This window comes from Pseudomonas sp. AK181, from assembly GCF_051122975.1.
Taxonomy (GTDB): Bacteria; Pseudomonadota; Gammaproteobacteria; order Pseudomonadales; family Pseudomonadaceae; genus Aquipseudomonas; species Aquipseudomonas lactis.
The window spans coordinates 1,538,228-1,593,976 of record NZ_CP146348.1; the positions used below are offsets into that span (position 1 = coordinate 1,538,228).

Sequence of the window (55,749 nt, forward strand, 5' to 3'; positions counted from 1 at the left end):
GCCGGACCAGGTTTTGTTGTCCAGGTCCCCGGCGCGAGCGTTGCCGTCGTCCTTGCCGTAGAAGAAGCCCAGGTTGGCGCCCAGGGTCCAGTCGCCCACAGGCTGGCTGTGGATCAGATTGACGAACTGCTGGCTGTAGATGTCCTTGAGCTGGGCATTCCACACGCCGACTTGGGTGCGTTTGTCGTTGAATGCGTACTCGGCGCCCTGGAAGTTGAAGCGGTCGGAAGTGAAGGCGGTTTTGCCGACCATCGACATGTCGCTCATGCTGCCGTCGTCCCGCGGGCTATTGGCGCGGAATTGGCCGCCATAGAGGGTCAGGCCGTCGATTTCCTTGGAGGTGATTTGCCCGCCACGCAGGGTCTGTGGCAAGGAGCGACCATCGTCGGAGCGCAGGATCGGCAGCACCGGCATCCATTCGCCCACCTTCAGCTCGGTCTTGGAAAAGCGCGCCTTGAATGCCACGCCCAGCCGGCCAAACTCATCGGCTGGCCGGCCGTCATGGTCCAGCGGCAGCAACTGCGTGCCGCCCGTGCCACGCCCGCCATCGAGCTTGAGCGAGTACAAGCCCAGCACGTCCACACCAAAACCGACTGTGCCCTGGGTGAAACCGGACTTGGCGTCGAGGATGAAACTTTGCGTCCACTCCTGCGCGCCACCCTGGGTTTTGGTCGGGTTGGTGAAGTTGCGGTTGAAGAAGAAGTTACGCAGGTTGAGGTTGGCGCTGGCGTCTTCGAGAAAGCCGTGCTCCTGGGCGAAAACGGGCAGGGCAGAACTGGCGACAGCAGCCGCCAGCAACAGCTGGCGCGGTTGGAAAGTGCTCATGGTGTGGACCTGTTGTTATTGGGTTTATGCAGGTGGCGGCCATGGTGCGCGGCGGTGCGGGGGTGATGAAAGTGGGGGAGGGCGGGTTGTGGGCGATGATCGAACGCAAGTTGCCGAGGCAAAAAGCCGGGCATAAAAAAACCGCCTCCGGTAAGGGAAGCGGTTTTTTCACACCTGCGCTATCAGAACAACTTCAACGGCGGTGCTTGTTCTTTCAACGGCTCGTTCTTCGCGGTCTGCTCGTTCCAGCCACCGCCGAGGGCCTTGTACAGGTTGACCTCGCTGGTGAGCTGCGCCAGGCGGTCGGTGATCAGCGATTGCTGGGCACTGAACAGTTGGCGCTGGGCGTCGAGGAAGGTCAGGTTGCTGTCGACACCAATGCGGTAGCGACGCTCGGCCAGGCGGTAGTAATCCTGGTTGGCCTCGACGAAGCCGCGCTGGGCATCCAGTTGCTGCTTGTAGGTCGCCCGTGCGGCGAGGCCGTCGGAGACTTCCTGGAAGCCGGTCTGGATGGCCTTCTCGTAGTTGGCCACGTTGATCTCTTTCTGGATCTTCGAGTAGTCCAGGCTTGCGCGCAGGCTACCGGCGTTGAAGATCGGGATGTTGATCTGCGGGGCAAACGCCCAGGTCCCCGAACCGCCTTTGAACAGGCCGCCCAGAGTAGGGCTGGCGGTGCCGGCGCTGGCGGTCAGGCTGATGCTCGGGAAGAACGCCGCACGGGCCGCGCCGATATTGGCGTTGGCCGCCTTGAGGTTGTACTCGGCCTGCACGATGTCGGGACGGCGTTGCAGCAGGTCTGATGGCAAGCCGGCCGGCACTTCGCTGAGCAGGTCATCGGACAGCGGCTTGCTGGCGATATTCGCCGGCAGGCCGGTGCCCAGCAGCAGGGTCAGGCTGTTTTCGTCCTGGGCCACCTGGCGGGTGTAACGCGCCAGTTGCACACGGGCGTTTTCCACCGAGGTGCGTGCCTGGCTGAGGTCGAGGGCCGAGGCCACGCCGACTTCATTGCTGCGCGAGGTGAGCTTGTAGCTTTGCTCGAACGCGGCCAGGGTGTCCTGGGTCAGCTTGAGCAGCTCCTTGTCGGCCTGCCAGGTCAGGTAGGCATTCGCCACGCTGGCCACCAGGCTGATTTGGGTGCTGCGGCGCGCTTCTTCAGTGGCGAAGTACTTTTGCAACGCTTCTTCACTGAGGCTGCGCACGCGGCCGAACAGGTCCAGCTCATACGAACTGATACCAAGGCCCGCCGAGTACTGGCTGGCAATAGTCGATTCGCCGGTCTGCGACAGCTTGGCCGGGGTGCGCGAGCGGCTGCCGTTACCGGTGGCCGATACCGCCGGGAACAGGTCGGCACGCTGGATCTGGTACTGCGCTGCATAGGCGTCGATGTTCAGCGCCGCGACACGCAGATCACGGTTGTTCACCAACGCGGTCTGGATCAGCTGTTGCAGGGCAGGGTCATGGAAAAACTGCTTCCAGCCTTGCTCGGCAGCGGCCTGGCTCGGCGCCTGGGCCGACGAATACGCCGGCCCCTGCGGGAACTGCGCGGCTACCGGCGCTTCGGGGCGCTGATAGTCAGGTATCAGCGAGCAGCCACTGAGCACGAATGCGGTGACGGCTAGGGAAAGTAGCGACTTGCTCATTGGCCAGCCTCTTTAGGAGTTTCAGTAGTGTCTTTCTTTTTGCGTTCGCCAGCGGCGGACACGGTTGCGTAGAACAGCGGCACCCAGAAGATCGCCAGCACAGTGGCCGTGATCATACCGCCGATAACGCCGGTACCGATTGCGTGCTGGCTGCCTGAGCCGGCACCGGTGGAGATTGCCAGCGGCAGTACGCCGAGCATGAACGCCAACGAGGTCATGATGATCGGACGCAGACGCATGCGGGATGCTTCGATAGCCGCCTCGACGATGCCTTTGCCTTGCTCATGCAGTTCCTTGGCGAATTCCACGATGAGGATGGCGTTTTTCGCCGCCAGGCCCACCGTCACCAACAGGCCCACCTGGAAGAACACGTCGTTGGACAAGCCGCGCATGCTGGTGGCGATCAGTGCACCGATCACACCCAGTGGCACAACCAGAATCACCGCGATCGGGATCGACCAGCTTTCGTACAGTGCCGCCAGGCACAGGAACACGACCAGCAGCGACAGTGCGTACAGGGCTGGCGCCTGGGAACCGGAAAGGCGTTCTTCGTACGACAGGCCTGTCCAGGCGTAACCAACACCGGCCGGCAGTTCTTTGGCAATGCGCTCGACTTCGGCCATCGCATCACCGGTACTGTAGCCCGGTGCCGGGGTACCGAGGATTTCCATCGCCGCTACACCGTTGTATCGCGAAAGCTTGGGCGAACCGTAGATCCACTGGCCCGACGAGATGGCCGACAGCGGCACCATCTTCCCGTCGTTGCTGCGCACGTACCATTTGTCCAGGTCTTCGGGCGACATGCGGCTGGCCGCGTCACCTTGTACATACACCTTCTTCACGCGACCACGGTCGATGAAGTCGTTGATGTAGCTGCCACCCAACGCAATGGCCAGGGTCTGCTGGATATCGGCGAGGCTGATGCCTTGGGCACTGGCCTTCTCGTCGTCAACGGTCAGCTCGTACTGCGGCTCATCGTTCACGCCGTTAGGACGTACGCCGGCCAGCACCTTGCTTTGTGCTGCCGCGCCCAGGAACTGGTTACGTGCAGCCATCAGCTTGTCGTGGCCGACGCCACCCTGGTCTTGCAGGAACACGTCGAAACCGGTGGCGTTACCCAGCTCCAGTACCGAAGGCGGCACGATGGCAAATACCATGGCGTCCTTGAAGGCCCCGAAGAAGTAACCCTGGGCACGCTTGGCCACTTCGAACACCGATTGGGTCGAGTCACGCTCATCCCACGGCTTGAGCATCACGAACGCGAGACCCGAGCTCTGGCCACGGCCAGCAAAGTTGAAGCCGTTCACGGTAAACACCGACTTCACCGCCTTGCCTTCGCCTGGCTCGCCTTCCTTGTCGTTCAGCAGGAAGGCGCGCATGTCGTCGACGACTTTTTGCGTGCGCTCAGCCGAAGCACCGACCGGTGTCTGCACCTGGGCGAAGATCACACCCTGGTCTTCCTCAGGCAGGAACGCGCTTGGAATACGGGTGAACATCCAGATCATGCCGACCAGGATCAGCGCATACACCAGGAACGCAGGGATCTTGTGCTTGATCATGCCGCCCACGCCGCGCTCGTACTTGAGTACGCCACGGTCGAAGGTGCGGTTGAACCAGCCGAAGAAGCCGCGCTTGGGTTGGCCGTGTTTTTCCGGATCAATCGGCTTGAGCATGGTGGCGCACAACGCCGGGGTGAAGATCAGGGCAACCAGTACCGACAACGCCATCGCCGAAACAATGGTGATGGAGAACTGCCGGTAGATCACGCCGGTGGAACCACCGAAGAACGCCATCGGCAGCAGTACCGCCGAGAGTACCAGGGCAATACCCACCAGGGCGCCCTGGATCTGGCCCATGGACTTGATCGTTGCTTCCTTGGGCGACAGGTGCTCCTCGGCCATTACCCGTTCGACGTTTTCCACCACAACGATGGCATCGTCCACCAGCAAGCCGATGGCCAGGATCATGCCGAACATGGTCAGGGTGTTGATGGTGAAGCCGCACGCCGCCAGGATCCCGAAGGTACCCAGCAATACCACCGGTACGGTCATGGTGGTGATGATGGTGGCGCGGAAGTTCTGCAAGAACAGGAACATCACCAGGAACACCAGCACGATCGCTTCGACCAGGGTGTGAACCACACCGGAGATCGATTCGGTCACCACCGGGGTGGTGTCATAGGGCACCACCGCCTTCATGCCAGGCGGGAAGAACGGCTCCAGGGACTTGACTGTTTCGCGGATGGCCTTGCCGGTGTCCAGTGCGTTGGCCCCGGCCGCCAGCTTGATCGCCATACCCGAAGCCGGCTTGCCGTTGAACTGTGCACTGATGCTGTAGTTCTGGCCGCCCAGTTCGATGCGCGCGACGTCACCCAGGCGAACCTGGGAGCCATCGGTGTTCACCTTCATCAGGATCTTGGCGAATTCTTCGGTGCTTTGCAGGCGCGTCTTGCCGATGATCGTGGCGTTCAGCTGGGTGCCTGGCAGGGCAGGCAGGCCGCCCAGTTGGCCGGTGGCCACCTGCACGTTCTGGGCCTTGATCGCATTGCTGACGTCCACTGGCGTGAGCTGGTAGTTATTCAGCTTGGCCGGGTCGAGCCAGATACGCATGGCGTACTGCGAACCGAACACCTGGAAGTCACCCACCCCCGCGGTACGGGAGATCGGGTCCTGGATGTTGGACACGATGTAGTTGGAGAGGTCGTCCTTGGTCATGCTGCCGTCTTCCGACACCAGACCGATTACCATCAGGAAGTTCTTCACCGACTTGGTCACACGGATACCCTGTTGCTGCACTTCTTGCGGCAGCAGTGGGGTGGCCAGGTTCAGCTTGTTCTGTACCTGAACCTGGGCGATATCCGGGTTGGTACCTTGGTTGAACGTCACGGTGATGGTCATGCTGCCGTCGGAGTTACTGTCCGAGGAGACATAACGCAGGTTGTCGATACCGTTGAGCTGTTGCTCGATGACCTGCACCACGGTGTCCTGCACGGTTTGTGCGGACGCGCCTGGGTAGGTCACCTGGATATCAATGGCCGTTGGCGCAATGGCCGGGTACTGGTTGATGGGCAACTTCAGGATCGAGAGTGCCCCGACCAGCATGATCACCAGGGCAATTACCCAGGCGAAAATGGGACGGTCGATAAAAAATTTCGACATGGATTACTCCCCTTGACCAGCAGCGGCAGCAGGCGCTGCAGCGGTACCGGCGGGTTTAGCGTTGGAGGCTTCCGTGACCTTCACCTCGGCGCCCGGCTTGACGTACTGCAAGCCTTCGGTGATGACGCGATCACCGGCATTGAGGCCTTTTTCCACCAGCCAGTAGGCACCGGCGGTACGGTTGGCAACCAGTTCGCGTTGCTCGACCTTGTTGTCCTTGTTCACGATCAGCGCCGTAGGAATGCCGCGCAGGTCGCGGGTCACGCCTTGCTGCGGAGCCAGGATGGCCTTGCTGTTCACACCGGCCAGCAGCTGGGCGTGCACGAACATGCCCGGCAGCAGCACATGGTCAGGGTTGGGGAACACGGCACGCAGGGTCACGGAACCGGTGGTCTGGTCGACCGACACTTCGGAGAACTCCAGCTTGCCGTCCTGGGCGTAGGCCGTGCCGTCTTCCAGGGTCAGTTTGACCTTGGCAGCGTTGTCGCCGGCTTTTTCCAGTTGGCCGCTGGCCAGGTCGCGACGCAGCTTGAGCATTTCAGCCGAAGATTGCGTGACGTCGACGTAGATCGGGTCCAGTTGCTGGATCACCGCCATGGCGTCGGCCTGGCCGTTGCTGACCAGTGCGCCTTCGGTGACCGCAGAACGGCCGATACGCCCGGAGATCGGCGCGTACACCTTGGTGTAGCGCACGTTGATCTGGGCGGTTTGAACGTTTGCTTCGGCAGTCATGCGGTTGGCGACGGCGGTGTCGTATTCCTGGCGGCTGACGGCTTGCTCATCGACCAATTGCTTGTAGCGATCGGTGATGGACTTGGTCTGGGTCAGGCTGGCTTGCGCGCTTTTGAGCGTGGCCTCATACACCGATGGGTCGATCTGGTAGAGCTGTTGCCCTTCCTTCACGTCGGCGCCTTCCTTGAACAGGCGCTTGAGAATGATGCCGTTGACCTGCGGCCGAACTTCCGCAATGCGAAAGGCCGTGGTGCGGCCTGGCAGCTCGGTGGTCAGGGTATAGGCTTGCGGTTGAATGGTGACCACGCCGACCTGAGGGGTTTGAGCGGGCGGTGCCGCTTCTTCCTTTTTACATCCGCTGAGCAGCGATGCCAGGGCGACGGCAGTGACCAGAGCGGTAACAGCTGGCTTAAGTTGCATGAAGATCCTCGGGTCAGGCGCGCAGAGTGCGCACAAGAAGTGTGGAAGGGTAAAAAACAAGCCATGAGTGGATAAGTAGCTTGCTACGCAATATACTTACGTTCATGGTTGTTTGTAAACTCTTGACAGGCTTCGCGCAATGCTGACAAAGCACCGCCGCAAGCCTCGATTCTAGTACGTTCGGCGCCCATGACGGCGTCGTCCCACAATTATTCAGATGGTGGTCAAGTACCATCCACAGTGTCCTGATTGAGGTTTTACTGCCATGGTTCGTCGCACCAAAGAGGAAGCTCAGGAAACGCGCAGCCAGATTCTCCAAGCCGCCGAGCAAGCCTTTTATGAGCGTGGCGTGGCGCGCACCACCCTGGCGGACATCGCCGCGCTGGCAGGGGTGACGCGTGGGGCTATCTATTGGCATTTCAGCAATAAGTCCGATTTGCTCCAGGCCTTGCTCGACACGTTGCACGAACCTCTGGACGAATTGGCCCGGGCGAGTGAAAGCGAGGATGAAGTCGACCCGCTGGGCTGTATGCGCAAGCTGCTGATTCATCTCTACCATGAAGTGGCCCTGGACCCGAAAACCCGGCGCATCAACGAGATTCTGTTTCATAAGTGCGAGTTCACCGATGAAATGTGCGACATGCGCCGCCAGCGCCAGACCCACAGCCTGGAATGCAACCTGCGTATCAGCCTGACGTTGCGTAACGCGGTCAATCGCGGGCAACTGCCTGAAAATCTCGACACCACCCGTGGGGCTGTCTGCATACATGCCTTCATCCACGGTTTGATCGGCCAGTGGCTGCTGGTCCCCGATAGCTTTGAACTGCACCAGGACGCCGAGCGCTGGGCTGACATAGGGCTGGACATGCTGCGCCTGAGCCCCAGCCTGCGCAATTGAAACAAAATGCGTAATTGCAACCCGTTGTGTCAACAGTAAAGCCTAAGGACAGTCAATCGTCCTTCTGCCTGATTTGTGGGGTGACTTTATATACGGCATGGCGGGCGGTTGATAGGTAGCCGGCTAAGTATTTTGTAGCGATATTGTTGCCGTTCTGTGAAGCGATGTTTCCAACGGGGCACAAATGTGGGGGCCCCTGACACTGTAGGAGCGAGCTTGCTCGCGAAAAACGTTAACGATAACGCGTGCTTCCTGAGTGAGCGCGGCGCCTGTTAGTTTTTCGCGAGCAAGCTCGCTCCTACAGTATTGGGTTTGCGGGTTAGGTTAGATCGGCAGCGTCGGGTAGTCGATGTAACCCACCGGGCCTTTGCCATAGAAGGTTTCCGGGTGCGGCTCGTTCAACGGTGCATCAGCCTTGAGCCGCGCCGGCAGGTCCGGGTTGGCGATGAAGGGAATACCGAAGGCCACTGCGTCCGCCTTGCCCGCCGCCAGCCAGGCATTGGCGCTGTCTTTGGTGAAGCGTTCGTTGGCGATGTACGCACCGCCGAAGGCTTTTTTCAGCTGTGGGCCAAGGCTGTCTGCGCCTTCCTTTTCGCGGGAGCAGATGAACGCGATTCCGCGCTTGCCCAGTTCGCTGGCGACGTAGGTGAAGTTCTCGGCGAGGTTGTCGTCGCCCATGTCATGGGCGTCAGCACGCGGTGCCAGGTGTACGCCCACGCGGCCAGCGCCCCAGACTTCGATGGCGGCGTCGGTGACTTCCAGCAACAGGCGCGCACGGTTTTCCAAAGAGCCACCGTACTGATCGGTGCGCTGGTTGGTGCTGCTTTGCAGGAACTGGTCGAGCAGGTAGCCGTTGGCGCCGTGGATTTCCACGCCGTCGAAACCGGCGGCCTTGGCGTTCTCGGCGCCGGTGCGGTAGGCGTCGACGATGTCGGCGACTTCAGCGGTTTCCAGGGCGCGCGGGGTTGGGTAGTCGGCCAATGGGCGAACCAGGCTGACGTGGCCTTTAGCCTGGACCGCACTCGGAGCCACCGGGGTTTCGCCGTTCAGGTAGGACTCGTGGGAAATACGGCCAACGTGCCACAACTGCAGGAAGATCTTGCCGCCCGCGCCATGCACGGCCTTGGTGATGTTGGCCCAGCCGCGCACCTGATCGTTGGACCAGATGCCGGGGGTGTCCGGGTAGCCCACGCCCATGGGCGTCACGGAAGTGGCTTCGCTGAGAATCAGCCCCGCGGAGGCGCGCTGCACGTAGTACTCGGCCATCAGCGCATTGGGCACGCGCCCGGCATCTGCGCGGCAGCGGGTCAGCGGCGCCATGATGATGCGGTTCGACAGCTGCACGTCGCCCAGTGTGATCGGATCGAAAATAGTCGTCATGGAAAAAACACCTTCTCTTTTAAGTTGATCAGTGGGTCGCGGGGGCCAGGTCGGCATTGCCGCCCTGACGGAAAGTGATGAGGGTCACCAGCAGCGCGAGAATCGCCAGTGCGGCGGCCGCCAGCGGCACGCTGGTCAGGCCGAAGCCGTGGGCAATTACGCTGCCGCCGACCCAGGCGCCGAGGGCGTTGCCAATGTTGAAGGCACCGATGTTCAAGGTGGATACCAGGTTCGGCGCGGCCTTGCCGAAGGTCACCACGTTGATTTGCAGCGCCGGCACGGCGGCGAACGAGGCGGTGGCCCACAGGAACAGGGTGATCTCGGTTGGGATCACCGCAACGCTGGTCCAGCTCAGCAGCGTGGACACCACCGCCATGCTGATGAACACGCCGATTAAGGTGGCCGCCAGGCGCTTGTCTGCCAGTTTGCCGCCGATGATGTTGCCCACGGTGAGGCCCAGGCCGATCAGCAGCAGGGTCCAGGTCACGCCTTTGGGCGACACGCCAGTGACATCGCCGAGCAGCGGTGCGACATAGGTAAAGAGGGTGAACATGGACGCAGCAAACAGCGCGGTCATGCTCAGCGACAACCAGATACCGGCACCCTTGAGGGCGGCTAGTTCGGCGCGCATATCGAGTTTTTCTTCGTCACGCTTGGCGGGCAAAAAGCGAATAAGGCCGACCAAGGCGATCACGCCAATCACGGTCACGGCCCAGAAGGTCGAGCGCCAGCCGGCTTCCTGGCCCAGCGCCGTACCCAGGGGCACGCCCAGCACGTTGGCCAGGGTCAATCCGGTGAACATCAGCGCCACCGCCGAAGCACGCTTGTTGGCCGGCACCAGGTTGGCCGCCACCACCGAACCAATCCCGAAGAAGGCACCGTGGCACAACGCCGTGACCACACGGGCAAACATCAGCACGTTGTAGTCGCTTGCCAGAGCGCAGAGCAGGTTGCCGATAATGAAAACACCCATCAACGCTACCAGCGCCGCCTTGCGTGGCAGCTTGGCGGTGGCCAGTGCCATGAACGGTGCGCCGATGGCCACGCCCAGGGCGTAGCCGGTGACCAGCCAGCCGGCGCCGGGAATCGACACACCCAGGTCCGCCGCCACATCGGGCAGCAGGCCCATGATGACGAACTCGGTGGTGCCGATGGCGAAGGCGCTCAGGGCCAGTATGAGTAGCGAGAGGGGCATGGGGCGTGTCCTTGGTGATTACGGTGCGCTGAGTTCGGTGATGAGCGCCGTGAGAAAGGCTTGGATCACTTCCTCGTTGCGCTTGAAAAAGTGCCACTGCCCGGCCTTCTGGCTGCTGATCAACCCCGCCCGTTGCAAGGTGGCCAGGTGGGCCGACACGGTCGACTGGGACAAGCCGCAGCGCTGGTCGATCTGCCCGGCGCAGATGCCGTACTCGTGGTTGTGCAATTGCTCGGGGAACTGCACTTTCGGGTCTTTGAGCCAGGTGAGGATGTCTCGTCGTACTGGGTGCGCCAGGGCTTTTATTATTTCGTCGAGGTCGATGGACATGGCAGGGTGCTCGGTGTGGTAAAGCGTTATATCGCGATGAGGCGAACTTTAAATCGTCATATCCCGATATACCAATATGATTTTGATCTGAGGTCAAAGCGAATCGGTATATCGGGTTATAACGATATGTAGGTGGCAGTGGTAGACTGCGCGGCATGAATTATCTCGCACATCTGCACCTGGGCGGCCAACTTCCGGCGCAATTGCTGGGCAGCCTCTATGGCGATTTCGTCAAAGGCCGCCTGCAGGGCCAGTTCAGCCCGCAAATCGAAGCGGCGATCCAGCTGCATCGCTCCATCGACCGGTTCACCGATAGCCACCCCTTGGTGGGGGCGGCGTTGTCACGCTTCAGCCAGACCCGCAGGCGCTATGCCGGCATCGTCCTCGATGTGTTTTTTGACCATTGCCTGGCGCGGGATTGGGCGTTGTATGCCGACCAGCCCCTGGAGCGTTTCACGTCGCAGGTGTACCGGGTGTTGGCGGCCGAACCCGCGTTGCCGGGGCGGCTGGCGCAGATAGCGCCGTATATGGCAGCGGATGACTGGTTGGGCTCATACCGCGATTTTGCGGTGATGGACCAGGTGCTGCGGGGGATTTCGCGGCGGCTGACACAGCCCGAGGAGCTAGGGTATGCGATGCAGGAGTTGCGGGTTTTGTATGAGCCGCTGAGTCGGGACTTCAGTGAGTTCTACCCCATCTTGCAGGCCTTCTGTAGGAGCGAGCTTGCTCGCGAAAATCGCTAACGATAACGCGGGCTTCCTGAATGAACGCGGCGCTTCTGAGTTTTTCGCGAGCAAGCTCGCTCCTACAGATAATCGTGTTCAGGCGGCAATCAAGGTGCCGCGTGGTTCGACCGGTCGCGCCGCTTCACCAAACAACGCCTTCTGCACCGCCTGCTGCGCCTGATACGCCAATGCCGCACGTTCCTGCCCGGCGCAGGCAATCGGCTTGAGCACATGAATCTCCACATCGCCGCGGTCATTGGAAAACAAGCGCATCAGGTGCGAGAGCAAATCATCATCGCCAATAAAGGGCGCCAGCGGGTCGACTTGGCCGTCGCGCAGATAACGAATCGCTACCGGCTGCAATGACACATCCGCATCGATCGCGCTGGCCAGCAAGCGCCCATGAAACGTGCGCAGGCCGCGCCCGTCGGTGGTGGTGCCTTCGGGGAACATCAGCAAGGGATGCTGTTGCTCCAGATGACGGGTCATCTGCTTGCGGATCAACTGGCTGTCACCTGAACCGCGACGAATAAACAGGCTGCCCGCCTTGGCCGCCAGCCAGCCCGCCACCGGCCAGGTACGCACCTCGGCCTTGGACAAAAACGACATCGGCGCCACCATGCCCAGCAATGGGATATCCGTCCAGGACACGTGATTGCTCACCCACAGCATCGGCGTTTGCGGCAACTCCCCATGCACCGTCACGCGAAAGGGCAGGGCGTTGGTCAGTCGCGCCATAAAAAAGCGCGACCAACGCTGGCGCCGCACCATCGAGTTAGCCACCCCCAGGCGCTCGAACAGGCCGAACACACTGGCCATGCTCAACCCCAGCCCCACCACCAACAGCACGCGGGCGATGCGCCCGTAAATGCGCAGGCGGTTCATCACATGGCCGCCTTGAAGTGGCGCGCGTAGCGCGGGCACAACTCGTCGCGCTTGAGCAGGATAAACACGTCGGCCACCTGGAAGTCTTCATCCCAGCACGGCTCGCCGCAGATCTTCGCGCCCAGGCGCATGTAGGCCTTGAGCAGCGGTGGCATTTCGGCGATGACGTTGGACGGCAGGTCCAAGGCCGGCAGCGGTTTTTTCGGTTCGGCGCGCAGGTGTTCGTTGCACAGGTAGCGCTCGCGCAAGCGCTGCATGATCGCGTGGGCCTGGATGCCGCCATCGTGCATCGGGATGCTCGCGCAGCCCATAAGGTAGCTGTAGCCGCCCTGGTTGAGCACCTCGGCCAACTCGCCCCAGAGCACCGCGATGGTGCCGCCGTTGCGGTAGGCCGGGTCGACGCAGGTACGGCCGATCTCCAGGATCGGGCCCTGCAAGTGCAGCAGGCCATGCAGGCTGAATTCTTCTTCACTGTAGAACCGGCCCAGGGTGCTGGCGGCCTGGTGGTCGAGCAGGCGGGTGGTGGCGACGAGTCGGCCGCTGTTCAAATCCCGCACGCCGATATGGCTGCAGTGAACATCATAGTCATCCATGTCCAGACCTAGTTCCGCGCCTTTCAGCTTGGCGTTGAATTCGCCGCTGAACACGTTGAACCGCAGGGCCTGGGCTTCCTGCAATGCCTGTGCGCCTACCAGGCGTTCGGCTTGCAGACGGCGTTCATTGCCTTTGTCGCTGATGCGGGCGATCTGAGTCATAGCGAGTCTCCGGGTGCCGGCCAGGTTGCGGCCAGTCGACTTTGTTGTCCAAAGTCAGGCTATGTAGCCTCGGTGTCAGCTCCATGAAGTTAAGGTGACGGTTGGATGACAGCCCCCTTGTCGCAAATCTGTCACTGGCGTGGGCTAGGCTCGCGGGCTTGAATGCCCCCCTTGAGTTTGCGTCCATGGTCCGAGGCCTGTTGTGCGTTGCCCTGCTGTTTGTCACCCTTAATGCCCGCGCTGAAATCTGGCCTGATAACGAGTGGGCCCTGGGCACAGCCCTCGCCGGTCCCGCTGTCGATGCCCTGGACGCCTACGCTTTCCCACCCCGCGACGATGCCACCCGCACCGGTATTCGCACCGATGCGTTGCTGGTCATTCGTGACGGCCAAATCATTTATGAACGCTACGCCGCGCCCACCACTGCCAGCACGCCGCACCTCACTTGGTCCGTCAGCAAAAGCCTGATGGCTACCGTGCTGGGCGTGGCCTATGGGCAAGGCCGCTTCAAACTCAGCGACCCCGCCGCACGTTTCTACCCACCGATGAAGCGGCATCCCAAGGTGAGCATGGCCGACCTGCTGCACTGGGCCTCGGGGTTGGATTGGCAGGAAGACTACGAATACGCCCCGTTGAAATCTTCGGTGGTGGCGATGCTCTACACCCGTGGCCACACCGACATGGCGCAATTCGCAGCGGATACCGATGCGGTCGCCGCCCCTGGCCAGGCTTTCCGTTATTCCAGTGGCGACAGCAATATCCTGTCCGCCGCGCTCAAGGGCATGCTCGGCCACAAGGCCTACATGACCTACCCGTGGGACGCGCTGTTCCAGCCCCTGGGCATTCGCGACGCAACCTGGGAAACCGATGCTGATGAGACGTTTGTCGCGTCGTCCTATGCCTACCTCACGGCCCGGGATCTGGCACGAGTAGGGCTACTGATGGCGCGGGATGGGCGCTGGGGCGAGCGGCAACTGCTGCCCAAAGACTGGGTCGCCTTCAACCGCAGGCCCTTCGACCACTACAAAGCCGGCCAGGATGAAGCCGTGCCGGGCGGCCATTGGTGGCTCAACACCGGCGCCCCCCGACCTTGGCCCGACGCACCGGCCACCGCCTTCGCCGCGCTGGGGCACTGGGGCCAGGCGCTGTTTGTGCTGCCTGATGAACATCTGGTGATCGTGCGCTACGGCGATGATCGCGATGGCAGTTACCGGCATAACGAACTGCTCAAACGCGTGCTGGCGGCGGTGCGCTCATGATCCGTCGTCATCCGTTCATCAGCGTTTTACTGGTGTTGCTTTTCGCATTGTTCGGCTGGGTTTGGCACGAGCGCGTCAACCTGCAAGCCTTCCCCGACATCATCGCGGCGTACACCGCCAAGGAGTACTGCTCGTGCCGGTATGTGGCCAACAACCCGGCGCAGTATTGCCTCGGGTATGTGAAGCAGTACGTGCCGACCAGTGCATTTATCGACACGCCTGAGCGCAGTGAAGTCACGGCGAGCGGCTTGGGGCGTACGCATACAGCGCGATGGATGGGCAACCGCCAAGGCTGCCGCCTGACTCCCTGACACCCCCATCACCCCTGTGTGGGCTTGCTCGCGAATGCGGTGGGTCAGTCAACACATGTATTGGCTGGTATTGCGCATTCGCGAGCAAGCCCGCTCCCACAGGGGATATGCGCTGGCGGACGCAACGGCGCTGTTTTTTTTCTGATGTCGGACCTCGGCTGAGGCCCGTTTGAGCTACCTGAACTTCACAAGCATGGCGGCAACTACCCCCCATGTGAATGACGTGAACATCAGCGTCATATTGACGATCAGACGCCGTTTCAGACGAGCTGGAAATGTTTCGATATCAGCAGGATTTACATCACCGGTAAGAACATAAGCCCTCGGCCACACGACCATCCCCGCGATTTTTGATATTTCCAAGAGTGACCAAATCAAGCCCCGTTTTCCCAGGCTATCTCCCCATAGGTAGATATACCGACTGTTTTTCAAAGCCTCCTTTAATGCGTCCAGATGACGGTGGCTCAGGTGCAAACTATGAGCAATCCCGGCAACTGCGAGCAGACCTGGGGCCCCCAAAACAAAGATTGCAGCCCAGGGAGGCCAAGTGTCGATACTGGTCATGGTTGAGTCATTTCGTAAATTTTTTCTCCGATAGCTTCGCCAGTCATACTACCAACAGTCGTCCCCATCCATGCGCCTGTCCCTACTATAGCTGCGATGCATACAACACCTCCGATACCTCCAGTGGCTACGCCAATCGCCAGGCAGATCGGACCACTGGCAGAACTAGCCATCGCGCCACCTGCAACGCCGAGGGCAGTAGAAAGCCCAAATTTTCCGCCTTCAGTAAACTTGACCTTTTCACAAGCTGGTCCAGATTCGCCGTTACACACCTGCTCAATAGCCGTCAGCGAAGATACTCCGCCAATCCCAATCGCGATGTAACCGCCCGCCTTCATGTATCTGGTAGCGCGGCTGGTCGCTTCCACGTGGGCGGAATAACCCGGAATCTGCCCTGGCGTACCGGCTTTGTCCCAATGATGCACCAAGCTGCGACTGGAAATGCCGAGGGCCGTTTTCAACTTTGGGTGGTCGCCCAGGGTGGTTTGGCCACGCAGTCGAGTGGAGTTCAACAGATGGGCATCCAACTGGTTCATAAGACGCTGTCGATCCGCGAAGAACTGGGGCGATTTAAGGTGACCGTGCTGGCGATAATTTTGTTGATGCAGGCGCTCGATGGCTTGGAGAGTGTCGCGTAGGTTGTTCATGTGCGTTTCCATCACCACAGCGCTGACGCCGAGCCAGGTTGAGGTGTGGCCTATGAAATTGGCGATTTCGGCACCGTGGCGATACAGAAAGTCCGCCTCCTCCGGCGTCAATGCATTCAGGGAGGCATCGACGTGTTGTGCAGCCTGCATCAGCTGCGCCTCCTGATGGGTGCAGGAGGTGTTGTTCGGATCGCTGAGAACGATCAACGAGCCGGCTTTGACGTGGCTCGTATCCGGATTCAGTGCTTGAAACTTGCGCATTACCGCCGGGTCGAGCGTTGGAAAAAGTGTGGCTTCCAGCGCTTCGCGGGTCATGCTTTGGGGAACGATATAGAAACCAGGCTCCTGGCCGTGCGCACCGTTGAATACTGTTGGCACTGTATGAGCGGACGGCACGAAACCAGATTGATGCGGTGCTGCAGGGCTGCCGTTTACAGCGTATACATTCGATGGAGCAACTCTCTGACCCATGGGTGATGGGGCGCTCTGGTTTACGTAGGTGGCCGAGTACACTGAGGGAATCAGGCGAGCTCGACAGGGGCAACTGCTGAAGCTGTCCAGCGTGCCAGCGACACGTTTCCCATGACTTTGAATATGGGAAATGCCGCCTAGGATCTGGTAAGTCCCTGCATGTTTCCCGCACGTCACTCGGTCGCCTTCACGCGCGTGGAGAACACCGTGAATATTTACCCTGGCGTCACCGTCGAGAATCTTACCGCCGCATGTAGTTTTGTCACCTAGACCAACAAAGTGCCCTTCACTCATTGTTTTTACCCTTTATCCATATGGTGTTTGGCCGTGCTTTCCTCCCCGCCTCGATACGCGTGACGCATTTCAATCGAGGTAAACGAGTAAGGGAAAGTCAGCAGCAAGCCAAACTCTGGAGAGGGATTTACTTAGGGTAAAGTCGGACGATTCCGGGAGTTTCGTCGTATAAGTCTGATAGGCCTGCGGCGCCAGTTGTGGCGAGGGAGCTTGCTCCCGTTAGCGGTGGGGTAGTTACAAATGTTTAGCTGACCCGCCGCCATCGCAGGCAAGCCAGCTCCCACATTGGGTCCTCTGCATGGTTCCCGGAAAAAGAGCCAGCCCTGAGGTTCCACAGAGTGGAACCACCTTTGATTGTCCTCACGCCCACATCGCGCTTAGCTGTCGATGTGTCGCCAACAAGAACGGGACCACCCGCCTGTGAGGAGAATCACCATGCGCCCGCACCAGCACATCCTGGATTGGCTCAGCGACGTTGCCAGCGACTTGCACGCTGTGCGTCACGATATCCACGCCCATCCCGAACTCGGCTTTGAAGAGAACCGCACCTCAGCGTTGGTCGCACAGTCACTTAAAGAGTGGGGTTACGAGGTGCACACCGGCATCGGCAAGACCGGTGTAGTCGGCGTGCTGCGCAATGGCAACAGCTCGCGCACGTTGGGGATTCGCGCCGATATGGACGCTTTGCCCATCATCGAAAACACCGGTGCGGCCTATACCAGCCAGCATGCCGGCTGCATGCATGCCTGCGGCCATGACGGCCACACCACCATGTTGCTCGGCGCCGCGCGTTACTTGGCGGCGACGCGGAAATTTCACGGCACTTTGAACCTGATTTTCCAACCCGCCGAAGAAGGCCAGGGCGGCGCCGAGGCGATGCTGGCGGACGGCTTACTGGAGCGTTTTCCCTGTGAGGGGTTGTTCGGCATGCACAATATGCCGGGCTTGCCGGCGGGGCATCTGGGCTTGAGAGTGGGGCCGATGATGGCCTCTCAGGATCTGCTTACCGTGACGCTTGAAGGCGTAGGTGGCCACGGCTCGATGCCGCATTTGACCGTGGACCCGCTGGTGGCGGCGGCCAGCATGGTCATGGCCCTGCAGACGGTGGTGGCGCGCAATATCGACACCCAGGAAGCCGCCGTGGTCACGGTCGGCGCCTTGCAAGCGGGGCAAGCCGCCAACGTGATTCCCCAGCAAGCCCTGCTGCGCCTGAGCCTGCGTGCGCTCAACCCCAAGGTGCGTGAACAGATGCTGGAACGGGTCAACGCGATCATCCAGACCCAGGCCGCGAGCTTCGGCTGCACGGTGCAGATCGAACACCGCCCGGCCTACCCGGTGCTGGTCAACCACGCCGAAGAAACCGAGTTCGCCCGCCAGGTCGGCGTGGCCTTGCTCGGTGCCGACGCCGTGGATGGCAATACCCGCATGCTGATGGGCAGTGAAGACTTCGCCTGGATGCTGCAACGCTGCCCCGGCAGTTACCTGTTTATCGGCAACGGCGTGTCGCGGCCGATGGTGCACAACCCCGCCTATGACTTCAACGACGACATCCTGCTGACCGGCGCGGCCTATTGGGGCGCGCTGGCCGAGAGCTGGCTCAAGCCAGCCGGCTAACTCGAACCCTTGTAGGAGCGAGCTTGCTCGCGAAAAACCCACAGGCGACACGGGCTCCCTGAAAGCGCTGCGTCAGCGTTAACGCCCTTCGCGAGCAAGCTCGCTCCTACAGCAACGTCTTTTTCTGCCGCTGGACCCTTTCCCTGATCGGTTGAATGGAGTGTTCCTCATGCAGACTGCAAAACCTGGTGTCTCGCGCACCCGCCAAGTGGTGGCCGCGGTGATCGGCAACGCGTTGGAGTGGTATGACTTTATCGTCTACGGCTTTCTGGCCAGCATCATCGCCCGGCAGTTCTTCCCCTCGGAGGACGAATACGCCTCGCTGCTGATGGCGCTGGCCACCTTCGGCGTGGGCTTTTTCATGCGCCCGGTGGGCGGCATCCTGTTGGGTATCTACTCCGACCGCAAAGGCCGCAAGGCGGCGATGCAGTTGATTATCCGGCTGATGACCGTGTCTATCGCGCTGATCGCCTTCGCGCCGAACTATGCCGCCATCGGCATGGGCGCGCCGTTGCTGATCGTGGTGGCGCGCATGCTCCAGGGTTTTGCTACCGGCGGTGAGTATGCGAGTGCCACGGCATTTTTGGTGGAGAGCGCGCCGGCCCATCGCAAGGGCTTGTATGGCTCCTGGCAATTGGTAGGGCAATGCCTGGCGGTGTTCGGCGGGGCGGCGATGGTGGCGTTGGTCACGCATTTCTTTTCGCCCGAGACCCTCGACCTGTGGGGCTGGCGCCTGCCGTTTGTGCTGGGCTTGTTGATCGGCCCGGTGGGGTTGTGGATTCGCCGGCACATGGAAGACCCGGAAGAATTCATCGAAGCGCGCAAGCAAGCCACCGGCCCAGCGCCGAGCCTGATGCAAGTGCTGCGTGAGCATCGGCGCAGTATCTTGGTGTCGATGGGCCTGGCGTGCGGCGCGACGGTGTCGTTTTATGTGGTGCTGGTGAACATGCCGACCTTCGCCCACAAGAACCTCGGCCTGCCGCTGGACCAGGTGCTGATGGTGCAGATGTTTGCGGTGGCGCTGATGACCGTGGTGATCCCCTTTTCCGGCCTGCTCTCGGATCGGTTGGGGCGGCGGCCGGTGTTGATGGCCTTCACCCTGGCGTTCTTCGTGATGGTTTACCCCTTGTATGTGTGGGTGGCCGACGCGCCGTCCATCGAGCGTTTGTTGGTGATGCAGGTGATGTTGTGCACCGCGATTGGCGGGTTCTTCGGGCCAGCGCCGACGGCATTGGCCGAGCAGTTCCCCATTGAGGTGCGCTCCACCGGCGTGTCGGTGGCCTATAACGTGGCGGTGATGGTATTCGGTGGTTTCGCGCCGTTGATCGTGACCTGGCTGAGCAGGGTGCTGGGCACGCCGGTGGCGCCGTCGTTTTATGTATTGTTTGCGTGCGTGCTGACGCTGCTGGGCACTTATTGCATGCGCGAGGCACCGCGTGCGAGTAAGCCGCTGCCGTTTTCCAGAGAGGTGAAGCCTTGAGTATTGTTGATTGGGATGCCAGTGAGCTGTCGCGAGCCATTCATGGGCGGCAGGTGTCGTGCGAAGAGGTGATGCAGGCATACCTGACGCAGATCCAGCGCTTTAACCCCGGCGTGAATGCGCTGGTGTCGTTGCGCGACAGCGAGACGGTGCTGGCTGAGGCGCGGGCCTGTGATCGTGAGTTGGATCAAGGCCACTCCCGTGGCTGGATGCATGGCATGCCCCAGGCCATCAAGGACCTGGCGGCCACCCAGGGTTTACGCACCACCCTGGGCTCGCCGTTGTTTGCCGAGCATGTGCCGACTGAAGATGCCATCAGCGTGGCGCGGGTGCGGGCCAGTGGCGCGATCATCATCGGCAAGACCAACGTGCCGGAGTTCGGCCTGGGCTCCCACACCTACAACACGCTGTTCGGCACCACCGGCAATGCCTATGACCCGCGCCTGGCAGCGGGCGGCAGCAGTGGCGGGGCGGCGGTGGCTTTGGCGCTGCGTATGCTGCCGGTGGCCGACGGCAGCGACATGATGGGCTCGCTGCGCAACCCGGCGGCGTTCAACAACGTGTTCGGCTTGCGCCCCTCCCAAGGGCGGGTGCCCCACGGGCCGATGCCAGAGCTGTTCGTGCAGCAACTGGGCACCGAAGGCCCGATGGGGCGCAGCGTGACGGATGTGGCGCGGTTGCTGAGCATCCAGGCCGGTTACGACCCCCGCACGCCGCTGTCCTCCCAGGCCGATCCGGTGGTGCTGGGCCAGCCGTTGCAGCGCGACTTCAAGGGCGCACGCCTCGGTTGGCTGGGGGACTACAACGGTTATCTGCCGCTGGAGGATGGCGTGATGAGCCTGTGCGAAGCGGCGCTGGATGATTTCGCCAGGTTGGGCTGTGAAGTGCACAGCTGCCAACCGGACTTTTCCATGGCGCGCCTGTGGCGCTGCTGGTTGGTTCATCGCCATTGGCTGGTGCACGGCAACCTCGGCGCGGCCTACGCCAACCCGCAAAAGCGTGCACTGCTCAAACCCGAAGCCCAATGGGAAGTGGAGGGTGGCCAGGGCTTGAGTGCCCAGCAGGTGTACCAGGCGTCGGTGGACCGCAGTGAGTGGTACCGCGCCCTGGCCAAGTTGTTTGAACGTTACGATTTTCTGCTGTTGCCCACGGCCCAGGTGTTCCCTTTCGATGCACAACAGCCTTGGCCACGCCTCGTCGGCGGGCGTGAAATGGACACTTATCACCGCTGGATGGAAGTGGTGATCGGCCCGACCCTCGCCGGTTTGCCGAGCATGAGCATTCCGGTGGGCTTCAACCCCCAGGGCTTGCCCATGGGCCTGCAAATCATTGGCCCGGCCCAGGCCGACAGGGCCGTGCTGCAATTGGCCTATGCTCATGAGCAACTGACCCAATGGGTACAACGCCGGCCGCCGGCGTGCCTTGCAACGACCCGCTGAGCGGTAACCGGGCCTGTATCTTGCTGTGAAAAAAAGATCATCCACCGGCAACAGGGAGATCGAACATGGAGACAGGCACCGTACGCTCGGTTGAGCGCGCACTGGCAATCGTCGAGTTGCTGGGCGAGCACCAGGCCCTGGGGCTGGAAGAGCTGCACTACCTCACGTGCTTGCCCAAGGCCACGGTGTCGCGCATGTTGCTGACCTTGCAGGAGCAGGGCTGGGTCTATCGGGGCCTGAGTGATCGGCGTTACCGCCTGCGTGCCCGGCGCTTGTTCGGCGACACCCAGCAGCGCTTCAAGCGCCAGGTGGTGGAGAGCGCCGCGCCCTGGTTGCTGGAACTCAGCGAGCGCACCGGGCTGGTGGTGGATTTGTCGTGCTTCGATGGCGAGCGCCTGGAGGTCATGGAAAGTGCGATCCCCAGCGTGTTGCGCAAGCTTTACCCGAACAACTGCCAGATCGTCGGCCAGTACGCCAGCCTGTTCCACTCGGCGATGGGCAAGGCCTGCCTGACGCAATTGCCGGCTGAAGAAGTACAGCGCCTGGCAGGCCGTAATCCTGTGGCGGCAGACGAGCACTATCGTGCGTGCGAGCAATCCCAGCACCAGGGCTTCGGCCAGCGTACCGAGGGCTATTGGGAATACCCGGTGCGCTTGCCCTTCCTGATCCGGGCGGTGGCGCTACCGGTGCGCGCCAATGGCCGCCTGGTGGGGAGCATGGCGTTGCATTGGCCGATGCATCAGGCGCCGGTGGAGCGGGTGTTGAATTTGCATATGGGCAGCCTTGAAGAAACGATCTGCGAAGTGCAGCGAACGTTGGTCTAAAAAACACTGCAAAACCCTGTGGGAGCTGGCTTGCCTGCGATAGCGGTCTGCCAGGCGAAAAATGGTTGCCTGATACACCGCCATCGCAGGCAAGCCAGCTCCCACATTGAATTTGCGCCGGTTGTGAGATTGCGCTTAAGGTTCGTCCAGGTTTTTTGCCCCACGAGTCCATATGTTCAACGTCAAACCTCTGGTCTTCACACTGCTGACCTGTGCAGCAGTGCCCGCCCACGCCGACTGGTACCTGGATAACGAATCCTCACGCCTGTCCCTCGTCACCACCAAAAACACCGAGATTGCCGAAGTGCAGCGCTTCCTGGTGCTGCACGGCAAGGTCGACGCCAAAGGCGCGGCTCAGTTGGAAGTGGAACTGGAGTCGATCAACAGCGGCATCCCTCTGCGCGACGAGCGCATGCGTAGAGAGCTGTTCGAGATCAAGACCTTCCCCGAAGCGCAGATCAGCGCGCAGATCAATCTGCAGCCCATCAACGACCTGGCGTCTGGCGCGCAGTTGGAATTGCGCTTGCCCTTGAGCGTCACGCTGCACGGCAAGACCCAGACCTACAGCGCCGAGCTGTTGGCCACGCGCCTGGATGATCGACGCTTCCAAGTGGTGACACTGGAGCCTGTGGTATTGCATGCCGAGGATTTTGACCTGGCACCGGGTGTAGCCGCCTTGCGCAAGGCTGCGGGGCTCAAGTCGATCAGTTTGTCAGTGCCGGTGGGTGCGGTGCTGATCTTCACGGCGCGCTGACATGAGCGGCGCAGTGTTCCCATGGCGCAGCGCCAATCAGTTCGAATTGCTGATCGACGGACCGAATTTCTTTCCGCAGATGCTGGTGGGCATCGCCCGGGCCGAGCAGCAGGTTGACCTTGAGTTGTATCTGGTCGAAGCCGGGGCCTGCGCCGAAGCGATGGTGCAGGCACTGGTGCTGGCCGCCGAACGCGGCGTGCACGTGCGTTGCCTGTTCGACGATTACGGCAGCCTGGCGTTTACCCTGGGGCTGCGCAAGCGCTTGACCGATGCCGGCGTGGAGTTGCGCTTTTACAACCGCCTGAACTGGCGGCGCTGGATGCGCAACCTGTATCGCGATCATCGCAAGTTGCTGCTGATCGACCAGCGCATTGCAGTGGTCGGCGGCACCGGTGTCACCGACGAGTTCTGGACGCCGGGGCAAGACACCGCCGACTGGCATGAAGTGATGGTGCAGATCAGCGGCCCATTGGTGCTGGACTGGCAGGCCCTGTTCGACCGGCAATGGCACGCTAACGCTGCGCGCCGTGAATGGAAACCGGCGACCCATTTCGGTTTGCCCCGCTTGCCCAAGGTGCCCGCCACCGGGCCGGGGCTGGGCCGCGTTGCGTATGCCGATGCGCGTCAGCACCGCGACATTCTGCAATCATTGATACGCGCCTTGAACAGCAGCAAATCGCGTATCTGGCTGGCGACCCCGTACTTCCTGCCCACCTGGAGTGTGCGCCGTGCCTTGCGCCGGGCGGCTGGGCGCGGCGTGGACGTGCGCCTGTTGCTCACCGGCCCGCGCACCGATCACCCGTCGGTGCGTTACGCCGGGCACCGTTATTACCCGCGCTTGTTGCGTTCAGGGGTGCAGATCTTTGAATACCAGCCGTGCTTTTTGCACCTGAAAATGGTGCTGGTGGACGATTGGGTGAGCATTGGCTCGTGCAATTTCGACCACTGGAATCTGCGCTTCAACCTGGAAGCCAACCTGGAAGCGCTGGACCCGCAATTGACGGCAGCGGTGGTGGGCAGTTTCGAAGCGGACTTTGCCCAGAGCCAGGCGGTGAGCCTGGAGGCATGGAAGGCGCGGCCGTTGTGGCGGCGGGTGAAGCAGCGGGTGTGGGGCTGGATTGATCGTCTGGTGGTGAACCTGCTGGATCGACGCGGCTAGGCGGGCCACCTCAAGTCCAATGTAGGAGCGAGCTTGCTCGCGAAAAACGTCAACGATAACGCGGGCTAGGATCGTTCCCACGCTCTGCGTGGGAACGCATACGGTGACGCTCTGCGTCACAACAGCGGACGCAGAGCGTCCAGAGCGGCATTCCCACGCAGAGCGTGGGAACGATCAGTCGATCAGTTACAGCAGTTCGAAGGTTTGTTGCTGCACGTCCTGGGAGTCCAACCCGATCTGCACATTGAACTCACCCGGTTCGGCCGCGTACTTGAGCTGGCTGTTGTAGAACTTCAGGTCGTCCTCGGTGATGGTGAAGTGCAGCGTGCGCGCTTCGCCGGCCTTGAGCATGACCTTCTGGAAGTTCTTCAGCTCCTTGATCGGGCGGATCATCGAGCCGGCCACGTCCTGGATATACAACTGCACAACCGTTTCGCCGTCTACCTTGCCGGTGTTCTTCACGGTGACGCTGGCGTCGAGCTTGCCGGTCTTGTTCAGGGTGGTGGACGACAGTGCCATGTCCGACAGGCTGAACGTGGTGTAGCTCAGGCCATAGCCAAACGGAAACAGGGGACCGGTGGTGTCATCGAAGTACTGCGAGGTGTAGTTGCCCGGCTTGCCTGGGGTGAATGGCCGGCCGATGGTCAGGTGGTTGTAGTAGGTTGGAATCTGCCCCACGGAACGAGGGAAGGTGATCGGCAGCTTGCCCGATGGGTTGTAGTCGCCGAACAGCACGTCGGCAATGGCGTTACCGCCTTCGGTGCCGGAGAACCAGGTTTCCAGGATCGCATCGGCCTGTTGGTTTTCTTCCAGAATCGACAGCGGACGGCCGTTCATCAGCACCAGCACCAGCGGCTTGCCGGTGGCTTTGAGGGCCTTGATCAAGTCGCGCTGGCTTTGCGGGATGTTCAGGTCGGTGCGGCTCGACGACTCGTGGGACATGCCACGGGACTCGCCCACCGCCGCGACGATAACGTCGGCGTTGTTTGCCGCCTTCACCGCTTCATCAATCAGCACCTGGGCAGGGAGCGGGTCGTCCACCACTTCCGGGGCATCGAAGTTGAGGAAGTTGAGGTAGTCGAGCACCGCCTTGTCGCCGGTGATGTTGGCGCCACGGGCATAGATCACTTTGCCTTTTTCGCCGATCACGGCGTTCATGCCGTCGAGCAGGGTCACTGATTGCGCGGGCCTGCCGGCAGCAGCCCAACTGCCCATCATGTCGATAGGCGCCTTGGCCAGCGGGCCGACCAGGGCAATGGTCGCGGATTTTTTCAGCGGCAGGGTGTCGTTGTGGTTTTTCAGCAACACCAGGCTGCGGCGCGCAATGTCGCGGGCCTCGGCCCGGTGCAGGCGGCTGTCGGCGTAGGTGTCGACCGGGTCATCCTCGGCCTTGCCGATGCGCAGGTACGGGTCCTTGAACAGGCCCATGTCGTACTTGGCGCCGAGCACTTCGCGCACGGCGTTGTCGATGTCGCTCTGCTGGATCTCGCCGGACTTGAGCAACCCAGGCAATTCCTTGCCGTACAGCGAGTCGTTCATGCTCATGTCGATGCCGGCCTTGATCGCGAGCTTGGCGGCTTCACGCCCATCCTTGGCCACGCCGTGCTTGATCAGCTCGAAGATCGCGCCGTGGTCGCTGACGGTCAAGCCCTTGAAGCCCCAGTCTTTGCGCAGCAGGTCGTTCATCAGCCAGGTGTTGGCCGTGGCAGGCACGCCGTTGATCGAGTTGAGCGCCACCATCACGCCGCCGGAGCCGGCCTTGATCGCCGCGTGGTAGGGCGGCAGGTAGTCCTGGTACATCTTGACCGGGCTCATGTCGACCACGTTGTAGTCGCGCCCGCCTTCCACCGCACCATAGAGGGCAAAGTGCTTGACGCTGGCCATAAGGCTGTCGGCATTCGCGGGGCTGGTGCCCTGGAACGCCTTGACCATGACTTCGGCAATGCGTGACACCAGATAGGTGTCTTCACCGAAACCTTCGGAGGTGCGGCCCCAGCGTGGGTCGCGGGAGATATCGACCATCGGCGCAAACGTGATGTCGAGGCTGTCGGCGGCGGCTTCCTGGGCGGCGATGCGCCCGGAGCGGCCGATGGCGTCCATGTCCCAGCTGGAAGCCAAGGCCAGGCTGATCGGGAAAATGGTGCGATGGCCGTGGATCACGTCGTAGGCGAAGAACATCGGGATCTTCAAGCGGCTGCGCATGGCCGCGTCCTGCATCGGCCGGTTTTCCGGGCGGGTGATGGAGTTGAACGTGCCACCGATGCGGCCGGCGGCGATTTCCTTGCGGATCAGCTCGCGGGGCATTTCCGGGCCGATGCTGATCAGGCGCAATTGGCCGATCTTCTCATCCAGGGTCATTTGCTTGAGCAGGTCGCTGACAAAGGCGTCCTTGTCGTTAAGCGCAGCAGGCTTTGTTTCTGCCCATACGGGGTGGGTGGCCAGCGTGGCAACAAGGCCGAGCAAACACAGCTTTTTCATGAATATCCTTGTTCGGCTACTGCGCAGCATTGAAAGCGATGCTGTCGGCCAAAATGTGGGGAACGTCTATTGTTGTTCGGGTGTTGTTCAGATAAATGCAGCACACTCTGAACTCTTTTTCGCGCTGGGCATCTTTGTAGCTGATTGGCTCGAAGCATTCCAGTGGTGGCGGATTATGCCCCAAGCGCGTGGTTTATAGGGTTAGTCGTCACATTCCATCCAGATTGGGCAGGAGAAACACCATGCAAGCAGCACACACTTATCGCTGGGGCTTCAAGGCTGCGGCGCTGTTACTGATCAGCAGCGTGCTGAGCGGTTGCGGCATCAACAACATCCCGACCCTGGACGAACAGGCCAAGGCCGCCTGGGGCCAGGTGCAGAACCAGTACCAGCGCCGTGCCGACCTGATCCCCAACCTGGTGGAAACGGTGAAGGCGTATGCCGCCCACGAACAGGAAACCCTCACCGCGGTGATTGAAGCGCGGGCCAAGGCCACCTCGATCCAGGTGGATGCCAGCACCCTGGACAACCCCGAGAAACTCAAGCAGTTCCAGCAAGCCCAGGATGGCCTGAGCGGCGCACTCAGCCGTTTGATGGTGGTGTCCGAGCGTTACCCGGACCTGAAGGCCAACCAGAACTTCCTGGCCTTGCAATCGCAACTTGAAGGCACCGAGAACCGTATCGCTGTGTCTCGCCGTGACTTTATCCAGGCCGTACAGGCTTACAACACCGAGATCCGCACCTTCCCGGGCCGCCTGTGGCACAGCGTGATGTACAGCGACTTGCCGATCCGCGCCACGTTTGAAGCCACCAGCGCCGATGCCGATAAAGCGCCGCAAGTGAAGTTCAAATAAGGCTGCACTGAGGTGTCGATGCGTTTATTACGGATAGGCCTGGCGCTGTGGCTGTTGGCCTGTGTGGGCGTGGCCCAGGCGGCGCTGACCTTCCCGGCGCTGACCGGGCGGGTGGTAGACAGCGCGCAGATGATCGACCCGGCGGTGCGCGAGCAGCTGACCCAGCAATTGCAGGCGCTGGAGCAAACCTCGGGCGACCAGTTGGTGGTGGTCACCGTGCCCGACCTGCAGGGCGTGCCCATTGAGGACTACGGTTATCAATTGGGCCGCCAGTGGGGCATTGGCCAGAAGGGCAAGGACAACGGCGCGCTGTTGATCGTCTCCCGTGATGACCGCCAGTTGCGCATCGAAGTCGGCTATGGCCTGGAAGGCGTGCTGACCGATGCGCAATCCTGGGTGATCATCAACCAGGTGATCCTGCCCAAGTTCAAGGCCGGCAATTTCAGCCAGGGCATCAGCGATGGCGTGGCCGCGATGATCCAGGTGGTGGGCGGTGAGCCCTTGGCGGTTCCGGCCCATGTGGCGGATGCGAACTTCGCCATGGATAATCCCGGTTTTTCCATCGGCCTGTTTATCCTGCTGATCGGCGTGTTGTGGTTGTGCAATCGCCTGGGCTTGCCGGTGGGCGCCATTCTGCTGGCGATTCTCAACAGCAGCGGACGCGGCGGCGGTGGGGGCGGCGGTGGCGGTGGTTTCCGTGGCGGCGGCGGTGGCTTTGGCGGCGGCGGGGCTTCGGGCGGCTGGTAATGACAATAACGAAAATAGAGCATCTACAACCATGGCATTACTGACTGAACACGAGCAGCGCCAAGTCGCCGAAGCGATCGCCCGGGTCGAGAAAACCACCGACGCGGAGTTGGTCACCGTGCTGGCGGCGCGCGCCGACGACTACGCTTACATTCCGTTGTTGTGGGCGAGCTTGATCGCGTTGGTGGTGCCGGGCGTGGTGCATTACCTGTCGGGTTACCTGACCATGTACACCTTGCTGGTGGCGCAGTGGGCGACGTTCATTGTGCTGTGCCTGGTGTTCCGTTTGCCCAAGGTCACCACCCGGCTGATCCCGCGTTCGGTACGCCACTGGCGTGCGTCCAACCTGGCGCGGCGGCAGTTTATGGAGCAGAACCTGCACCACACGGTGGGCAGCACCGGGGTGCTGATTTTTGTCAGCGAGGCCGAGCGTTATGTGGAGATCCTGGTGGATGAGGGGATTTCCAAGCGCCTGGATGACAGCAATTGGGATGCGATTGTCCAGGCGTTTACCCAGCAGGTGAAACAGGGGCAGACGCTGGCCGGGTTTATCGCCTGCGTTGAAGCCTGTGGCGAGTTGCTCAAGGTGCATGTGCCGGTGACCCAAACCCGCAACGAGCTGCCCAATCGCCTGGTCGTGCTCGAATAACCGCTTGCTGTGGGAGCCGGGCTTGCCCGCGATGGCATCGCCTCGGTTTGCCTGATTAACCGAGTTGCCTGCATCGCAGGCAAGCCAGCTCCCACACAAGGCAGTATCCCTATTCGGTTTGATTGACCGTTGATCAAATAACCCCGTGCCCTCAACCCCCATCCCGCCTAAAATGCCCGGCATTCTTTATCCGAGGCGTTTTTGTTCATGTCCGTCACCGCTCAACCTGCCCGCCCTGCGCCGGATCATCATGCCCAGTTCATCGAACTGTTGAGCACAAGCCTGGCGCAGAACGCGTTTATCAAGCTGGTGCTGGCCAAGTACGTCGGTGAAGAAGCCGAGCTGCAGCGGCTGATCATCAAGCCAGTGGTGGTCAAGGAGCAGCCATGCCTGTCGTTCGTCTATCGCTACAAGACCCGCGACATCACCAAGAACTTTCCCGTGGCCGACGGCGTGGCGGCGATTGCCGAGCTGTTGCCCAACTCGTTCAAGAACGCGCACTTGCTGGCGCTGACCGACGAAGCCCAGTTGGAATACAGCAAGAAGAACAAAAGCTCGTTGTTCAAAAGCAAACCGCAGCAACTGCGCGAGGCGCCGTCGGCTGAGCATAACCGTGAGAAAAATCGTTTCCTCGACCTGAGCCGGCCGTTCCTCGCCGACCTGGGCGTGACCGACGCCAAGCAGGCGCTGATCCCCTCGATGTCGCGCAAGTGGAAGCAGATCAACAAGTTCATCGAAGTGTTCAGCCATGCGCTGACGTCGTCGCCGTTGCAGCTCGACCGCCCGGTGCGTGTCGCCGATTTCGGCTCGGGCAAGGGCTACCTGACCTTCGCCATTCACGATTACCTGCGCAATACCCTCAAGGCCGAGGGCGAGGTCACCGGTGTCGAGTTGCGTGAAGACATGGTCACCCTGTGCAACAGCGCCGCCGCCCGCCTGGAGCACCCGGGCCTGGTGTTCAAATGCGGCGATGTACGCAGCGTGGCGCCCAGTGAGCTGGACGTGATGATTGCCTTGCACGCCTGTGACATCGCCACCGACTATGCGATCCACACCGGCATCCGTTCCGGTGCGTCGATCATCATGTGCTCGCCGTGCTGCCACAAACAGATTCGCCTGCAGATCCAGAGCCCGGCGTTGCTCAAGCCGATGCTGCAATACGGCCTGCACCTGGGCCAGCAGGCGGAAATGGTCACTGACAGCCTGCGTGCGTTGTTCCTTGAAGCCTGTGGCTATGAGACCAAGGTGTTCGAGTTTATCTCGCTGGAACACACCAACAAAAACAAGATGATCCTGGCGGTCAAACGTGCTGAGCCTGTGGACAGCGCGCAGCTATTGGCGAAAATCCAGGAGCTCAAGGCGTTCTACCACATCACTGAGCATTGCCTGGAAACCTTGTTGCGCGGGGATGGCTATCTGGCCTGAAATGGGCGCGGTTCGCTGTGGGAGCTTGCTCCCGTGACGGCCCGGCGGCCAGCGCATATCTACCTGGCGGCCCGCTATCCAAATGTGGGAGCTGGCTTGCCTGCGATGGCGGCCTGCCAACCGCCCCATATCTATCTGACACCCCACGATCCAACTGTGGGAGCTGGCTTGCCTGCGATGACGGCCTGCCAGCTCATACCTATCTAGCTGACGCCCCGCGATCAAATTGTGCGGGCTTGCTCGCGAAGGCGGCCTGGCAGTCGACGCAGTTATACCGAGTACATATCCATTCCTGCGGTAACGGCCACTTAGGGTTCCGCCCTGACGGCGGCTCACTTTTGAAAAGCGCAAAAGTAAGCAAAACGCTCTTGCCCCACCACTCGGCACCTCGCTTGGGCTCGGTGTGCCCGAACGCAGTCTTGAATCCGTGGGCCGCCGCCACGCGCCATCCATGGCGCGGGGCGGCTAACCCGGCGTCCTGCCGGGTTACCCACGAATTCAAGCCTGCGTTCGGCCAGCGTGGTTTGACGGGGCGCTTGAGATCAAGATCAAAAGCAGATCAAGAGCGACTCGCTTCGCATCGTGGTTACCGTTGAGCGTTACGGTGTTGTGTAGATACCTATGGCTATCAGCTCCCACATTTGGAATACGTGCGTGCTTAGAAAAACCGCGTCACGCTGATCTTCGCATCACGCCCTTTGGTGTACGCCCGGTCGCCGCTCAAGGCCGGGCGGAAGTTTTTGTTGAACAGGTTGTCTACCGTGAAGTTCACCTCGGTGCCTTTGAGGTACGCCTGCTGCGGCGTCCATTTGGCGAACAGGCCCTGGGTGTTGTAGCGCTTGTTGCCGTATTGGTCGTAGAACAGATCGCCGATGCTGGAGCCTGGGCCGCCGGAGTATTTGTCGCTGGGCAGGCGGTCGGTGGCGCCGATGAATTGGCCCATCCAGCCCACTTGGGCATCCCAGGCCGGGATGTGGGTGCCCAGTACCAGCACCCATTTGGTCGGGGGGATGTCCCGCGCTGCTACGTCCGGGCCCCAAGGGTTGGTGTAGGCGCCTTGGTGCTGGCCCTTGGCATAGGCGAACGACACCGAGCCAAACAGGTAGGTGGAGTTGTAGATCGACTCGAGCTCAACGCCCTTGATGGTCAGGCTGCCGATATTGCGGTAGTTGGACATCGGCCCAGGCGGGCACGCTGAAGCGATGCTGCCGCCGTTGACAGCCTGGTTCTGGCAGCCTACGCCGGTGGCCTTGAAGATCTCGTCTTCGACCTTGTTGTGAAACAGGGTGGTGCGCAGTTGCAGGTTGTCGTCCTGGGCGATCAGGTTGTCGAAGCTGGTGATGTTGCCCAGGGTGATCGAGGTAATGCGCTCCGGGTCCAGGTCGACGCTGGTGGCGGTGCGGCTGCCCACGCCCTGCACTTCGTATTGTTCGTCGATCACCGGGGCGCGCCAGGTTTGGCTCCAGTTGGCGAACAGCCCCACATTCGGCGTCACGGTCCAGAACAGCGCCAGGCGTGGCGACCAGCCGGTGTAGGTGCGGTCGCTGTAGTCGTGACCCACTGCCGGGTTGGGGTTGTTGTAGTAGGGCGCATCGTTGCCTTCGCCGCGGTTGCGCACGTGGTCATAGCGCAGGGACGGTGTGATCGTTACATCGCCCAACGTCACCGCGTCCTGGATAAAGAAACTGTTGGTATCGACCTTGCCGTGGGGCATGAAACCCGGCTGGAAATGCCCGTAGTTGTAGCGCGGCGTGTTGTAGGTGGCGCCGGGCATCCACATTTCGGTTTCGCGGGTGTGCTTGCGCACTTGCCCGCCGACCGTCACGGCATGCTGCAAAGGGCCGGTGTCGAACAGGCTGACGTTGCGGATATCCAGGAGCTTGTCGGTGTAGGCGGTGTCCATCTTGCGCCCACCGGTGGCCAACTGGAAAAACGCCGTGGCGTCACGCTCATCGGTCTGCTCGGTGTTGGACTGGGAGTACTTGATGGTCAGGTCCACCAACGGGTTGTCCAGCGGCTGGTATTCATACTTGCCCGACCAGGTGGTGTCGACCGTGTCACGGTGAGCGAGAAAACGCTTCAACGCGCCTTCGTAGCCATAGCGGTTGATGTTGAACTGGGTCGGCGGCGTGGGGTAGCTGGCGGCGGAAAACGGGGTCCAGCGGTTGCTGTGGGAGCGCGAGTACGACAGCCCGACACTGTGCTCATCGATAAAATGCGCGTTGACCTTGAACAGCTTGCCGTCCACATCCTGGGCGCTGTTGGGCAGGCGCTGGGGGTTGATCGGGTACTCATTGTTGTCGTTGGGCAACTTGGCGGCCACTTTCATATCGCCGCCGTCGCGTTGGGTCAGGTAGGCCAGCGCATCGAAACGGCCATCGTCGGTACGGCCGTACACGGCACTGCTGTAGACCTGCTCATGGTCGTTGCTGGAGTAACCATATTTGAGCATCGCACCGCTGTTGCGGCCGTCCTGGAGCAGGTCCGGGGCGTCCTTGGTGACCATGTTGACCGTGCCGCCAAAGCCGCCATTGCCGGTGAACGGCGAGTTGGGGCCTTTTTCCACTTCGATGCGCTTGATCAGCTCGGGCTCGATAAACACCGTGCCTTGCTGGTAACGCTCAAAGCCTGTCTTGGTGGCACCGTCAACGGTCAGCGGTACGTCTTCGGCATCGCCGAAACCACGGATGTTGATGGTCTGGCCACCGGGTTTCAGCGAGCCGCCCTGGCTGACACCGGGTAAGGTCTGCAACAGGCTGGGGATGTTATTGGACTGGTAGCGGTCGATGTCGGCCTGGGTCAGGGTGGAGCGGTTGACGGTGCTGGCGTTCACCTCATTGCCGGTGCCGATCACGCTCAAGGTGTCCAACTGGATCGCACCACCGCTGGTGGTTTTGCCCGCATCGGGGCGCACCACGTAGGTACTGCCGACCTTGAGCAGGATGAGTTCGCCGTTTTTGAGCAGGGAGCGAATGGCTACTTCCGGGGTGTAGTCACCGTTAAGCGCCGGGGCCTGCACGTTCTTGAGCAGGGTTTCATCGAACAGCAGCTGGATTTTCGCCTGCTGGGCCACCTGGCTCAGGGACGTGGCCAACGGCTGAGCCGGCAGGTGCAGCTTGAACGACTCGGCCTCGGCGCTGAGGCTCAAGGCCAGGCACGTAGCCATGAGTGTCGGTCGAAGAAACAGGTGCGAAGCGTGGCAAGGCGCGCGAAACATGAAATCCCCCGGAGCGGCTAAATAGCCAAAAAGGTGTGCGTATCAAACACAGACAGGAGGAAGACGGGGCAGGCAAAGAAAACCACACATGCGAATGCAAGATATTCTCATGTATGGTGTTGCCGCCTATTTGCTCGGCTCGATTCTGATAGTGCCGTCAGCCGAGAGCACGGTTTTCACCGGCAATAGCGCGGGCAAGGCGTTGAGCAGGGCGTCCGGGTCATTCACATCAAGATTGCCCGATACCTTGAGTTGCGCCACGGCCTTGCTCACCTGCAACGGCGCCTGTGGACGGTACAGGCTCAGTTCGTCGATCAGGCTGGCCAGCTCGCGATTGCGAAACGACAAGTGCCCGCTGCGCCAATCGGCGACCTCTTCGGCGCTGAGGCTTTGCGGTTGCACGGTGCCTTTGGCGTAGTTGTAGGAGGCCCGCTGCTGGGCGCCGAGCAGGGTGGCGGGGCTTTTGCCATTTGGCGCGAAAGCGACCTGGCCATGGGCAACGCTGACCACCAATTGCTGCTGCCCGCGGCGCACATCGAAAGCAGTGCCCACCACCCGTACGCTCGACTCGCCGGCTTGCACGTAGAGGGGGCGTTCCTTGTCGGCGGCCACTTCGATGTACAGCTGGCCGTTGTCCAGGTGCAGCACCCGTTGATGGGCGTTGAAGTCCACGCGGATATGGGTGTTGGCATTCACATACAAGGTACTGCCATCCGGCAGATTCAACGTGCGCATGCCCTTGGCCTGGGTGGCCACCTGGCTGTGATACAGCTCGCGCGGTGCGCCGAGCGAGGTCGCCAGCACGGCGCACACCAAGGCGGCGGCCACCGCCAGGGCAGGGCGCCAGAGGTTGGGTTTGCGCTGGGGCAGTGCCAGCGGTTTGTTCAGTTGTTGCAATTGGGCGAGGTCCGCCCATAGCTGTTCGAATTCGGCGTACGCGCGCGCATGCGCGGGCACCGCTTGCCAGGCGGCAAAGGCTTTACGGTCGGCGCGGCTGACTTCGTTGCGGTTGCGCGCAAACCAACTGGCGGCTTGGGCGTCGATGCAATCGCTCGCTTGGCTGTCCAGCGCGTCGGTGTCGCTCGGGCGGTTCATTCTGGCTGCTCCGTGCCGGTGTCGGGTTGAAGGCGTCGCTTGCAGTGCAGCAAGGCAAAGGCGATGTGCTTTTCCACCATGCTGGTGGAGATGCCCATGCGCGTTGCGATCTGCGCCTGGCTCAAGCCTTCGAAGCGGTGCAGCATAAGGGCTTCTCGGCGGCGGGGCGAGAGTTCGGCGAGGACTTCTTTCAACTGTTCCAGGCGTTGCAGGCGCAGGGCGGCGGCCATGGGGTCGTTGTGCTCGTCGGTGACCGGCTCGGCATCCATTTCGGCGTGATCAGGGTGGACGGTTTGCCGTACCTTCTGTTTGCGCCAGTGATCGCGCAGCAGGTTGCGCGCCATCTGGAACAGAAACGCCCGTGGCTGCTCGACCTTGGCCCGGTCGCGGTAGCCCAGCCATTGGGTAAACACATCCTGGGCCATGTCCGCCGCGTCGCTGGCGTTGTCCGTGCGTTTACGCAGGAAATACAGAATGTCTGCATAAAACCCGCGACAGGCATCGGCCGACGACGGGTCGGGCTGGGGACGAGACATGGATATCCTTCTTGACGAAGCACGGCTTGGAAAAGTCGTGAATGATATCGAGAATTATTGTTATTTGTCTCTATGCAAGTGCCATCTCCTGGTGGGAGCGAGCTCGCTCGCGAAAAACCAACAGGCGACACGAACACCCGATGGGCTGCGTTATCGTTGGCGTTCTTCGCGAGCAAGCTCGCTCCTACAGTGTTTACTTCAGAAGTGTTTTCAGTTGCTCGATCCCTGCTTCGCCCAGAGGGAATACCGGTAGGCGTGGATTACCCACTTCCAAGCCGGTCAAGCGCAACCCGGCCTTGATCGTCGCCGGCAGCCCGCCTTTGAGGATGAATTGGAGCAAGGGCAACTGTCGGTAGAACAGCTCGCGTGCCTTGTTCAAGTCATCGGCCAGTACGGCCTGATACAGGCTCAGGTTCAGTTGCGGGATCAGGTTCGGCGCGGCGGTGCACCAGCCTTTGGCGCCAGCCGCGAAGGCTTCCAGTGCCAGCGGGTTGCAGCCGTTGTAGAACGGCACGTCACTGTGCAGTTTCAACTGGTGCATGCGCTGGATGTCGCCAGTGCTCTCCTTGACCATGGTCACGTTCTCGACCTGCTTGAGAATCCTCAGGATCAGCTCCACCGACATGTCGGTGCCGCTGGTGGCCGGGTTGTTGTAGAGCATGATCGGCACGCCGATGCTGTCGCCGATCGCGGCGTAGTGAGCGAGGATTTCCGCCTCACTGAGTTTCCAGTACGAGGCCGGCAGCACCATGACCACATCGGCGCCGTGCTCTTCGGCATAGCGGGCGCGGCGCACGGCCTTGGCGGTGGTGAGGTCGGACACGCTGACAATGGTCGGCACGCGCTTGGCGACCTTCTTGATGCTGTAGGCGCTGACTTCATCCCACTCGGCATCGCTCAGGTAAGCGCCTTCGCCCGTGCTGCCCAAGGGCGCGATGGCGTGGACGCCGCTGTTGATCAAACGGTCGATGGAGTGCCCGAGGGCGTCGAGGTCAACGCGTTGGCCGTCGGCGCTGAAGGGGGTGATGGTGTAGCCGATGATGCCGTGAATGGTTGGGTTGGACATGGGGAAAACTCCGGTCGAAAAAGGGGCAATCAGTTCAGGCAATCAGCGTGCTTGCGCAGGTTTTGCCGGGCGTAGTAGTTGAACGCGGCGCCGTGGCGCTTGGGCTTGGAGATCCAGTCATGGGCCTCGCGCCCCAGCTCCGGCAGGATCGGTTTGACCGTGCCCGCAGACATCGCCAGCAACTGCAACTTGGCAGCCCGTTCGATCAGTTGCGCAATCACGCAGGCTTCTTCGATGCTGGCCCCGGTGGACAACTGCCCGTGGTGCGAGAGCAGGATGGCGCGCTTGTCGCCTAGGGCCGTGGTGATGATTTCCCCTTCTTCATTGCCCACCGGCACCCCGGGCCAGGCTTCCAGGAAAGCGCAGTCTTCGTACAGCGGGCAAAGGTCCATGTGCGACACCTGCAGCGGTACTTCCAGCATCGACAGCGCGGCGATATGCGTGGGGTGGGTGTGGATGATGCAGTTTACATCCGGTCGACCGCGGTACACCCAAGTGTGAAAACGGTTGGCAGGGTTGGGAATGCCGTGGCCTTCCAGCACCTCCAAGTCTTCGTTGACCAGCAGCAGGTTGCTGGCGGTGATTTCGTCAAAACCCAGGCCCAGTTGCTGGGTGTAGTAGGTGCCAGGCGCTGGCCCACGTGCGGTGATCTGCCCGGCCAGGCCGGAGTCGTGGCCGTACTCGAACAGGATTCGGCAGGTCAGCGCCAGCTTTTGCCGGTCGGTCCACGTATTATCTGCCAGGCTGTTTTGCATCTGGCTCAGTGCTTGCTTGACCAGTTGGTCTTTTGGGAGTGCTAATGTCTTGGCCATATCGGTGTCCTTTGGGTGGTTCAATGGACGTCGGATTTGCTGGTCGCCCGCTGCTCGCAAGGTCGTTGGGTGAATGCAAATGACACCAAAGATGCTATATGACACTTTGTGTCATTGGCAAGCCTGTCTCATCGCTTTCTGCATGGATTAACCGCAGCAAATGTCTATCCGCTTGAAAATATTAAGAAAAAAACTTGGCGTGACCCTGGAGGCCCTGGCCGAAAAATCCGGGATGACCAAGAGTTACCTGTCGAAAGTCGAGCGCGGGCTCAATACGCCGTCCATCGCTGCGGCGTTGAAACTGGCCAAGGCGTTGAACGTGAAGGTCGAAGAGCTGTTCAGCGAAGACAACGTCAGCCTCGACAGCTACAGCCTGGTGCGCAGCCATGAGCGGCCCGACACCTCGCCGGGTTATGCGGTGCTGGCTCATCAAGTCAGCGAGCGCAGCCTGTTGCCGTTCATCATCTACCCGCCGGCGGAGTTCACCGACAAGACCTTTAAGGAGCACCTGGGGGAGGAGTTTTTATTCGTGCATGAAGGCCAGGTGGAAGTGGATTTCATGAACGAGCGCGTGCTGCTGGAGCGCGGCGATGCGCTGCATTTCAACGCGCAGAAACCCCACCGGATTCGCTCGGTGGGAGAGGTGCAGGCGCAGTTGCTGGTGGTGGTGCACAGCGCTGAGGAATGACCACTCTCATTCTTTGAAATGCAGTCAATGTGGGAGCTGGCTTGCCTGCGATAGCGGTTTATCTGTGCCCAATCTGTTGCTGACCCACCGCTATCGCAGGCAAGCCAGCTCCCACATGTTGATCAGCGTTCCACAGGGACTGACAGCGCTGGATTGCCCAGCGGATGCGTACGCGCCGCAAAGAATTTCAGCGTTACGCCACTACCCTCGAACAACTCCGAATACCGCCGCTTCTGCTGGCGAATAAACCCATCACTGCGCCCCGACACCGAGATCGCCAGGGTGCTGATGCTGGCCTGGCCAATAGCATCCACCAGGTGTTTATCCTGCGGCCCCAAGTCATGGCCGAAGATGCACAGCGCGCCATCATGGTTCAACAGCTGTTCATAACAGAACGACAGATAATCCGAACTGCGGATACTTTTGAGTTTCTCCTGCACCTTGCCTTCACTGACAAACAGCGGCACATCGTCGAGGGTTTTGATCGTGTTGTTAATGGCGAAACTGCTGAGCAGGGTGCTGTCGGTGGACGGCAATTTACGCGCCGTGCCGTCAAGGTTGCGCACCAGGTGCAGGCCGCCGTGCAGGTACAGGATGCGGGTGGCGTCGGTGTGCGTATTGCGCAGGTCGAAGCTTGAGTCGGCACTGCTAAACAGGTCGTCGATGCCCGGTGCGTGCAGGGTCGCCCAGTAGTTGAGCAAGTCGTAGTTACTGGTGAAGACGGTGGCGTAGGTGGCTAATTCTGCGTGGATCGTCGCCAGCGTCGACGGCTGCACCAGGCGCCAGGGAATGTGCACGGTATGGATGGTGTTGATCAGCGCTTCCTTGATCGCGTAGTAGCGGTTACGCGGCGCCGCCGAGCTGACCGCCAAGGCCTTGTTGACCCGGCTGGTGGTTTTCAAGGCGCTCAGGGCTTGCTCGAAACTGCGGGTTTGCAAGGCGTCGAACACGCTGAGTTCGGAGGGGCTCAGGGGCTTTTCTTCGACGGTACGGGCGTTTTCGAACAGCGAGTCGTAGGCGAAGTCTTCCCAAATCGTGCGGCTGGCGCCGTTACCGATCAGAATCCCGCTGAAGTCGACGGCAGCGCGCAGGGCACTCCAGTCTTCAAGGTGGGCGTCAATATCCTGGAAATCCTTCATTGCGGCGGGTCTACTCGAAATCGGCTGGGGGGTGACTTTATCACGAGCCGGCATTGATCCTGATCAAGATGCGCCACGCGGTACAGGTTGATTCTGTCGGCATAAAGCCTTTGAGGATCGATCATGAGCAGCACGTTTTTCATCCCCGCCGTCAACATCATGGGCATCGATTGCCTCGACGAAGCGATGACCGCCATTCGCAACTATGGCTTCGGCAAAGCGTTGATCGTCACCGACGTCGGCCTGGCCAAAGCCGGTGTGGCTGGCATGATTGCCGAGAAGCTGGCGATGCAGGATATCGACTCGGTGATCTACGACGGCGCCAAGCCCAACCCCAGCGTGGAAAACGTCGAAAAAGGCCTGGCGTTGCTGCAGCAGACCGCCTGCGATTTCGTGGTGTCCCTGGGCGGCGGTTCGCCCCATGACTGCGCCAAGGGCATCGCCCTGTGCGCCACCAACGGCGGGCGTATCGGCGACTATGAAGGCGTCGACCAATCGAGCAAGCCACAACTGCCGCTGGTGGCCATCAACACCACCGCTGGCACGGCCAGCGAGATGACACGTTTTTGCATCATCACCGACGAAAGCCGCCACGTAAAAATGGCCATTGTCGATCGCAACGTCACGCCGCTGCTGTCGGTCAACGACCCGGCCCTGATGGTCGGCATGCCCAAGGGCCTCACCGCCGCCACGGGCATGGATGCGCTGACCCACGCCATCGAAGCCTACGTGTCCACCGCCGCAACACCGATCACCGACGCCTGCGCGATCAAGGCCATCGAGTTGATCAGCGCCAACCTGCGCCTGGCGGTCCGCGACGGCACTGACAAGGCTGCACGGGAGAACATGGCCTATGCGCAATTCCTCGCCGGCATGGCCTTCAACAATGCGTCCCTGGGTTTTGTGCATGCCATGGCCCACCAATTGGGCGGCTTGTACGACCTGCCCCACGGCGTATGCAACGCGGTGCTGTTGCCCCACGTACAAAGTTTCAACGCCAGTGTTTGCGCCAAACGCTTGAGCGATGTGGGCCGGGCTCTTGGTGCGGATATCAAGGGCATCACCGTAGAAGAGGGCGCCCAGGCCGCGATTGCGGCGATTCGTCGGTTGTCTCAGGACGTGGAAATCCCTGCTGGTTTGCGTGAGCTTGGCGCTAAGTTGCAGGACATTCCGTTGCTGGCCAGCAATGCGTTGAAAGATGCCTGCGGGCTGACCAACCCTCGGCGGGCGGACCAGCGTCAGATTGAGGAGATCTTTCGGAGCGCTTTTTGATAGGCATAGGTACCTACACAAAGTTGGCACGACGCTGGGCTTTTGGCGAGGGAGCTTGCTCCCGTGACGGCCTGACAGCCAACACCTACCTGACACCCTAACGATCCAACTGTGGGAGCTGGCTTGCCTGCGATGGCGGCCTGACAGTCAACACAGTTGGATTGGGTACATATCCATTCTTGCGGTAACGGCCACTTAGGGTTCCGCCCTGACGGCGGGTCACTTTGGAAAAGAGCCCCAAAGTAACCAAAGGGCTCTTGCCCCACCACTCGGCACCTCGCTTAGGCTCGGTGTGCCCGTAATCCGCCAGTGATTTGGGGGGCCGCCGCCACGCGCCATCCATGGCGCGGGGCGGCTAAACCGGCATCCCTGCCGGTTTACCCCCCAAATCCCTGTCGAATTCCGGCCAGCGTGGTTTGACGGGGCGCCTGAGATCAAAAGCAGATCAAGAGCAGATCAAGATCAAGGGCGGCTCGCTTCGCATCGTGGTTACCGTCGGCTGCGACAACTTAGAAAGTTGTGTAGTTTTGATAGGCGCAGCCTTCAGCGGCACGCGTTAAGCTACACCCCCAATGCATTCAAGCATCAAGCGTGCGGCGTGCCGCTGAGGTCCTTTCATGAGAGTTCTGTTATTCGGCGCCACCGGCATGGTGGGCCAGGGTGTGCTGCGCGAGTGCCTGCTGGCGGCCGATGTGCAGGAAGTGGTGGCCGTGGGCCGCACGCCCTTGACCCAGGAGCACGGCAAGCTGCATCAGGTGTTGCACAGCGACATGCTGGATTTCCAACCCCTGGAAAACCTGCTGCAAGGTTTTGATGCGTGCTTCTTCTGTCTGGGTGTTTCGTCGGCGGGCATGAAAGAAGCGCGCTATACCCACCTCACCTATGACCTGACCCTGGTGGCGGCCAGTACCCTGGCGCGGCTCAATCCGCAGATGACGTTTATCTATGTGTCCGGCGCCGGCACGGACAGTTCCGAAGCCGGCAAGTCGATGTGGGCGCGGGTCAAGGGCAAGACCGAAAATGCCTTGCTGCGCCTGCCGTTCAAGGCGGTGTATCTGTTCCGTCCGGGGATCATCCAGCCGTTGCACGGTGTGCGTTCGAAGACGCCGTTGTATCAATCTTTCTATAGCGTGCTCGGGCCTTTGCTCTCGTTTGCACGGAAGTTGAAACCGGACTGGGTGGTGAGCACCGAGACCGTCGGCCGTGCGATGTTGCAGGCGGCCAGCCAAGGCGCGCCGCAGCCCGTGGTGGAGCAGGCGCAGATCAATCGCCTGGCGGCTGAGCGCCGCTGAACTGAATCAACGCCACGCCACCGATCAGCAGTAACGCGCCCAGTACCCGCGAGGTTGTCAGCTGACGTTCCACCAGGCCGAACAGGCCGAAATGGTCCAGTAGCAACGAGGCGAGGATCTGCCCGGCCATGGCCAGCGCAATGAAGCCTGATGCGCCGAGCTTGGGCAGCAGCATCAACGCCAATGAAATGAAACACACGCCAAAGGCACCACCGGCCCACATCCACAACGGTGCCTTGTTGATAAAGGCCAGGCTCGGCAGAGGCAAACGCAGCGCCACAATCACCGGCAGCAGCACGATGATGCTTACCAGCAACGACGCCAAGGTGGCCCACAAAGGATGGCCGAGCCCGCGCCCGAGGTTGGCGTTGATCGCACTTTGAAACGGTACCACTGCACCGGCGAACACCGCCAGCGCCAACAAACCTACCCAATGCAACACCGTCATCTCGACGCTCCCAGAAGTTTTGCTGGACTCTAGGTTATTCGTCGCGCAAATTTAAATTCAAAATTCTTATGCTGGGCATGCAGTTGATGAATGATCTGCGCCGCATCGACCTTAACCTGTTGGTGATTCTCGACGCCTTGCTCAGCGAGCAGCACGTCACCCGCGCCGCCGAGCGCCTGCACTTGAGCCAGCCGGCAGTCAGCCATGCCTTGGCGCGGCTGCGCGATATGCTGGGCGATCCGCTGCTGATGCGTCAGGGCGGCACACTGGTGCCAACCGCGCGCGCCCTGGAGTTGGCGGCACCCTTGGCCGAAGCCCTGGCTCAGGTGCAGGCATTGCTGGCGCCGAATCGTTTTGATCCCACTTCTGCCAAGCGCCGCTTTCGCGTGGCGATGTCTGACTACAGCGCAGCGATTTTCCTGCCCGGCCTGGTTCGCGTCCTACGCCAGGAAGCGCCCGGTATCGACTTGCAGATCATCCAGGCCAGCCGCGAAGGCATGGTCGACGGTGTGCTCAATGGCGACCTCGACCTGGCTGCGGGCGTATTCCCCGACATGCCCGCCGAACTGCGCACTACGCCGCTGTTCGAAGAGCATTACACCTGCCTGGTCGACCGCGACAGCCTTGCGCCCAACGGAATGCTGGACCTGCCGGCCTACCTGTCGCGCCCCCATGTACTGCTGGAGATGCGTGGCAGCGGCACGCCGGAAATCGAACGGGCATTGACGGCCATTCGTGAACGTCGGCATGTGGCGATCAGCCTGCCGCATTGGGGTGTGGCGCCGCAGTTGATTCAGGGCACAGATTTGATTCTGACGGTGTCGTCTCGGGGTTTACTCAATATCGACGCTCGGCAATTGCTGGCCGTGCCACCGCCGTTTCATATTCCTTCGTTTGCCTTTGAGTTGGCCTGGCATACGCGGCGGGGTGGGGATGCGGGTTTGCAGTGGTTGATTGGTCGGGTGGTGGGTGTATTGTCCGCAGACCAACGATAACGCGAGAAAACCTACATGCTCAGCGGTTTCAACCACCTGACCCTGGCCGTCACCGATGTGCCGCGCAGCGTCAGTTTCTATCACGACCTGCTCTGCCTGCAGCTCGACGCAACTTGGGACCACGGTGCCTACCTCTCACTGCCTGGGCTTTGGCTGTGCCTGTCGCTGGACCCGTTGCGTTCGACCGCTGCGGCCGTGGATTACACCCACTATGCCTTCACTGTCGATGCTGCTGATTTCACCGCCTTGGTCGAACGCCTGCGCGCCGCCGGCGTACAGGAGTGGCGAGACAACCGCAGCGAAGGCGCATCGTTTTATTTTCTCGATCCCGATGGCCATAAGCTGGAGGCTCATGTCGGCGATCTGGCCTCGCGCCTGCAAGCCTGCCGTGCCAAGCCCTATGCCGGAATGAAGTTTTACCCACCGCGCTGAAACATGCAGAATCGATCATCTTTAAGCGTCTGTCGGAGCGTCTATTTATGACCCCATCCTTGCTGTTCGCGGTGCTGGCTTCGGGTTTTATTTACGGCATTACCCCAGGCCCTGGCGTCCTGGCCGTATTCGGCATTGGTGCGGCCCGTGGCCGGCGTGCAGGGGCGGGTTTTTTGTGCGGGCATTTGCTCGGGGATGTGGTGTGGTGCAGCACGGCGCTTATTGCCATCGTCGGTGCGCGGGAAGTCGGCAGCAGTGCCTTTGATGTGCTTGGCGTAATCAGCGGGGCGTATCTGTTCTGGCTGGGCTGGCGTGCGATCCGTACCCAACGCCGCAGCAGCGATGCCCCTCAGGGCGCCGCGCGGCACCCGTTCTGGCACGGCATTCTGTTTGGCTTGACCAACCCCAAGGCCTATCCGGTGGCCGTGGCGACCTTCACTGCGTTGCTGTCCAGCCGGGCCGAGCTGTTGACCTGGTCGATGCTGCCGACCTTGATTCTGCTGAGCTTTATCGGTGGCTTGCTGGCCTACGCGATCCTGATTGGCGTGGTGGGTGCCCAACGGGTGCGCACGCTGTATCAACGCCATGAAATCCTGATCACCAAGCTCTGCGGCGTGATGTTTATCGGCTTCGCCCTCAACGCCTTGGCGCACGCATTGCCGGGTCTGTTCGGCAGCAAGGCTGCCTGAGGCGCCGACGACCGTTCGTCGCACGGGGAAGTTTTTTCTAAACCTTTGCCGCCCTGAAAATTCGAATTCAGGGCGGGGTGTATGCCCCCGCACCTATTTTTGCCCTGGAGGAACCCATCATGAGCCGCATGGCTATCCGGTTACGCACCGCCAGTTTCGCGATGCTGCTGGGCCTCGGCGCCAGCAATGCTTTCGCCCAGTCGCCCGCAGAATTCATCGAGCAGGCTTCGGCCAAAGGCATGGCCGATATCGAAACCAGTCGCATGGCCCACGCCAAGACCTCGTCCCAGGAAATCAAGGACTACACCATCGAGGTCATCAACGAGCGCACGCTGGCCAACCAGCACTTGGCCGCGATCGCCAAGAAGCTGGATTTGCCAGTGGCCCCGCGAGAGAAGATCGTCGATAAAGCCGAAACCCTGATGCCCGAACTCAAGGACGGCGATTCCTTTGACGCTGCCTATACTGCGCAGCAGGTCAAGGAGAACGAAGACGCCATCGCCTTGTTCCAGAAAGAGGGCGCCGCGTCGGATGTGCCGGAGATAAAGGCACTGGTGGATGAGACGCTGCCCAAGCTTGAAGAGCGCCTGCAAAAGGCCCGCGCCCTGGCCTCGACCTATGGCAAGGGCCATCAAGGCGACGGCTGAGGCCGCTGCCTGATATGAAAAACGGCGGTTGGAGAGGATCCAGCCGCCATTTTTTATGCCGAGTTCAGGCCCGTTCTGGACGCGGCCTATAACGCCAGTTCACCTTGGCCGGTGCCTTCCAGCGCCAGTAAATACTGCTTGGCCGCCAGCCCGCCCGCGAAGCCGGTCAAGCCGCCAGAAGCCCCAATCACCCGGTGGCAGGGCGCAATAATTGAAATGGGGTTACGCCCATTCGCCGCGCCGACAGCGCGCACGGCTTTGGGGTTGCCGATCTGCTCGGCGATCTGGCTGTAGCTGCGGGTTTCGCCGAAGGGGATGGTCAGCAGTGCCTGCCAGACCTGCTTCTGGAAGTCGGTGCCGGTAAAGTCCAGTTCCAGCTCGAACTGGTTACGCGTTCCGGCAAAGTATTCCTGCAGTTGGCGTTCGGTTTCTAAAAGCACCGGGCTGTCGTGGGACTCGATCAATTCACCCAGGCGTACGCGATTGGCGCGTTCGACTTCCCAGAGGATGGCGCTGAGTTTGCCATCGCGCGCCACCAGGGTGAGTTCACCGACAGGGGAAGGCATGAGCTTGTAGTGGTAAGTCATCGGCAGGCTCCTTGAAGGGCGTGAAGGGGGACGACGTCACTGTAGTTCCATCAGAGTGTCTGGAAACTACGTTTCTTGCGGTCAAACTAGAAGTTCCAGTAAACCCAGCTTGAGTAATAGGGGGACACGTAGAGCCAGGCGATGATGCAAAGGGCCTTCAGGACTGACGCCGTACTTAACATGACCATAGAAATGACGTTGAGCAGGGTCAAAATCAAAGCGAACATAGCCACACGTGGGGTTGCGTGACGCCACGCAAACCTTACGCCATACCCTGACGCGACAATCACCCCTAACTCCAGCAATAATCTAAAAGGGAAGGGGAAGGGCAGGCGCACAAACGAGATCAGCAGTGGTAAAACCAGCACCCAGCCGGCTACTTGGCGCAGGATGATTTTGGGTGTGGGTTGCTTGGTTCTCAGCATTGCCTGCTTCCGGTCTCTGGGGCGACGAGCTTGTATCATCGCGACGTTTAGCCCTCACCGCAGTAAGACTTTACTTAGGTGCAACTACCGCTCCTGCTGTAATACCTTGAGTGCCGCCGACGCCAGAAACCCCGAACGGCTCTTTTCCTGCGGATGATTCAGCACATATTCATCGATGCGATTCAACAGATAGCCGGGCAGGGTGATGTTGAGCTTTTGGGCCTTGCCCAGGTATTTGGTCACGTCGATGTCCACCACAGCCCAGGTGCAACCGGCGTACTGAGGGTTGGCAGCGTGTACGGTGACTTTCTGCGCGGTGGGGATCGGCGCGCCATCTTCTGCCAGGATCTCGAAGTGCCCTTCGATGGCTTCGCGGGCCATGGCCATGGCGTCATCCAGGTCCTCGCCGGCCGAATAACAGCCAGGAATATCCGGGACTTCCACGCCCCAAGCGTGGTTTTCGTCGCCCGTTGAAATTGCGATGGGATAAAGCATGTTCTTGCCCTCCTTCTGGTGGGTTTTGGTGGTGACTATACCCACAGCTATAAAATTATCAACACTCTACCTACCAACGGGTGATGTTCGAGATTTCGATAGGTGTTGAAGTGTATGGGCTCGCGGGAATGATGCCGCTTGGAGGTATTGCAAGGTACTTCACGCCATCAGGCTAGGAACGCTGAAGACCGAATTCAAGGCATAAAAAAACCGGCCACCAAGGACCGGTTTTTTGTGCATCCTGCGCCAGAACCCTCCTGACGCAAGTGCAAATCTGAGTGGAGCGGGTAGAGGGAATCGAACCCTCAACTAAAGCTTGGGAAGCTTTCGTTTTGCCACTAAACTATACCCGCTCAGAGCGGCTGACTTTGTACCAGATGTTCAGCTGGATTTGAAGTTTTTCTTTGAAAAATGTGAGAGTTGCGTGTGGCGAGCAAGCTTGCTCGCCACAGTGTCAGGCTTGATTTCAAAGCGCCCATGCATGCTGCGCCTGGCCCTGGTTATACCGCAACGGGCTGGCGGGCCGCTGCCCCTTCAAGAAGCCCACCACGGCCTCACGGCTATCGCGACACGCAGCTTTGTGTTCCATGTCCAGGAAGTGTCCCGTCGCCTGGATGGTGCTGAAGCTGCTCTTGGCCACATGCTGGCCAAACAGCTTGGCGTCGTCTGCACTGGTGTATTCGTCCCATTCGCCGTTCAAGAACAGCACCGGAATATCGATCTGTCTGGCGGCCTTGAGATAGCACTGTCGGTCGCTGTTGAGCACATGGCTGATGTGAAAATGCATCTGCCCATATTCGTGCGCGGCCAGGCTGCTGACATGGCGGTAGTTGAAGCGTTTGAACAGCGACGGCAGGTGCTTGCCGATAGTGCTGTTGACCAGATGACCGACACGGTCGCGGTCGAGGTTACCCAGGTAGTCGACGCCCCGTTCCAGGTAGTCACGCATTGGCGCATTGATCACTGGCGAGAATGAGCTGATCACCGCTTTTTCCACGCGCCGCGGCCGGTGCGCAAGGGCGACCAATGTGGCGGCGCCGCCCCAGGAGAAGGACAACACGTGTTCAGCGGCGAAGTGGTCGAGCAGTTCCAGGAGGATCTGGCCTTCGACTTCCTTGGTCAGCATGTGCTCATGACGGTTGTGGATTTTGGAGCGGCCAGCGTAGGGCTGGTCGTACAACACCACATTGAATTGCGGGTACAGGCTTTTCACGGTTTGAGCGAAGGACGCTGTGGTCGCCATGGAGCCGTTGACCAAGACGATGGTCTTGGCCGCTGCGTCCGCGCGATAGAACTCCGTGTACACCCGATACTGACCCTGTATATCCAGCACAGCGATTTCTGGCCTCATGTCGTAAGACTCCTGGCAAGCGGGTAGTGCGCGCAAATCACTCTGCACGAGCTTTATGACAGGTAGGCATACGCCTGGAAAATGAGCGCCCATATCGGTCCGATGACGGCTGGCCGGCGGGTGTTGTTATGGCGGGCGGTTTGCCGGGAGGGCCCGAAGATCAAGCGCGGGCGAGGCAAGGTGTTTCTTGGAGGTTATAAGGCGACTCGTCAGTCATCATCTGGCTGACGCCTTGATTCAAGCAGCACCGAAGGCAGGTCGCAAGGCAAGCGGCTGGTTTTTTGCCATCACCGGCTGAACGGTCGTCAGACTTGTCGGATCTCGTCGTCAGTCAGTGCCCGATACTGGCCCGGCGCAAGCGACGCATCCAGCGCCAAAGGCCCCATTCGCTCGCGGTGCAGGCCGGTCACCTTGTTATCAAAATGCCCGAACATGCGCTTCACCTGGTGATAGCGGCCCTCGATGATGCTCAACCGGGCCGTTCTAGGGCCCAGCAGTTCAAGTTCGGCAGGTTGGGTAGTGAGATCTTCAAAAGCGAAATACACGCCTGCCGCGAACGTCTGCGCGTACTGCGGGCCGATGTCCTGTTCGGTTTGCACGTGGTACACCTTGGGCAACTTGGTTTGCGGTTGCGTGAGGCGCCGCGACCATTGGCCGTCGTTGGTGATCAGCATCAGGCCGGTGGTGTTGAAATCCAGGCGCCCGGCGATATGCAGGTCGGCTTTGTCCGGTTCGTCCAGCAGGTCCAGGACCGTGGGGTGTTGCGGGTCTGATGTGGCGCTGACGCAACCCTGAGGTTTGTGCAGCATGAAATAACGCGCCGGCTTGCCCGCTTGCAGGATTTCACCGTCCACGCAGACCTGGCTGAATTCCCGTACGTCATGGTGCGGATCGCTGACCGCAACACCCTCGACGGTTACCCGGCGCTCCACCAGCAGCAGGCGTACTTGCTTGCGATTGAACTGTGGCAGGTTGCTGAGGAAGCGATCAACGCGCATCGCGGCTACGCAACTGTTCGTCCACTTGGGCGCAGCGCGGGCACAGGCAGGCTTTATTGCGCAGTTCATCCGGCAGGGTTTCAAGCACCGCTGGGTCGATGGTGACGCTGTAGCACCAGCAGGCCTGATCGGCCGTGCGCGGGTCGGCCAGGGAGCAGTCGTTGCGGGCACCGCAGGCGGGGCAGAGGGTCGGTGTGGTCATGGGTCGGTTCAGAAGGGAATCGGGTAGGGCGCGTTAGTTATTGCACGATACAGCGCGGCTGAGCGACATTCCATCTCCATGGCTGTCTAGCGGGGCTTCACTTCGTCTGAAACAGATGTTTCAACTTGTGTCGCGAACGCACCAGATTCTGTTTTTGATGTCAGATGTTTCGTCATTCAGTGAAGGCTGAATGCCGCTCGCCAGCGTCGCTGGAGGAGCTCTTCCGCGGTCCAGGAGGCCGCCATGTATCGACGACTGCTGCTCATCGCTTTGCTCGGCCTGACCCTTTCAGCCTGCGTGCCCTACTACGATGGAGGCGCTACCTACTATCGCTCCGAGGTCTACACCGCACCGGCGCCAGCCTACTACTACGGCGGCCCGCGTTATTACCCGTCCGGGCGCAGCTATTACGCGCCAGCGCCCCGCTACTATGCGCCACAGCCTCGTTATTACTCGGCGCCGCGCTACTACCAACCAGCCCCGCGTTATTACCCCCGCGCCGGCTACCGGCCCTCCCAAAACCAGGGGTGGGGCGACCGCTGGGGCAATGGCGGGCGTGGCCGTGGTTCCGACCACGGAGGTGGCCGCGGCGGTCACCGTTAAATATCTTGAAAAACAAGCGGCGCATCATGCGCCGTTTTTTATGGGTACCGTACGTCCGTACTGTCAGATTTAACAGCTATCTTTGAGGTGCTAGCTGTATTTCACTAGCGCAGAGCCGAGTGCTTTTGCGTGGTGAGACTGAGCAGATGGAATCCCTATGTTCAAACAATTGATTTGCGTGCTACTGCTGATGAGCTACGTCATTGCGCCGGCAAGAGCGGAGCAGGGCTGTCCTTATACGACGCAGATCGCGTACGCCGACGGCCATTATCGCGCCAAGGACCATGGCCTGCGCTGGCAAAGCCCGAGGGTTGCGTCTCGTGGTGTAATCGACGGATTCATTGGCGCAGTGTTCATGCCGGGCGAGGGCGAGGAGAGAGGAAACGGCTACATGGACAAGTGCATCTACCGCACCAGTTGGAACGGGGTGGTAGCGTTGAGGCCACGCAAGGGCAATGAGGTTATCAACATGTCGTTGACCAGCACCTTGTATTGGAAGCCGCAGCTCGATGCCTTCGAATTGCCGGTGTATACCTGCGTGGACAGCCAGCCGGACAATTGCGCTTTCAAGGTCAACGACAAGCGTACAGACCTGTCAGTAGTCAGATAAATCCGCCAGAGGATTCCTACCCTCCCAGGCCTTGTCAAAGTGCGCCTGCACCACCGCTTCCGGCAGTGTGTTGATATCTGGCCAATGCCAATGAGGCGTCTGGTCTTTGTCGATCAGGCGCGCCCGAACCCCTTCGGCGAACTCCGGATGACGGCAGCAATTGAGGCTCAGGGTGTATTCCATCTCGAACACCTGGGCCAATGAGAGGTGACGGGCACGCTGGAGCTGTTCCCACACCAGATGCGCCGTCAGCGGGCAGCCCTCACTGAGGGTTTTGCCGGCGCGGTTCAATAGCGGGTCGCTGTGGTCGCGCAGCAGGCTCAAGGCGCGCCAGGCACAGCGCACATCTCCTACATCCAGCCATTCGTCGATCTGTGCGCGGCGCGGTAGCCATTGTGCTTCGGGTTGCTGGCTGACCGCCTCCTGGGCCAGCGCCTTGAGCAGACTGTTGAGCTGCATCGCGCTCTGTTCCTGCCAGTTCAGCTGCAGCAGGCCATCGAGCAATTCGTCTTGCTGGTCATCGCGCAGGAAGCGATCGGCCAGGCCCAGGTCCAGCGCGTCGCGACCGTTGATATGGGCGCCGGTGAGACCCAAAAACAAGCCGAGCTTGCCCGGCAAGCGCGACAGGAACCAACTGGCACCCACATCCGGGTACAAGCCAATGCTGATCTCGGGCATGGCCAAACGACTGCTCGGCGTAACGATACGCACGGCGGCGCTTTGCAACAGCCCCATGCCACCGCCCAATACATAACCGTGGCCCCAGCAGATCAACGGCTTTGGGTAGGTATGCAGGCGGTAGTCAAGACGATATTCAGCGGCGAAAAACTGAGCAGCCAGGGCTGGAACCTCACCGGGCTGTTCACGGCACGCCTGGGCCAGGCTGCGTACTTCGCCACCGGCGCAAAAGGCTTTGGGGCCGTTGCCGCGCAGCAGCACGCAGACGATCTGCGGGTCCTTGGCCCAAGCCTCCATGCGCTCATCCAGGGCCAGGATCATCGGCAGGGAGAGGGCGTTAAGGGACTTTGGCGCATCCAGGCTGGCGATGCCGATGCGAGCGCCGCCACTGCCGGTCAGTTCTTCGAAATGCAGGTTCATCGTGACCTCAATCGAGAAGGTGAAGGATGAGTATGATCCCTTCGAGGGAAAGTGCCGGTGCTGTGTCAGATCAATTGACAAGCGGGGTCGGCTTTCCTAGGGTTCGCCTCATTCTTTTTTACAAGACAATGCAACTATGACCGATGGCGACCGTATCAAACTCGAACCCAGCTGGAAACACGCCCTGCGCGATGAGTTCGAGAAGCCCTACATGGCGCAATTGCGCGAGTTTCTGCGCCAGGAACATGCCGCTGGCAAAGAGATCTACCCGCCCGGCCCATTGATTTTCAACGCCCTCAATTCGACACCGCTGGACAAGGTCAAGGTGGTGATCCTCGGCCAAGACCCCTACCACGGCCCTGGCCAGGCCCACGGCCTGTGCTTCTCGGTACAACCGGGCGTGCCGACGCCGCCGTCGCTGGTCAATATCTACAAAGAACTCAAGCGCGACCTGAACATCGACATCCCCAACCACGGTTACCTGCAAAGCTGGGCGGACCAAGGCGTACTGATGCTCAACACCACCATGACCGTGGAGCGCGCCAATGCCAATGCCCATGCGGGCAAGGGCTGGCAGTTTTTTACCGATCGGATTATCGAAGTGGTCAGTGAGCATCAGCCGCACTTGGTGTTCCTGCTGTGGGGCGCCCATGCTCAAAGCAAGCAGAAGCTCATCGACGCCACCAAGCATCTGGTGCTGACGTCGGTGCATCCGTCACCGTTGTCGGCGTATCGTGGGTTTCTGGGCTGCGGGCATTTTAGCCGGACCAACAAGTTTCTTGAGCAGAATGGTGAGGCCCCCATTGAGTGGCGTTTGCCACCGGTCTGAGGCCTGGCACATTCAAAGTGTGGGAGGGTTTAGAGCGGTTCTGGCTGACGGTTCCAGTGCCGAAACAAAGGCTCGGCCAAAAACAGCACGAACAACAGGCGCATCACCTGCATTGCCGTCACCAAGGGTACCGACAGCTGCAGGGTTTCAGCTGTCAGGCTCATCTCAGCGATACCACCTGGCATCATGCCCAGGGTCAGTGAACGCAGGTCGAGGTGAGTGAGGGCGCTCAAGCCAACCGCCGCCAATGTGGCCAACAACATGGTCAACGCCGTGCCAATCAAGGTGCGGCCCATGAACGATGGCGCGCGACGAAAGAACTGTCGATTGAAGTGGCAACCCAAACCGCTGCCGATCAGCCATTGGCCAATCTGGCTGCCGCCATCAGGCAGACCAATGTGCAAGTCCCAGGTCACGCTGGCCACCGCACTCACCAGCAACGGCCCGAACAACCAGGGGTTGGGTTGACGCAAGCGTTGCCAGCCCCAGGCAACCAGCGCACCCACCGGAAACAGCAGGGCCAGCCAGGCCCAGTCCACAGGTGCCGGATGAAACTGCGGCGCGCCGCCTCCGAGCAAATACTTGAAGATCGCCGGCACACACAGCACCACCACCAGCACCCGCAGGCTTTGCCCGGCCGCCACCCGGCTGAGCACCGCGCCATTGCGCGCGCCGAGGTTGACCATCTCGCCGGAGCCCCCCGGCATGCTGGAGAAGAACGCCGTGGCGCGGTCTTCACCGCTGCGGCGCATCAACCACACGCCCACCACGCTCGACAAGCTGGTGACCAGTGCGCCAAAGAAGATCAGGCCGAAGTGGCTCATCACCTGCTCGATTACCACCGGGGTGAAGTGCAGGCCGATGCCGATGCCCACTACCCATTGGCCGCATTTGCGCCCGCCGGGAATCTCTGCCAACTGCCAGGGCGTGAGGCACCGCACCAGGATGATCGCCAGCAACGAGCCGACCATGTACGGCAAAGGCCAGCCCACCAGGCTGGCCAGGTAACCGCCGGCCAGGCCGACCAGCGGTGTTCCCCACCAATGTTTAAAGGTGACCTCAGACATCGGCCAGGGCACGACGCTGTTGCACGCGTTTACGCCAGATACGCAGCAACGGTACGAGCAGCATGATTGCGGTGAGTACCCAGACGCCAAAGGTGATCGGGCTCGACCACAGGATTTCCAGCGCACCGTTGGAGATCGACAGCGCCCGGCGCAGGTTCTGCTCCATCAGGCCACCTAGGATAAAGCCCAGCAGCAGCGGCGACAGTGGGAAGTCCAGCTTGCGCAGGATGTAACCGAAGATGCCGATGGCGATCATCAGGAACAGATCGAAGGTGGTGGCATGCACGGCGTACACGCCAATCGCGGTGATGATGGCGATCACCGGCACCAGCGCCCAGTTCGGCACGGCAAGGATACGGGTGAAGATGCGGATCATCGGGATGTTGAGCACCACCAGCATGATGTTGGCAATGAACAACGAGGCGATCAGGCCCCAGACAATGTCCGGTTGCTGTTGGAACAGCAGTGGGCCGGGAGTGATGTTGTACAGCGACAGGGCGCCGATCATCACCGCTGTGGTGCCCGAGCCAGGAACACCGAGGGTCAGCATCGGTACCATGGCGCCGCAGACCGATGCGCCGATCGCGGTTTCAGGGGCGGCCAGGCCGCGCATGTCGCCTTGGCCGAATTTGCCGCTGGCGCCTGCGATACGTTTCTCGGTCATGTAGGCAACGGCCGAGGCCATGGTTGCACCAGCGCCCGGCAACACGCCGATGATAAAGCCCGACACGCCGCAACGAAGATTCACGGTGAGCACCGACAAGGCTTCCTTGACGTTGAACATCATGCGCCCGGTGGCTTTCACCGCTTCCTGGCCACGGTGGGTTTTTTCCAGCAGCAGGAGAATCTCGCTGATGGAGAACAGGCCGAGCACCAGGACCACGAACTGGATACCGTCGGTCAGGTGAATATTGTCGCCGGTAAAGCGGTACACACCGCTGTTGGCGTCGATGCCCACGCAAGAGAGGAACAAGCCGATCAGCGCCGCAACAAAAGTCTTCAGCGGTTTGTCACCGGCCATGCCGCCCAGGCAGACAATCGCAAACACCATCAATACGAAGTATTCCGCCGGGCCAAAAGCAATTGCCCACTTGGCCAGCAGCGGGGCGAACAGCACCATGCCGCAGGTGGCGATAAACGCGCCGATGAACGAACTCCAGGCCGACAACGACAGTGCCACGCCAGCCAGGCCTTTGCGGGCCATCGGGTAGCCGTCGAGGGTGGTCATCACGGTGGACGCTTCGCCCGGGATGTTCAGCAGAATCGAACTGATGCGGCCGCCGTATTCGCAGCCCAGGTACACGGCTGCCAGCAGGATCAGCGCCGACTCTGGCGGCAAGCCCAGGGCAAATGCGATGGGGATCAACAGCGCCACGCCGTTGATCGGGCCCAGGCCCGGCAGCAGGCCGACCACGGTGCCGATCAAGGTGCCGCACAACGCGGTCACCAGGTTATAGGGGCTCAGCGCAATGCCGAAACCCTGGCCCAAATAGCCAAAAGTATCCATGTCAGTTCTCCAGAACGTCGAGCAGGCCGAGGGGCAACGGTACGTCCATGGTTTTATCGAACAGCAGATAAAGACCGACGCTCATCAAGGTGATGATCACCACGCTGGGCCACCAGCGGCCGCCGTACAGCCGTGCCATCGGAATACCGATCAGCATGCTGCTGAGAATGAAACCCAAGGATTCGAATGTGCCGGCAAACACCAGCAGCAGGGCCACACAGATGCCGATCTTGATCAGCGTGGGTTGGTCCAGCGCCGGTTCATCGTCAGTGTGTTTGGTCGCCTGCGGGCGAATCATCATGTAGATGAGCGCCAGGCCCATCAGCCCGAGCAGCAGCAGGGGGAAGGCTCTTGGCCCTACGGGTTCGTAGGAAAAGGCCGCCTGATACGGCCAGGCCATCAGTGCCAGGCCGATACAGGCCAGTAACAGCACCGCGGCAAAAATGCGTTGTAAGAGCATAGAAAACTCCAAGGCCCCTCGTGTAGGAGCGAGCTTGCTCGCGAAAAACGTCAACGATGACGCCGGCCATCCTGGATGCACACGGTGTACTTGCGTTCTTCGCGAGCAAGCTCGCTCCTACAGGGGCATTACACAAAAGAGGGGCGGTTACTGGATCAGGCCGAACTCTTTGGCCAGCACTTTGTAGTCAGCCACCTGCTTTTTCACGTAGGTGTCCAGCTCCGGGCCGGTCATCGCGAACGGGAACAGCTCGCGCTGGTCACGCAGCTTGGCGAACTCCTCGGAGGCCAGCAGTTTGTCGAAGGCGTCTTTCCACCAGGCGTAGTCGGCATCGCTGACCTTTGGCCCCAGGTAGAAGCCACGCACCACCGGCCAGACGATGTCGTAGCCTTGCTCTTTGGCAGTCGGGATGTCCTTCATCTCTGGCTCATCCAGGCGCTTCTCGGAGAACACCGCCAGCAGGCGCATGTCACCACTCTGGATATGCGGCATGGAGTCGGAAATGTCGGTACTGCCCACCTGGATATGCCCCCCCAGCAGAGCCGTAGCGATTTCACCGCCACCCTCAAGGGCGACGTAACGCAGTTCGCGCGGGTTGATCCCGGCGGCCTTGGCGATCAGCGCGGTTTGCATCCAGTCCTGGCTGCCGACGGTGCCGCCGGAGCCGATCACCACGCTGCCTGGGTCTTTCTTCAAGGCTTTGACCAGGTCGTCGAGGGTCTTGTAGGGCGAGTCGCTTTTCACCGCGATGGCGCCATAGCTGGTGCCCACTGCCGCCAACCAGCGCACGGCGCTTTCGTCAAAACGGCCGAACTTGCCCTGGGCCAGGTTCAACAGCGAACCGCTCGACCAGGCGACCAAGGTGCCGGCGTCCGCAGGGCGCTGAGCGACGACCGCGTTGTAGGCCACCGCGCCCACGCCGCCTGGCATGTAGGTCACGCGCATCGGCTTGGTCAGCAGCTTTTGATTCACCAGCGCGCTTTGCGCCAGCTTGCAGGTCAGGTCAAAACCGCCGCCAGGGGAGGCCGGGGCGATGCATTCCGGACGCTTGGGTTCGTCGGCGGCCAGCAGTTGGCCGGCGAACAGCATGCAGCCAGCGGCGAGGGCAAATTTACGCAGTGAAAGGGTCATGGTGATCTCCATCGTTGTTGTTATGAGGGGGGTACTACCAAAGTGCGACGCTGTAGCTGACCAGCAAGCGCATTTCATCTGCGTCACGGGCCGAATAGTTGGAGCGATAGGTGGCGTTACGCAGGCGCACGGCCACATCTTTGAAC

55 protein-coding genes and 1 tRNA gene (2 of these 56 only partly in view) are annotated in these 55,749 nt (G+C 60.9%); 24 read left to right on the forward strand and 32 right to left on the reverse strand.

Annotated elements, in window-relative coordinates; translation table 11 throughout:
• From V8689_RS07160 to V8689_RS07175, 4 genes are all read right to left on the reverse strand, one after another.
• Window positions 1-825: the 5' portion of an OprD family porin gene (locus V8689_RS07160; RefSeq protein ID WP_056790399.1), read on the reverse strand. The gene continues 426 nt to the left of window position 1, outside the view; the window shows 825 of its 1,251 coding nt (coding positions 1-825); its start codon is at window positions 823-825; its stop codon lies off the left edge, out of view.
• 182 nt (window positions 826-1,007) lie between these two features.
• Entirely contained in the window at window positions 1,008-2,465 is a 1,458-nt protein-coding gene (gene adeC / locus V8689_RS07165; RefSeq protein WP_003189337.1) for an AdeC/AdeK/OprM family multidrug efflux complex outer membrane factor, read from the reverse strand.
• Window positions 2,462-5,623, reverse strand: a complete 3,162-nt coding sequence (locus V8689_RS07170; protein ID WP_003189340.1) for an efflux RND transporter permease subunit — start codon at window positions 5,621-5,623, stop codon at window positions 2,462-2,464. Before V8689_RS07170 ends, adeC begins: the two co-directional genes overlap by 4 nt.
• A 3-nt stretch (window positions 5,624-5,626) precedes the next feature.
• Window positions 5,627-6,775 carry an efflux RND transporter periplasmic adaptor subunit gene (locus V8689_RS07175; protein WP_032893110.1) on the reverse strand — a complete coding sequence of 383 codons (1,149 nt, stop codon included), beginning with the start codon at window positions 6,773-6,775 and terminating at the stop codon, window positions 5,627-5,629.
• Between the two features lie 265 nt (window positions 6,776-7,040).
• Here V8689_RS07175 and V8689_RS07180 point away from each other — a divergent pair, with 265 nt between their 5' ends.
• Window positions 7,041-7,673 (forward strand): TetR family transcriptional regulator, encoded by a 633-nt coding sequence (locus tag V8689_RS07180; protein WP_056790401.1) that lies wholly within the window; start codon window positions 7,041-7,043, stop codon window positions 7,671-7,673.
• 324 nt (window positions 7,674-7,997) lie between these two features.
• Here the strand turns inward: V8689_RS07180 and V8689_RS07185 are convergent, their stop codons facing one another.
• From V8689_RS07185 to V8689_RS07195, 3 genes are read right to left on the reverse strand one after another with little or no spacing between them, the layout of a single operon-like run.
• On the reverse strand, window positions 7,998-9,053 hold the full coding sequence (locus tag V8689_RS07185; protein WP_056790404.1) for an alkene reductase: 1,056 nt from the start codon (window positions 9,051-9,053) through the stop codon (window positions 7,998-8,000).
• 28 nt (window positions 9,054-9,081) lie between these two features.
• Window positions 9,082-10,248 carry an MFS transporter gene (locus V8689_RS07190; protein ID WP_056790408.1) on the reverse strand — a complete coding sequence of 389 codons (1,167 nt, stop codon included), beginning with the start codon at window positions 10,246-10,248 and terminating at the stop codon, window positions 9,082-9,084.
• An 18-nt stretch (window positions 10,249-10,266) separates the two neighbouring features.
• Window positions 10,267-10,578, reverse strand: a complete 312-nt coding sequence (locus V8689_RS07195) for an ArsR/SmtB family transcription factor (RefSeq protein ID WP_003189349.1) — start codon at window positions 10,576-10,578, stop codon at window positions 10,267-10,269.
• Between the two features lie 155 nt (window positions 10,579-10,733).
• On the opposite strand from V8689_RS07195, the gene V8689_RS07200 reads away from it, so the two are divergent.
• Window positions 10,734-11,321, forward strand: coding sequence for an ACP phosphodiesterase (locus V8689_RS07200; RefSeq protein ID WP_056790411.1), 588 nt, complete (start codon window positions 10,734-10,736; stop codon window positions 11,319-11,321).
• Window positions 11,322-11,399: 78 nt separating this feature from the next.
• Here the strand turns inward: V8689_RS07200 and V8689_RS07205 are convergent, their stop codons facing one another.
• The gene (locus V8689_RS07205; protein WP_056790413.1) at window positions 11,400-12,188 is read right to left on the reverse strand and encodes a lysophospholipid acyltransferase family protein; all 789 of its coding nucleotides are present in this window, start codon (window positions 12,186-12,188) and stop codon (window positions 11,400-11,402) included.
• The gene (gene olsB, locus V8689_RS07210; RefSeq protein ID WP_003189352.1) at window positions 12,188-12,943 is read right to left on the reverse strand and encodes an L-ornithine N(alpha)-acyltransferase; all 756 of its coding nucleotides are present in this window, start codon (window positions 12,941-12,943) and stop codon (window positions 12,188-12,190) included. Before olsB ends, V8689_RS07205 begins: the two co-directional genes overlap by 1 nt.
• A 185-nt stretch (window positions 12,944-13,128) precedes the next feature.
• On the opposite strand from olsB, the gene V8689_RS07215 reads away from it, so the two are divergent.
• Window positions 13,129-14,202, forward strand: coding sequence for a serine hydrolase domain-containing protein (locus V8689_RS07215; protein ID WP_056790416.1), 1,074 nt, complete (start codon window positions 13,129-13,131; stop codon window positions 14,200-14,202).
• A complete protein-coding gene (locus tag V8689_RS07220) occupies window positions 14,199-14,513 on the forward strand; it encodes a hypothetical protein (RefSeq protein ID WP_056790417.1) in 315 nt (104 codons plus the stop codon). Before V8689_RS07215 ends, V8689_RS07220 begins: the two co-directional genes overlap by 4 nt.
• 174 nt (window positions 14,514-14,687) lie before the next feature.
• Here the strand turns inward: V8689_RS07220 and V8689_RS07225 are convergent, their stop codons facing one another.
• Together V8689_RS07225 and V8689_RS07230 are read right to left on the reverse strand one after the other, a co-directional pair.
• On the reverse strand, window positions 14,688-15,077 hold the full coding sequence (locus tag V8689_RS07225) for a hypothetical protein (RefSeq protein WP_047710264.1): 390 nt from the start codon (window positions 15,075-15,077) through the stop codon (window positions 14,688-14,690).
• A complete protein-coding gene (locus V8689_RS07230) occupies window positions 15,074-16,489 on the reverse strand; it encodes a PAAR domain-containing protein (protein WP_056790421.1) in 1,416 nt (471 codons plus the stop codon). The genes V8689_RS07225 and V8689_RS07230 overlap by 4 nt, the downstream gene beginning before the upstream one ends.
• A 435-nt stretch (window positions 16,490-16,924) precedes the next feature.
• Between V8689_RS07230 and V8689_RS07235 the strand changes: the two genes are divergently transcribed.
• The 6 genes from V8689_RS07235 to V8689_RS07260 all read left to right on the forward strand — a co-directional run bounded on the left by V8689_RS07235 (window position 16,925) and on the right by V8689_RS07260 (window position 23,759).
• A complete protein-coding gene (locus V8689_RS07235; protein WP_056790424.1) occupies window positions 16,925-18,103 on the forward strand; it encodes a M20 aminoacylase family protein in 1,179 nt (392 codons plus the stop codon).
• A gap of 169 nt (window positions 18,104-18,272) precedes the next feature.
• Window positions 18,273-19,583 (forward strand): citrate-proton symporter, encoded by a 1,311-nt coding sequence (locus V8689_RS07240; RefSeq protein WP_056790427.1) that lies wholly within the window; start codon window positions 18,273-18,275, stop codon window positions 19,581-19,583.
• Window positions 19,580-21,022: an amidase gene (locus tag V8689_RS07245; RefSeq protein WP_056790429.1), complete on the forward strand. Its 1,443-nt coding sequence runs from the start codon at window positions 19,580-19,582 to the stop codon at window positions 21,020-21,022. The genes V8689_RS07240 and V8689_RS07245 overlap by 4 nt, the downstream gene beginning before the upstream one ends.
• A gap of 65 nt (window positions 21,023-21,087) precedes the next feature.
• Window positions 21,088-21,846 (forward strand): helix-turn-helix domain-containing protein, encoded by a 759-nt coding sequence (locus V8689_RS07250; RefSeq protein ID WP_056790432.1) that lies wholly within the window; start codon window positions 21,088-21,090, stop codon window positions 21,844-21,846.
• A 172-nt stretch (window positions 21,847-22,018) separates the two neighbouring features.
• Complete coding sequence (locus V8689_RS07255; RefSeq protein WP_056790435.1) at window positions 22,019-22,600, forward strand: YceI family protein; 582 nt, start codon at window positions 22,019-22,021, stop codon at window positions 22,598-22,600.
• Between the two features lies 1 nt (window position 22,601).
• Window positions 22,602-23,759, forward strand: a complete 1,158-nt coding sequence (locus V8689_RS07260; RefSeq protein WP_056790438.1) for a phospholipase D-like domain-containing protein — start codon at window positions 22,602-22,604, stop codon at window positions 23,757-23,759.
• Window positions 23,760-23,945: 186 nt separating this feature from the next.
• Here the strand turns inward: V8689_RS07260 and bglX are convergent, their stop codons facing one another.
• Window positions 23,946-26,237, reverse strand: coding sequence for a beta-glucosidase BglX (bglX, locus tag V8689_RS07265; protein WP_056790440.1), 2,292 nt, complete (start codon window positions 26,235-26,237; stop codon window positions 23,946-23,948).
• 242 nt (window positions 26,238-26,479) lie between these two features.
• Between bglX and V8689_RS07270 the strand changes: the two genes are divergently transcribed.
• From V8689_RS07270 to V8689_RS07285, 4 genes are all read left to right on the forward strand, one after another.
• Complete coding sequence (locus tag V8689_RS07270) at window positions 26,480-27,091, forward strand: LemA family protein (RefSeq protein ID WP_014717327.1); 612 nt, start codon at window positions 26,480-26,482, stop codon at window positions 27,089-27,091.
• Between the two features lie 18 nt (window positions 27,092-27,109).
• The gene (locus V8689_RS07275) at window positions 27,110-27,838 is read left to right on the forward strand and encodes a TPM domain-containing protein (RefSeq protein WP_056790441.1); all 729 of its coding nucleotides are present in this window, start codon (window positions 27,110-27,112) and stop codon (window positions 27,836-27,838) included.
• Between the two features lie 31 nt (window positions 27,839-27,869).
• Window positions 27,870-28,487, forward strand: coding sequence for a TPM domain-containing protein (locus V8689_RS07280; RefSeq protein ID WP_032893090.1), 618 nt, complete (start codon window positions 27,870-27,872; stop codon window positions 28,485-28,487).
• A 207-nt stretch (window positions 28,488-28,694) separates the two neighbouring features.
• A complete protein-coding gene (locus V8689_RS07285) occupies window positions 28,695-29,912 on the forward strand; it encodes a class I SAM-dependent methyltransferase (RefSeq protein ID WP_056790444.1) in 1,218 nt (405 codons plus the stop codon).
• A 658-nt stretch (window positions 29,913-30,570) separates the two neighbouring features.
• Here V8689_RS07285 and V8689_RS07290 read toward each other — a convergent pair.
• From V8689_RS07290 to V8689_RS07310, 5 genes are all read right to left on the reverse strand, one after another.
• A complete protein-coding gene (locus tag V8689_RS07290) occupies window positions 30,571-33,129 on the reverse strand; it encodes a TonB-dependent receptor (protein ID WP_056790446.1) in 2,559 nt (852 codons plus the stop codon).
• A gap of 126 nt (window positions 33,130-33,255) precedes the next feature.
• Complete coding sequence (locus V8689_RS07295) at window positions 33,256-34,224, reverse strand: FecR family protein (protein WP_056790449.1); 969 nt, start codon at window positions 34,222-34,224, stop codon at window positions 33,256-33,258.
• A complete protein-coding gene (locus V8689_RS07300; protein WP_056790450.1) occupies window positions 34,221-34,760 on the reverse strand; it encodes an RNA polymerase sigma factor in 540 nt (179 codons plus the stop codon). Before V8689_RS07300 ends, V8689_RS07295 begins: the two co-directional genes overlap by 4 nt.
• Window positions 34,761-34,953: 193 nt before the next feature.
• The gene (locus V8689_RS07305) at window positions 34,954-35,826 is read right to left on the reverse strand and encodes a dihydrodipicolinate synthase family protein (protein WP_056790454.1); all 873 of its coding nucleotides are present in this window, start codon (window positions 35,824-35,826) and stop codon (window positions 34,954-34,956) included.
• A 29-nt stretch (window positions 35,827-35,855) separates the two neighbouring features.
• The gene (locus V8689_RS07310; protein ID WP_056790457.1) at window positions 35,856-36,638 is read right to left on the reverse strand and encodes an aldolase; all 783 of its coding nucleotides are present in this window, start codon (window positions 36,636-36,638) and stop codon (window positions 35,856-35,858) included.
• 160 nt (window positions 36,639-36,798) lie between these two features.
• Here V8689_RS07310 and V8689_RS07315 point away from each other — a divergent pair, with 160 nt between their 5' ends.
• Window positions 36,799-37,326 (forward strand): helix-turn-helix domain-containing protein, encoded by a 528-nt coding sequence (locus V8689_RS07315; RefSeq protein ID WP_032893083.1) that lies wholly within the window; start codon window positions 36,799-36,801, stop codon window positions 37,324-37,326.
• 122 nt (window positions 37,327-37,448) lie between these two features.
• Here V8689_RS07315 and V8689_RS07320 read toward each other — a convergent pair whose 3' ends face one another.
• A complete protein-coding gene (locus tag V8689_RS07320; RefSeq protein WP_056790461.1) occupies window positions 37,449-38,465 on the reverse strand; it encodes a DUF4917 family protein in 1,017 nt (338 codons plus the stop codon).
• Window positions 38,466-38,588: 123 nt separating this feature from the next.
• Between V8689_RS07320 and yiaY the strand changes: the two genes are divergently transcribed.
• Window positions 38,589-39,737: an L-threonine dehydrogenase gene (gene yiaY / locus V8689_RS07325; RefSeq protein WP_056790463.1), complete on the forward strand. Its 1,149-nt coding sequence runs from the start codon at window positions 38,589-38,591 to the stop codon at window positions 39,735-39,737.
• A gap of 617 nt (window positions 39,738-40,354) precedes the next feature.
• On the forward strand, window positions 40,355-41,029 hold the full coding sequence (locus tag V8689_RS07330; RefSeq protein WP_056790466.1) for an NAD(P)H-binding protein: 675 nt from the start codon (window positions 40,355-40,357) through the stop codon (window positions 41,027-41,029).
• Here the strand turns inward: V8689_RS07330 and V8689_RS07335 are convergent.
• Window positions 41,001-41,477, reverse strand: coding sequence for a DMT family transporter (locus V8689_RS07335; RefSeq protein ID WP_056790469.1), 477 nt, complete (start codon window positions 41,475-41,477; stop codon window positions 41,001-41,003). The two genes, V8689_RS07330 and V8689_RS07335, sit on opposite strands and share 29 nt — an antisense overlap.
• Before the next feature lie 77 nt (window positions 41,478-41,554).
• Between V8689_RS07335 and V8689_RS07340 the strand changes: the two genes are divergently transcribed.
• The 4 genes from V8689_RS07340 to V8689_RS07355 all read left to right on the forward strand — a co-directional run bounded on the left by V8689_RS07340 (window position 41,555) and on the right by V8689_RS07355 (window position 44,240).
• Window positions 41,555-42,472: a LysR family transcriptional regulator gene (locus tag V8689_RS07340; protein ID WP_397388232.1), complete on the forward strand. Its 918-nt coding sequence runs from the start codon at window positions 41,555-41,557 to the stop codon at window positions 42,470-42,472.
• Window positions 42,473-42,487: 15 nt separating this feature from the next.
• Complete coding sequence (fos, locus tag V8689_RS07345) at window positions 42,488-42,904, forward strand: fosfomycin resistance glutathione transferase (protein ID WP_056790474.1); 417 nt, start codon at window positions 42,488-42,490, stop codon at window positions 42,902-42,904.
• 47 nt (window positions 42,905-42,951) lie between these two features.
• Complete coding sequence (locus V8689_RS07350) at window positions 42,952-43,593, forward strand: LysE family translocator (RefSeq protein WP_056790478.1); 642 nt, start codon at window positions 42,952-42,954, stop codon at window positions 43,591-43,593.
• 119 nt (window positions 43,594-43,712) lie between these two features.
• Window positions 43,713-44,240 carry a DUF4142 domain-containing protein gene (locus tag V8689_RS07355; RefSeq protein ID WP_003189402.1) on the forward strand — a complete coding sequence of 176 codons (528 nt, stop codon included), beginning with the start codon at window positions 43,713-43,715 and terminating at the stop codon, window positions 44,238-44,240.
• A gap of 86 nt (window positions 44,241-44,326) precedes the next feature.
• Here the strand turns inward: V8689_RS07355 and V8689_RS07360 are convergent, their stop codons facing one another.
• The 7 genes from V8689_RS07360 to V8689_RS07390 all read right to left on the reverse strand — a co-directional run bounded on the left by V8689_RS07360 (window position 44,327) and on the right by V8689_RS07390 (window position 48,298).
• Entirely contained in the window at window positions 44,327-44,827 is a 501-nt protein-coding gene (locus V8689_RS07360) for a methylated-DNA--[protein]-cysteine S-methyltransferase (protein WP_056790480.1), read from the reverse strand.
• Between the two features lie 86 nt (window positions 44,828-44,913).
• Window positions 44,914-45,252: a hypothetical protein gene (locus V8689_RS07365; protein ID WP_056790482.1), complete on the reverse strand. Its 339-nt coding sequence runs from the start codon at window positions 45,250-45,252 to the stop codon at window positions 44,914-44,916.
• 84 nt (window positions 45,253-45,336) lie between these two features.
• Complete coding sequence (locus V8689_RS07370) at window positions 45,337-45,747, reverse strand: type II toxin-antitoxin system HicB family antitoxin (protein ID WP_056790485.1); 411 nt, start codon at window positions 45,745-45,747, stop codon at window positions 45,337-45,339.
• A 279-nt stretch (window positions 45,748-46,026) separates the two neighbouring features.
• Window positions 46,027-46,100, reverse strand: a tRNA-Gly gene (locus V8689_RS07375).
• A 113-nt stretch (window positions 46,101-46,213) separates the two neighbouring features.
• Window positions 46,214-47,098: an alpha/beta fold hydrolase gene (locus tag V8689_RS07380; protein WP_056790488.1), complete on the reverse strand. Its 885-nt coding sequence runs from the start codon at window positions 47,096-47,098 to the stop codon at window positions 46,214-46,216.
• A gap of 305 nt (window positions 47,099-47,403) precedes the next feature.
• Window positions 47,404-48,096, reverse strand: coding sequence for a pseudouridine synthase (locus V8689_RS07385; protein WP_056790491.1), 693 nt, complete (start codon window positions 48,094-48,096; stop codon window positions 47,404-47,406).
• On the reverse strand, window positions 48,086-48,298 hold the full coding sequence (locus tag V8689_RS07390) for a cysteine-rich CWC family protein (protein ID WP_056790495.1): 213 nt from the start codon (window positions 48,296-48,298) through the stop codon (window positions 48,086-48,088). Before V8689_RS07390 ends, V8689_RS07385 begins: the two co-directional genes overlap by 11 nt.
• Window positions 48,299-48,541: 243 nt before the next feature.
• Between V8689_RS07390 and V8689_RS07395 the strand changes: the two genes are divergently transcribed.
• Together V8689_RS07395 and V8689_RS07400 are read left to right on the forward strand one after the other, a co-directional pair.
• Window positions 48,542-48,901, forward strand: a complete 360-nt coding sequence (locus V8689_RS07395) for a hypothetical protein (RefSeq protein WP_056790498.1) — start codon at window positions 48,542-48,544, stop codon at window positions 48,899-48,901.
• Between the two features lie 157 nt (window positions 48,902-49,058).
• Window positions 49,059-49,511, forward strand: a complete 453-nt coding sequence (locus V8689_RS07400; RefSeq protein WP_056790502.1) for a DUF3757 domain-containing protein — start codon at window positions 49,059-49,061, stop codon at window positions 49,509-49,511.
• Here the strand turns inward: V8689_RS07400 and V8689_RS07405 are convergent.
• Entirely contained in the window at window positions 49,497-50,609 is a 1,113-nt protein-coding gene (locus V8689_RS07405; protein WP_056790504.1) for an enoyl-CoA hydratase/isomerase family protein, read from the reverse strand. The genes V8689_RS07400 and V8689_RS07405 overlap by 15 nt on opposite strands.
• 136 nt (window positions 50,610-50,745) lie before the next feature.
• Between V8689_RS07405 and ung the strand changes: the two genes are divergently transcribed.
• A complete protein-coding gene (ung, locus tag V8689_RS07410) occupies window positions 50,746-51,438 on the forward strand; it encodes a uracil-DNA glycosylase (RefSeq protein WP_056790506.1) in 693 nt (230 codons plus the stop codon).
• Between the two features lie 29 nt (window positions 51,439-51,467).
• On the opposite strand, the gene V8689_RS07415 is transcribed toward ung, so the two are convergent.
• The 5 genes from V8689_RS07415 to V8689_RS07435 all read right to left on the reverse strand — a co-directional run.
• Entirely contained in the window at window positions 51,468-52,505 is a 1,038-nt protein-coding gene (locus tag V8689_RS07415) for an AbrB family transcriptional regulator (RefSeq protein WP_056790509.1), read from the reverse strand.
• Window positions 52,498-54,012, reverse strand: a complete 1,515-nt coding sequence (locus V8689_RS07420; protein WP_047710295.1) for a tripartite tricarboxylate transporter permease — start codon at window positions 54,010-54,012, stop codon at window positions 52,498-52,500. The genes V8689_RS07415 and V8689_RS07420 overlap by 8 nt, the downstream gene beginning before the upstream one ends.
• A gap of 1 nt (window position 54,013) precedes the next feature.
• Window positions 54,014-54,472 carry a tripartite tricarboxylate transporter TctB family protein gene (locus tag V8689_RS07425; protein ID WP_056790511.1) on the reverse strand — a complete coding sequence of 153 codons (459 nt, stop codon included), beginning with the start codon at window positions 54,470-54,472 and terminating at the stop codon, window positions 54,014-54,016.
• A gap of 147 nt (window positions 54,473-54,619) precedes the next feature.
• Window positions 54,620-55,609 (reverse strand): Bug family tripartite tricarboxylate transporter substrate binding protein, encoded by a 990-nt coding sequence (locus tag V8689_RS07430; protein ID WP_177343029.1) that lies wholly within the window; start codon window positions 55,607-55,609, stop codon window positions 54,620-54,622.
• Between the two features lie 28 nt (window positions 55,610-55,637).
• Window positions 55,638-55,749: the 3' end of an OprD family porin gene (locus V8689_RS07435; RefSeq protein WP_056790515.1), read on the reverse strand. 1,181 nt of this gene lie beyond the right edge of the window; only the last 112 of its 1,293 coding nucleotides appear in the window; the start codon falls outside the window, past its right edge; the stop codon is at window positions 55,638-55,640.

Bases quoted from the DNA above. Each gene is read 5' to 3' on its own strand.
- V8689_RS07230 (WP_056790421.1), bottom strand. From the start codon at position 16,489: ATGAGTGAAGGGCACTTTGTTGGTCTAGGTGACAAAACTACATGCGGC.
- V8689_RS07240 (WP_056790427.1), top strand. From the start codon at position 18,273: ATGCAGACTGCAAAACCTGGTGTCTCGCGCACCCGCCAAGTGGTGGCC.
- V8689_RS07350 (WP_056790478.1), top strand. From the start codon at position 42,952: ATGACCCCATCCTTGCTGTTCGCGGTGCTGGCTTCGGGTTTTATTTAC.
- V8689_RS07285 (WP_056790444.1), top strand. From the start codon at position 28,695: ATGTCCGTCACCGCTCAACCTGCCCGCCCTGCGCCGGATCATCATGCC.
- V8689_RS07195 (WP_003189349.1), bottom strand. From the start codon at position 10,578: ATGTCCATCGACCTCGACGAAATAATAAAAGCCCTGGCGCACCCAGTA.
- V8689_RS07330 (WP_056790466.1), top strand. From the start codon at position 40,355: ATGAGAGTTCTGTTATTCGGCGCCACCGGCATGGTGGGCCAGGGTGTG.
- V8689_RS07370 (WP_056790485.1), bottom strand. From the start codon at position 45,747: ATGCTTTATCCCATCGCAATTTCAACGGGCGACGAAAACCACGCTTGG.
- V8689_RS07425 (WP_056790511.1), bottom strand. From the start codon at position 54,472: ATGCTCTTACAACGCATTTTTGCCGCGGTGCTGTTACTGGCCTGTATC.
- V8689_RS07300 (WP_056790450.1), bottom strand. From the start codon at position 34,760: ATGTCTCGTCCCCAGCCCGACCCGTCGTCGGCCGATGCCTGTCGCGGG.
- V8689_RS07415 (WP_056790509.1), bottom strand. From the start codon at position 52,505: ATGTCTGAGGTCACCTTTAAACATTGGTGGGGAACACCGCTGGTCGGC.
- V8689_RS07235 (WP_056790424.1), top strand. From the start codon at position 16,925: ATGCGCCCGCACCAGCACATCCTGGATTGGCTCAGCGACGTTGCCAGC.
- V8689_RS07180 (WP_056790401.1), top strand. From the start codon at position 7,041: ATGGTTCGTCGCACCAAAGAGGAAGCTCAGGAAACGCGCAGCCAGATT.
- V8689_RS07380 (WP_056790488.1), bottom strand. From the start codon at position 47,098: ATGAGGCCAGAAATCGCTGTGCTGGATATACAGGGTCAGTATCGGGTG.
- V8689_RS07260 (WP_056790438.1), top strand. From the start codon at position 22,602: ATGAGCGGCGCAGTGTTCCCATGGCGCAGCGCCAATCAGTTCGAATTG.
- V8689_RS07175 (WP_032893110.1), bottom strand. From the start codon at position 6,775: ATGCAACTTAAGCCAGCTGTTACCGCTCTGGTCACTGCCGTCGCCCTG.
- V8689_RS07275 (WP_056790441.1), top strand. From the start codon at position 27,110: ATGCGTTTATTACGGATAGGCCTGGCGCTGTGGCTGTTGGCCTGTGTG.
- V8689_RS07335 (WP_056790469.1), bottom strand. From the start codon at position 41,477: ATGACGGTGTTGCATTGGGTAGGTTTGTTGGCGCTGGCGGTGTTCGCC.
- adeC (WP_003189337.1), bottom strand. From the start codon at position 2,465: ATGAGCAAGTCGCTACTTTCCCTAGCCGTCACCGCATTCGTGCTCAGT.
- V8689_RS07255 (WP_056790435.1), top strand. From the start codon at position 22,019: ATGTTCAACGTCAAACCTCTGGTCTTCACACTGCTGACCTGTGCAGCA.
- V8689_RS07250 (WP_056790432.1), top strand. From the start codon at position 21,088: ATGGAGACAGGCACCGTACGCTCGGTTGAGCGCGCACTGGCAATCGTC.
- V8689_RS07270 (WP_014717327.1), top strand. From the start codon at position 26,480: ATGCAAGCAGCACACACTTATCGCTGGGGCTTCAAGGCTGCGGCGCTG.
- olsB (WP_003189352.1), bottom strand. From the start codon at position 12,943: ATGACTCAGATCGCCCGCATCAGCGACAAAGGCAATGAACGCCGTCTG.
- fos (WP_056790474.1), top strand. From the start codon at position 42,488: ATGCTCAGCGGTTTCAACCACCTGACCCTGGCCGTCACCGATGTGCCG.
- V8689_RS07190 (WP_056790408.1), bottom strand. From the start codon at position 10,248: ATGCCCCTCTCGCTACTCATACTGGCCCTGAGCGCCTTCGCCATCGGC.
- V8689_RS07220 (WP_056790417.1), top strand. From the start codon at position 14,199: ATGATCCGTCGTCATCCGTTCATCAGCGTTTTACTGGTGTTGCTTTTC.
- V8689_RS07360 (WP_056790480.1), bottom strand. From the start codon at position 44,827: ATGACTTACCACTACAAGCTCATGCCTTCCCCTGTCGGTGAACTCACC.
- V8689_RS07420 (WP_047710295.1), bottom strand. From the start codon at position 54,012: ATGGATACTTTTGGCTATTTGGGCCAGGGTTTCGGCATTGCGCTGAGC.
- V8689_RS07295 (WP_056790449.1), bottom strand. From the start codon at position 34,224: ATGAACCGCCCGAGCGACACCGACGCGCTGGACAGCCAAGCGAGCGAT.
- V8689_RS07170 (WP_003189340.1), bottom strand. From the start codon at position 5,623: ATGTCGAAATTTTTTATCGACCGTCCCATTTTCGCCTGGGTAATTGCC.
- V8689_RS07200 (WP_056790411.1), top strand. From the start codon at position 10,734: ATGAATTATCTCGCACATCTGCACCTGGGCGGCCAACTTCCGGCGCAA.
- yiaY (WP_056790463.1), top strand. From the start codon at position 38,589: ATGAGCAGCACGTTTTTCATCCCCGCCGTCAACATCATGGGCATCGAT.
- V8689_RS07395 (WP_056790498.1), top strand. From the start codon at position 48,542: ATGTATCGACGACTGCTGCTCATCGCTTTGCTCGGCCTGACCCTTTCA.
- V8689_RS07205 (WP_056790413.1), bottom strand. From the start codon at position 12,188: ATGAACCGCCTGCGCATTTACGGGCGCATCGCCCGCGTGCTGTTGGTG.
- V8689_RS07390 (WP_056790495.1), bottom strand. From the start codon at position 48,298: ATGACCACACCGACCCTCTGCCCCGCCTGCGGTGCCCGCAACGACTGC.
- V8689_RS07320 (WP_056790461.1), bottom strand. From the start codon at position 38,465: ATGAAGGATTTCCAGGATATTGACGCCCACCTTGAAGACTGGAGTGCC.
- V8689_RS07280 (WP_032893090.1), top strand. From the start codon at position 27,870: ATGGCATTACTGACTGAACACGAGCAGCGCCAAGTCGCCGAAGCGATC.
- V8689_RS07225 (WP_047710264.1), bottom strand. From the start codon at position 15,077: ATGACCAGTATCGACACTTGGCCTCCCTGGGCTGCAATCTTTGTTTTG.
- V8689_RS07365 (WP_056790482.1), bottom strand. From the start codon at position 45,252: ATGCTGAGAACCAAGCAACCCACACCCAAAATCATCCTGCGCCAAGTA.
- V8689_RS07310 (WP_056790457.1), bottom strand. From the start codon at position 36,638: ATGGCCAAGACATTAGCACTCCCAAAAGACCAACTGGTCAAGCAAGCA.
- V8689_RS07215 (WP_056790416.1), top strand. From the start codon at position 13,129: ATGGTCCGAGGCCTGTTGTGCGTTGCCCTGCTGTTTGTCACCCTTAAT.
- V8689_RS07355 (WP_003189402.1), top strand. From the start codon at position 43,713: ATGAGCCGCATGGCTATCCGGTTACGCACCGCCAGTTTCGCGATGCTG.
- bglX (WP_056790440.1), bottom strand. From the start codon at position 26,237: ATGAAAAAGCTGTGTTTGCTCGGCCTTGTTGCCACGCTGGCCACCCAC.
- V8689_RS07315 (WP_032893083.1), top strand. From the start codon at position 36,799: ATGTCTATCCGCTTGAAAATATTAAGAAAAAAACTTGGCGTGACCCTG.
- V8689_RS07290 (WP_056790446.1), bottom strand. From the start codon at position 33,129: ATGTTTCGCGCGCCTTGCCACGCTTCGCACCTGTTTCTTCGACCGACA.
- V8689_RS07305 (WP_056790454.1), bottom strand. From the start codon at position 35,826: ATGTCCAACCCAACCATTCACGGCATCATCGGCTACACCATCACCCCC.
- V8689_RS07185 (WP_056790404.1), bottom strand. From the start codon at position 9,053: ATGACGACTATTTTCGATCCGATCACACTGGGCGACGTGCAGCTGTCG.
- ung (WP_056790506.1), top strand. From the start codon at position 50,746: ATGACCGATGGCGACCGTATCAAACTCGAACCCAGCTGGAAACACGCC.
- V8689_RS07340 (WP_397388232.1), top strand. From the start codon at position 41,555: ATGCAGTTGATGAATGATCTGCGCCGCATCGACCTTAACCTGTTGGTG.
- V8689_RS07385 (WP_056790491.1), bottom strand. From the start codon at position 48,096: ATGCGCGTTGATCGCTTCCTCAGCAACCTGCCACAGTTCAATCGCAAG.
- V8689_RS07405 (WP_056790504.1), bottom strand. From the start codon at position 50,609: ATGAACCTGCATTTCGAAGAACTGACCGGCAGTGGCGGCGCTCGCATC.
- V8689_RS07400 (WP_056790502.1), top strand. From the start codon at position 49,059: ATGTTCAAACAATTGATTTGCGTGCTACTGCTGATGAGCTACGTCATT.